The 45,486-nt window shown below is 69.9% G+C and carries 44 protein-coding genes and 1 tRNA gene; 28 read left to right on the top strand and 17 right to left on the bottom strand.

The genetic code is table 11. The annotated features are described in order from the left end of the window. Positions 1-290 precede the first annotated feature (290 nt). Complete coding sequence (locus tag ACWEMY_RS21825; protein ID WP_375930005.1) at positions 291-917, top strand: 50S ribosomal protein L25/general stress protein Ctc; 627 nt, start codon at positions 291-293, stop codon at positions 915-917. A gap of 21 nt (positions 918-938) precedes the next feature. Then, the gene (gene pth, locus ACWEMY_RS21820; protein WP_375930004.1) at positions 939-1,517 is read left to right on the top strand and encodes an aminoacyl-tRNA hydrolase; all 579 of its coding nucleotides are present in this window, start codon (positions 939-941) and stop codon (positions 1,515-1,517) included. 42 nt (positions 1,518-1,559) lie between these two features. On the opposite strand, the gene ACWEMY_RS21815 is transcribed toward pth, so the two are convergent. Both ACWEMY_RS21815 and ACWEMY_RS21810 read right to left on the bottom strand, forming a co-directional pair. Continuing rightward, the gene (locus tag ACWEMY_RS21815; protein WP_375930003.1) at positions 1,560-3,203 is read right to left on the bottom strand and encodes a fatty acyl-AMP ligase; all 1,644 of its coding nucleotides are present in this window, start codon (positions 3,201-3,203) and stop codon (positions 1,560-1,562) included. 82 nt (positions 3,204-3,285) lie between these two features. Beyond that, complete coding sequence (locus ACWEMY_RS21810; RefSeq protein ID WP_452391483.1) at positions 3,286-3,975, bottom strand: lysophospholipid acyltransferase family protein; 690 nt, start codon at positions 3,973-3,975, stop codon at positions 3,286-3,288. A gap of 95 nt (positions 3,976-4,070) precedes the next feature. On the opposite strand from ACWEMY_RS21810, the gene ACWEMY_RS21805 reads away from it, so the two are divergent. Further along, positions 4,071-4,628 (top strand): TetR/AcrR family transcriptional regulator, encoded by a 558-nt coding sequence (locus ACWEMY_RS21805; RefSeq protein WP_452391482.1) that lies wholly within the window; start codon positions 4,071-4,073, stop codon positions 4,626-4,628. On the opposite strand, the gene ACWEMY_RS21800 is transcribed toward ACWEMY_RS21805, so the two are convergent. After that, positions 4,625-5,803 (bottom strand): aminotransferase class V-fold PLP-dependent enzyme, encoded by a 1,179-nt coding sequence (locus tag ACWEMY_RS21800; protein ID WP_452391481.1) that lies wholly within the window; start codon positions 5,801-5,803, stop codon positions 4,625-4,627. The two genes, ACWEMY_RS21805 and ACWEMY_RS21800, sit on opposite strands and share 4 nt — an antisense overlap. A gap of 121 nt (positions 5,804-5,924) precedes the next feature. On the opposite strand from ACWEMY_RS21800, the gene egtA reads away from it, so the two are divergent. Genes egtA through egtD form a run of 4 tightly spaced genes read left to right on the top strand, consistent with a single transcriptional unit; the run spans position 5,925 to position 10,373 of the window. Next, complete coding sequence (gene egtA / locus ACWEMY_RS21795) at positions 5,925-7,229, top strand: ergothioneine biosynthesis glutamate--cysteine ligase EgtA (RefSeq protein ID WP_452391480.1); 1,305 nt, start codon at positions 5,925-5,927, stop codon at positions 7,227-7,229. 38 nt (positions 7,230-7,267) lie between these two features. Continuing rightward, positions 7,268-8,560, top strand: coding sequence for an ergothioneine biosynthesis protein EgtB (gene egtB, locus ACWEMY_RS21790; protein WP_452391484.1), 1,293 nt, complete (start codon positions 7,268-7,270; stop codon positions 8,558-8,560). Next, the gene (egtC, locus tag ACWEMY_RS21785; RefSeq protein ID WP_452391479.1) at positions 8,560-9,405 is read left to right on the top strand and encodes an ergothioneine biosynthesis protein EgtC; all 846 of its coding nucleotides are present in this window, start codon (positions 8,560-8,562) and stop codon (positions 9,403-9,405) included. Before egtB ends, egtC begins: the two co-directional genes overlap by 1 nt. Next, a complete protein-coding gene (gene egtD / locus ACWEMY_RS21780) occupies positions 9,402-10,373 on the top strand; it encodes an L-histidine N(alpha)-methyltransferase (RefSeq protein ID WP_452391478.1) in 972 nt (323 codons plus the stop codon). Before egtC ends, egtD begins: the two co-directional genes overlap by 4 nt. Positions 10,374-10,382: 9 nt before the next feature. Here egtD and ACWEMY_RS21775 read toward each other — a convergent pair whose 3' ends face one another. The 6 genes from ACWEMY_RS21775 to ACWEMY_RS21750 all read right to left on the bottom strand — a co-directional run bounded on the left by ACWEMY_RS21775 (position 10,383) and on the right by ACWEMY_RS21750 (position 14,647). Beyond that, on the bottom strand, positions 10,383-10,724 hold the full coding sequence (locus ACWEMY_RS21775; RefSeq protein WP_452391477.1) for a hypothetical protein: 342 nt from the start codon (positions 10,722-10,724) through the stop codon (positions 10,383-10,385). Between the two features lie 51 nt (positions 10,725-10,775). Beyond that, the gene (locus ACWEMY_RS21770) at positions 10,776-11,417 is read right to left on the bottom strand and encodes a DUF2461 domain-containing protein (RefSeq protein WP_375929995.1); all 642 of its coding nucleotides are present in this window, start codon (positions 11,415-11,417) and stop codon (positions 10,776-10,778) included. 13 nt (positions 11,418-11,430) lie between these two features. Further along, positions 11,431-11,916: a hypothetical protein gene (locus ACWEMY_RS21765; RefSeq protein ID WP_375929994.1), complete on the bottom strand. Its 486-nt coding sequence runs from the start codon at positions 11,914-11,916 to the stop codon at positions 11,431-11,433. 100 nt (positions 11,917-12,016) lie between these two features. After that, on the bottom strand, positions 12,017-12,997 hold the full coding sequence (locus ACWEMY_RS21760; RefSeq protein ID WP_218716034.1) for a ribose-phosphate diphosphokinase: 981 nt from the start codon (positions 12,995-12,997) through the stop codon (positions 12,017-12,019). Next, a complete protein-coding gene (glmU, locus tag ACWEMY_RS21755) occupies positions 12,994-14,484 on the bottom strand; it encodes a bifunctional UDP-N-acetylglucosamine diphosphorylase/glucosamine-1-phosphate N-acetyltransferase GlmU (protein ID WP_375929993.1) in 1,491 nt (496 codons plus the stop codon). The genes ACWEMY_RS21760 and glmU overlap by 4 nt, the downstream gene beginning before the upstream one ends. 92 nt (positions 14,485-14,576) lie before the next feature. Next, positions 14,577-14,647: transfer RNA gene (locus tag ACWEMY_RS21750), tRNA-Gln, on the bottom strand. 170 nt (positions 14,648-14,817) lie between these two features. Here ACWEMY_RS21750 and ACWEMY_RS21745 point away from each other — a divergent pair. Together ACWEMY_RS21745 and ACWEMY_RS21740 are read left to right on the top strand one after the other, a co-directional pair. Continuing rightward, positions 14,818-15,492: a TetR/AcrR family transcriptional regulator gene (locus tag ACWEMY_RS21745; protein WP_375929992.1), complete on the top strand. Its 675-nt coding sequence runs from the start codon at positions 14,818-14,820 to the stop codon at positions 15,490-15,492. A gap of 159 nt (positions 15,493-15,651) precedes the next feature. Then, positions 15,652-16,299, top strand: coding sequence for a TetR family transcriptional regulator (locus ACWEMY_RS21740; RefSeq protein ID WP_375929991.1), 648 nt, complete (start codon positions 15,652-15,654; stop codon positions 16,297-16,299). Here the strand turns inward: ACWEMY_RS21740 and ACWEMY_RS21735 are convergent, their stop codons facing one another. Continuing rightward, positions 16,300-16,923, bottom strand: coding sequence for a TIGR03085 family metal-binding protein (locus ACWEMY_RS21735; RefSeq protein WP_452391476.1), 624 nt, complete (start codon positions 16,921-16,923; stop codon positions 16,300-16,302). A gap of 127 nt (positions 16,924-17,050) precedes the next feature. On the opposite strand from ACWEMY_RS21735, the gene mfd reads away from it, so the two are divergent. The 4 genes from mfd (at position 17,051) to ACWEMY_RS21715 (ending at position 22,628) form a co-directional block, all read left to right on the top strand. Next, positions 17,051-20,662 carry a transcription-repair coupling factor gene (gene mfd / locus ACWEMY_RS21730; RefSeq protein WP_375929989.1) on the top strand — a complete coding sequence of 1,204 codons (3,612 nt, stop codon included), beginning with the start codon at positions 17,051-17,053 and terminating at the stop codon, positions 20,660-20,662. Then, the gene (locus ACWEMY_RS21725) at positions 20,659-21,354 is read left to right on the top strand and encodes a MazG family protein (protein ID WP_452391475.1); all 696 of its coding nucleotides are present in this window, start codon (positions 20,659-20,661) and stop codon (positions 21,352-21,354) included. The genes mfd and ACWEMY_RS21725 overlap by 4 nt, the downstream gene beginning before the upstream one ends. 188 nt (positions 21,355-21,542) lie before the next feature. Beyond that, positions 21,543-22,013: a hypothetical protein gene (locus tag ACWEMY_RS21720; protein ID WP_452391474.1), complete on the top strand. Its 471-nt coding sequence runs from the start codon at positions 21,543-21,545 to the stop codon at positions 22,011-22,013. Between the two features lie 39 nt (positions 22,014-22,052). After that, positions 22,053-22,628, top strand: coding sequence for a TerD family protein (locus ACWEMY_RS21715; RefSeq protein WP_336084453.1), 576 nt, complete (start codon positions 22,053-22,055; stop codon positions 22,626-22,628). A gap of 41 nt (positions 22,629-22,669) precedes the next feature. On the opposite strand, the gene ACWEMY_RS21710 is transcribed toward ACWEMY_RS21715, so the two are convergent. The 5 genes from ACWEMY_RS21710 to ACWEMY_RS21690 are packed head-to-tail and all read right to left on the bottom strand — an operon-like array spanning position 22,670 to position 28,740. After that, positions 22,670-24,061, bottom strand: coding sequence for an MATE family efflux transporter (locus ACWEMY_RS21710; protein ID WP_452391473.1), 1,392 nt, complete (start codon positions 24,059-24,061; stop codon positions 22,670-22,672). 43 nt (positions 24,062-24,104) lie between these two features. Continuing rightward, a complete protein-coding gene (locus ACWEMY_RS21705; RefSeq protein ID WP_452391472.1) occupies positions 24,105-25,139 on the bottom strand; it encodes a PLP-dependent cysteine synthase family protein in 1,035 nt (344 codons plus the stop codon). 34 nt (positions 25,140-25,173) lie between these two features. Beyond that, a complete protein-coding gene (locus ACWEMY_RS21700; protein WP_452391471.1) occupies positions 25,174-26,652 on the bottom strand; it encodes an alanine racemase in 1,479 nt (492 codons plus the stop codon). Next, a complete protein-coding gene (locus ACWEMY_RS21695) occupies positions 26,643-27,653 on the bottom strand; it encodes an ornithine cyclodeaminase family protein (protein WP_452391470.1) in 1,011 nt (336 codons plus the stop codon). The genes ACWEMY_RS21700 and ACWEMY_RS21695 overlap by 10 nt, the downstream gene beginning before the upstream one ends. Continuing rightward, positions 27,625-28,740: a TauD/TfdA family dioxygenase gene (locus ACWEMY_RS21690; protein ID WP_375929972.1), complete on the bottom strand. Its 1,116-nt coding sequence runs from the start codon at positions 28,738-28,740 to the stop codon at positions 27,625-27,627. The genes ACWEMY_RS21695 and ACWEMY_RS21690 overlap by 29 nt, the downstream gene beginning before the upstream one ends. A gap of 301 nt (positions 28,741-29,041) precedes the next feature. On the opposite strand from ACWEMY_RS21690, the gene ACWEMY_RS21685 reads away from it, so the two are divergent. The 9 genes from ACWEMY_RS21685 to ACWEMY_RS21645 all read left to right on the top strand — a co-directional run bounded on the left by ACWEMY_RS21685 (position 29,042) and on the right by ACWEMY_RS21645 (position 39,943). Then, on the top strand, positions 29,042-30,550 hold the full coding sequence (locus ACWEMY_RS21685; RefSeq protein WP_452391469.1) for an ABC transporter substrate-binding protein: 1,509 nt from the start codon (positions 29,042-29,044) through the stop codon (positions 30,548-30,550). Continuing rightward, complete coding sequence (locus ACWEMY_RS21680) at positions 30,547-31,485, top strand: ABC transporter permease (RefSeq protein ID WP_452391468.1); 939 nt, start codon at positions 30,547-30,549, stop codon at positions 31,483-31,485. The genes ACWEMY_RS21685 and ACWEMY_RS21680 overlap by 4 nt, the downstream gene beginning before the upstream one ends. A gap of 116 nt (positions 31,486-31,601) precedes the next feature. Continuing rightward, positions 31,602-34,175 carry an ABC transporter ATP-binding protein/permease gene (locus ACWEMY_RS21675; RefSeq protein ID WP_452391467.1) on the top strand — a complete coding sequence of 858 codons (2,574 nt, stop codon included), beginning with the start codon at positions 31,602-31,604 and terminating at the stop codon, positions 34,173-34,175. 365 nt (positions 34,176-34,540) lie between these two features. Then, positions 34,541-35,518: a hypothetical protein gene (locus tag ACWEMY_RS21670; RefSeq protein ID WP_452391466.1), complete on the top strand. Its 978-nt coding sequence runs from the start codon at positions 34,541-34,543 to the stop codon at positions 35,516-35,518. 52 nt (positions 35,519-35,570) lie between these two features. After that, positions 35,571-36,287 carry a lytic transglycosylase domain-containing protein gene (locus ACWEMY_RS21665; RefSeq protein ID WP_452391465.1) on the top strand — a complete coding sequence of 239 codons (717 nt, stop codon included), beginning with the start codon at positions 35,571-35,573 and terminating at the stop codon, positions 36,285-36,287. A 115-nt stretch (positions 36,288-36,402) separates the two neighbouring features. Then, positions 36,403-37,689 (top strand): phosphopyruvate hydratase, encoded by a 1,287-nt coding sequence (gene eno / locus ACWEMY_RS21660; protein WP_278261284.1) that lies wholly within the window; start codon positions 36,403-36,405, stop codon positions 37,687-37,689. A 23-nt stretch (positions 37,690-37,712) separates the two neighbouring features. Continuing rightward, on the top strand, positions 37,713-38,297 hold the full coding sequence (locus ACWEMY_RS21655) for an FtsB family cell division protein (protein ID WP_375929966.1): 585 nt from the start codon (positions 37,713-37,715) through the stop codon (positions 38,295-38,297). Beyond that, entirely contained in the window at positions 38,294-38,815 is a 522-nt protein-coding gene (locus ACWEMY_RS21650) for a DUF501 domain-containing protein (RefSeq protein WP_452391464.1), read from the top strand. The genes ACWEMY_RS21655 and ACWEMY_RS21650 overlap by 4 nt, the downstream gene beginning before the upstream one ends. A gap of 171 nt (positions 38,816-38,986) precedes the next feature. Beyond that, positions 38,987-39,943 (top strand): Ppx/GppA phosphatase family protein, encoded by a 957-nt coding sequence (locus ACWEMY_RS21645; protein WP_452391463.1) that lies wholly within the window; start codon positions 38,987-38,989, stop codon positions 39,941-39,943. On the opposite strand, the gene ACWEMY_RS21640 is transcribed toward ACWEMY_RS21645, so the two are convergent. Further along, positions 39,931-40,674: a hypothetical protein gene (locus ACWEMY_RS21640; RefSeq protein WP_452391462.1), complete on the bottom strand. Its 744-nt coding sequence runs from the start codon at positions 40,672-40,674 to the stop codon at positions 39,931-39,933. The two genes, ACWEMY_RS21645 and ACWEMY_RS21640, sit on opposite strands and share 13 nt — an antisense overlap. Before the next feature lie 160 nt (positions 40,675-40,834). On the opposite strand from ACWEMY_RS21640, the gene ACWEMY_RS21635 reads away from it, so the two are divergent. Then, positions 40,835-42,070, top strand: a complete 1,236-nt coding sequence (locus ACWEMY_RS21635; protein ID WP_452391461.1) for a cytochrome P450 — start codon at positions 40,835-40,837, stop codon at positions 42,068-42,070. Positions 42,071-42,126: 56 nt separating this feature from the next. Next, positions 42,127-42,696 carry a TetR/AcrR family transcriptional regulator gene (locus tag ACWEMY_RS21630; RefSeq protein ID WP_336084470.1) on the top strand — a complete coding sequence of 190 codons (570 nt, stop codon included), beginning with the start codon at positions 42,127-42,129 and terminating at the stop codon, positions 42,694-42,696. Positions 42,697-42,699: 3 nt separating this feature from the next. On the opposite strand, the gene ACWEMY_RS21625 is transcribed toward ACWEMY_RS21630, so the two are convergent. Beyond that, complete coding sequence (locus ACWEMY_RS21625; RefSeq protein WP_452391460.1) at positions 42,700-42,969, bottom strand: YdeI/OmpD-associated family protein; 270 nt, start codon at positions 42,967-42,969, stop codon at positions 42,700-42,702. A gap of 204 nt (positions 42,970-43,173) precedes the next feature. Between ACWEMY_RS21625 and ACWEMY_RS21620 the strand changes: the two genes are divergently transcribed. The 4 genes from ACWEMY_RS21620 to ACWEMY_RS21605 all read left to right on the top strand — a co-directional run bounded on the left by ACWEMY_RS21620 (position 43,174) and on the right by ACWEMY_RS21605 (position 45,439). Further along, positions 43,174-44,400 (top strand): acyl-CoA dehydrogenase family protein, encoded by a 1,227-nt coding sequence (locus ACWEMY_RS21620; protein ID WP_375929959.1) that lies wholly within the window; start codon positions 43,174-43,176, stop codon positions 44,398-44,400. Positions 44,401-44,459: 59 nt separating this feature from the next. Further along, positions 44,460-44,909 (top strand): cupin domain-containing protein, encoded by a 450-nt coding sequence (locus tag ACWEMY_RS21615; RefSeq protein ID WP_452391459.1) that lies wholly within the window; start codon positions 44,460-44,462, stop codon positions 44,907-44,909. Positions 44,910-45,034: 125 nt separating this feature from the next. Next, positions 45,035-45,190, top strand: a complete 156-nt coding sequence (locus ACWEMY_RS21610) for a DUF6131 family protein (RefSeq protein WP_375929957.1) — start codon at positions 45,035-45,037, stop codon at positions 45,188-45,190. A 33-nt stretch (positions 45,191-45,223) separates the two neighbouring features. Beyond that, positions 45,224-45,439, top strand: a complete 216-nt coding sequence (locus tag ACWEMY_RS21605; protein WP_375929956.1) for a hypothetical protein — start codon at positions 45,224-45,226, stop codon at positions 45,437-45,439. Positions 45,440-45,486: the final 47 nt, after the last annotated feature.

Below are 45,486 nucleotides of genomic sequence, written 5' to 3'. Positions count from 1 at the left end.
GAGCGCTGACCGGCGGCCCGGCCGCGACCGGCCACTGCGTGGCCGCCGCTCCTCGGGGTCGCGGGTGCGGGGCTGGGAGTGCGGTCATGGCGGTTTCAGCTCGTAGTGGGCGGTGGGGTATGGTTGTCGGGTTGTCTCGGCGAGGGTGGGCCCTCCTTGGTGCTCACCGTGATCGACGCGGCTCGGCTCTGTGGCCGTCCTCGTTCGTTCTTCGTCCGACGAGTAGACCCAGACCCCGGTAGATGGGTCGCCCATGACCAGCCCGGAAGAGCCGTAGGAGCGCATTCACCATGTCCGACGCCAACGTCATCGAAGCCGCCGTCCGCACCGAATTCGGTAAGGGCGCCGCGCGCCGTACCCGTCGTGACGGCAATGTGCCCGCCGTGCTGTACGGCCACCACGCCGAGCCGCAGCACCTGGCGATCAACGCCCGTGAGTTCGCCGCCATCCTGCGCGAGCACGGCACCAACGCCATCCTGAGCCTGGTCGTCGACGGCAAGTCGCAGCTGGCCATGACCAAGTCGGTCGTCGTCCACCCGATCCGCCGCTACATCGAGCACGCCGACCTGCTGATCGTCAAGCGTGGCGAGCGCGTCACCACCGACGTCAACGTCGTGGTCACCGGTGACGCCGCCGCGGGCACCCTGATCACCCAGGAAGCCACCACCCTGTCCATCGAGGCCGACGCGCTGAAGCTGCCCGAGTCCATCGAGGTCTCGGTCGAGGGCATCGAGGCGGGCACCCAGATCCTGGCCGGCACCATCGCGCTGCCCGCCGGTGTCACCCTCGCCGGTGACCCGGAGGCCCTGATCGTCAACGTGATCGCCGCGCCGTCCGCCGCCGAGCTGGACGAAGAGGGCGAAGGCACCGCCGACGAGGCCGAGCCGGCCGAGGCCGAGGCCGAGTCCGCCGAGTAATTCCGCTGCTACGGTTCGGTCGTGACCGAATCCTCCGGGCCCGCGCTCGTGGTCGGACTGGGTAACCCCGGTCCCGAATACGAGCGCACCCGCCACAATGTGGGCTTCCTGGTCGCCGATGTGCTCGCCGAGCGCATCGGCGGCCGTTTTGCCCAGCACAAGAAATCCGGCGCCGACCTGCTGCAGGCGCGCCTGGACGGCCGTCAGATCCTGCTGGCCAAGCCGCGCACCTACATGAACCTCTCGGGTCGCCCGGTGGCCGCGCTGGCCAAGTTCTTCTCGGTGCCCGTCGACCAGGTGATCGTGGTGCACGACGAGCTCGACCTGCCGTTCGGCACGATCAAGCTCAAGCAGGGCGGCGGCGAAGGTGGGCACAACGGGTTGCGATCCATCTCGCAGGCGCTGACCACCAAGGACTACCTGCGCACCCGCATCGGCATCGGCCGTCCGCCGGGGCGTCAGGACCCGGCCGACTATGTGCTCAAGGCGTTCGCGGCGCCGGAGCGCAAAGAGGTGCCGGTGATCGTGGAACAGGCTGCTGACGCGGTGGAACTGTTGCTGAAGGTCGGCCTGGAAGCCGCTCAGAACAACCTGCACTGAGCTGTTCGGCGCACCCGGAGATCCAGGCGCGCCGAACGCGTCTCAGCGCAGGTGTACCGCGGTGGCCGCGCGGCGGAGTTTGCCCGAGGAGGTCTTCGGGAGGGCTCCTGGGCCGAGGATGGCCACCGTGCGGGGGCGGGCGCCTACCTCGGCGAAGACCTCGTGGACGATCTCGCGTTCCATTCGCTTCACCTCGTCGGGTTCCTGGTAGTCGTTGGATTCGACCACCACCGCGAAGCTCTCGCGCTTCTCGCCGGCGTCCAGGCGCACCGCGACCGCGTTGCCGGGGCGGACCCCGCTCACCCGCAGTGCGGCGCGCTCGATATCGGTGGGGTAGATGTTGCGGCCGCCCATGATGATGACGTCCTTCATCCGCCCGCACACCACGATCAGGCCCGCGTCGGTGAAGTAGCCGATGTCGCCGGTGTCGAGCCAGCCGTCGGCGTCCTGCGCGGGGCGGAACCCGTCGACGGTGACGTAGCCGGAAGTCACGGCGGGACCGCGCAATTCGATGACGCCCACCGAGCGCACCGGCAGCGGCTGACGTTCGGCGTCGACGACGCGGCCCTCCAGGTCGTCGACCAGATGACCCAGTGTCGGCAACCGGCGCGGGGTGCCGTGGTGGCCGTCTTCGGCGACCGGCACCGCCTTGCCGACCGCCTCCAGCAGATCGGCGTCGATCACGTCGAGCACCAGGCCGTGGCCGGGGTCGGGGATGGACACGGCCAGCGTGGTCTCGGCCATGCCGTAGACCGGGGTCAGCGCCATCGGGTTGAGCCCGAATCCCTTGCCCGCCTCGGCCAGCGCGATCATGGTGTCGGGGTCCACCGGTTCGGCGCCGTTCCACATGTAGCGCACGCTGGACAGATCCATGGTGCCCGGCTCGGCCTGGCGCAGCCGCCGGGCCAGCAGCGAGTACGCGAAATTCGGTGCGGCGGTGACAGTTCCGCGGTACTTGGCGATGAGCTCGGCCCACAGCAGCGGCCGGGCCAGGAAGTCCAGCGGGGTCACACACACCACTTCGGCGCCGAATTGCATGGGCACACTGAGGAATCCGACCATGCCCATGTCGTGGAACAGCGGTAGCCAGCTGATCATCACGTCGTCGTCGGTCTGGAACTTGACGCGATTGAACATCGCGTAGGCGTTGACATAGAAGTTGCCGTGGGTGATCCGGACCGCCTTGGGCGAACCGGTCGACCCGGAGGTCAACTGCTGCAACGCGATATCGCTCTCGGTGGTGGGCACCGGATCGGTGTCGGCCCCCTCGTTCAGGTCCTCGATCCGCACCACGATGATGCCGCGTTCGCGCAGCACCGGTTCGGCGGCCGCGAACGGCGCCCCGAGCACGACCGCCTTCGCCTCGATCATGTCCAGCACGGTCTCGGTGTCGCGCACCCAGACCGCCAGATCGGTGCGCGGTGTCGGCTGGTGCAGCATGGTGATCGAGGCGCCACGCATCCAGATGGCCTGGCAGACGGGGGCGATGTCGACGGGCAGACCGGCCAGGACGCCCACCGCGTCCCCGTGTCCGATTCCGGCGGCGGCGAGCCCGCCCGCCATCCGCCGCGCTATCCGATGGATTTCCCCCCAGGTCTGCCGCAACGGCACATCGGGTTCTCCGGTGACCAGTCCCCGTGGGCTGGTCAACGCGGTGGCAAACATTTCGTCGGTGAACCTGCTCAACGTCGGACTCCCTTTGCGCCAACGATCGGTTACGGCCGTGCTCCCAACAAATCCCGCCCCGCGCCCTCGGTGTTAACCCCACTCAACCCCGGCGAACACCCCCTGCCGCACTTTTCTCGACGGCGAAGGTGGCAGCGTAACGGTCCACATATGGTCTACCTGATTGTTCCGCGATCTCCCGCATCAGCTGGTCGGTTGCCGCTCTGACCTGGGCGCGATACTCCGCTGCCGGATAGCGTCGCGCCGGCTGGACGCTGATGCGCACCTTGGTGAAACGCAACAGTTTCCGACCGCGCGGATTCATGCGGTCGGTCCCGTCGAGAATCACGGGTACCACCGGTGCGCCTGTGGCCATGGCCACGCGCAACGCCCCGGTCCGACCACGATAGACCCTGCCGTCGAGCGAGCGCGTGCCCTCCGGGTGAATTGCCCACGCACCGCCGGATTCGAGGATGCGGGTGGCCGCGGCGAGCGCGTCGGCGGCCGCGTCACCGCCGGTGCGGTTCACCGGCACCTGTCCGGCGGCGGTGAAGAACCAGCGCTTGGCCCGCCCGCGCGGGCCGGTGCCGGTGAAGTACTCCTGTTTCGCCAGGAAGGTGAGCGGCCGGGGGATCACCAGCGCCAGGTAGAGCGAATCGATGAAGGCGAGGTGATTGGCGGCGATGATCACCGGCCCGGTGCGCGGGATGTGTTCGAGGCCCTCGACGTGTGGGCGGCCGAGCAGGCGCAGCAGCGGGCCGACGAGAACGTATTTGCACAGTGAATACCACATGGGACCTCCGAGTAGACAGTGTCTACTCGACACTAGTAGACACTGTCTACGGGTGCCATGGGATGGGGTGCCGCCCGCGGTGCAGAATTGCCCGTATGCCCGGCTCCCTGCGTGAACGCCTCGTCGACACCGGCGTCGAGCTGCTCGAACGCGACGGCGTCGGCGGCCTCGGGTTGCGGGCCATCGCCCGCGCCGCCGGGGTCTCGCACGGCGCCCCGCGCCGCTGGTTCCCGACGCACGCCGCCCTGCTCGCCGCCATCGCCGCGCGCGGCTTCGCCGACCTGCTCGCCCGGTTCGCGCAGTCGGCCGCCGCGGGCGACCCGCGCGTCCGGCTGCGGGAGATGGCACGGGTCTACGTCGATTTCGCGGTGACCAGGCCGGAGATGTTCACCCTCATGTTCCGCCACGATCTGCTGGCCGGATCAGGGGAGAACCTGCGCGGCACCACCCAGCCGCTGTACCGGCGCGTCGTCGAGCTGGTCGCCGCGGCGGGCGCGGGGCCCGCCGCGCCGCGCCGCGCGCTCGCGCTGTGGACCAATGTCCACGGCCTCGCGACGGTCGCCGCCAACCGCACACTCGAAGTCGTTGCCCCCGAGGAAGATCCCCGGGCCCTCGCCGAGCGGATCGTCGACGAGCACCTGGCCTTCGGCTAGCGGGTGAGCTCGGCCAGGGTCGCCACGAAGTGGTCGAGATCGGCGTGGCTCACGAAGCAGTGCGGTGACGCGCGGATCACCGCGGCCAGGCCGCGCCCGGTCATGTCGAGCAGCGTCGAACTCGCGTGGCTCACCGTGACCGTGACGCCCTGCCCGGCGAGCCGGTCGCGCAGCAGCACCGGATCGTGGCCGTCGACGGTGAACGAGACGATGCCGCTGTGCTCGGTGCCCAGGTCACGCACCGTCACCCCGGGCAACTCCGGAAGCAGCGCGCGCAGGTGGGCGGCCCGGTCGGCGACGGCGGCGTAGACGGCCTCGGGACCGAGCGCGAGCAGGTAGTCGACGGCGGCGCCCAGGCCGAGCCGGGCGGCGACATCGCATTCCCAGAACTCGAAGCGGCTCGCGTCCTCGGCCAGCCGGTATTCGCCGGGGCGCACCCACTGCGCGCCGTGCAGGTCGAGCCGGTCCGGTTCCATCGACCGCGCCAATTCCGCACGGACATACAGGAATCCGGTGCCGCGCGGCCCACGCAACCATTTGCGGCCGGTGGCCGAGAGCGCGTCGACATCGAGCGCGGCCACGTCGATCGGCAGCTGCCCGATCGACTGGCACGCGTCGAGCAGCACCAGCGCACCCGCCTCGTGCGCGATCCGGGTGGCCTCGGCGACCGGATTCACCAGGCCGCCGTTGGTCGGCGCGTGCTGGAGTGAGACCAGCCGGACCCGCTCGTCGAGCATGGCGGCCAGCGCGGCGGTGTCGAGGCGGCCCTCGGCGTCGCTGGGGATGTGCTCGACGGTGGCGCCGGTGCGGGCGGCCCGCTGCAGCGCCGAGATGGCGTTGCTGGCGTAGTCGGCGCCCGAGATCAGGATCCGGTCGCCGGGGCGCAGCGGGACGGAATAGGCGAAATCGGCCCATGACCTGGTCGCACTGTCGCTCAGGGCGATGGTGTCGGCGGCGGCGCCGATCAGGGTGGCGATCGAGGTCTTCACGGCCGCGAGGGCGTCGAGGCGCTCGTTGGCGGCGCGATAGCCACCGATCTCCGCCTCCCGGCGCAGGTGGTCGACGACGGTGTCGGTGACGACCCGCGGCGGCAGCGAGGACCCGGCGCTGTCGAGGAACACCTGCCCCCCATCGAGTCCGGGCGTGGCGGCTCTGACGGCGGCGAGATCGATCATGCGTCGACCCTAGCGCGGGCGTTCGTTCGCCGATTCGTCACTTTTTCTGTCGGTGGCCGTCGCTACTCTGGAAGATCAGACGCAGGTTTCCACGGCAGTACCACAGCACGCGGAGGTTGGCATGGCCGTCACACTGCACCGTACTTCGTGGCCCGATTCCGCTCCCGACCAGGGCGAACTCTCCTCCAGGGCGGCGGCGGAGGCCTATGTCGGCGGGGTGTGTTTCAAGCTGGGGCCACCGGGACTCATCGGCGCGGAACTGGAGTGGCTCACCACCGGCCCCACCGGTTCCCGCCCACCGCTGGACCTGATGGCCACCGCCCTCGGCCCGCACGCGCCCGTCTCCCTCGCCCCGGCCTCGCCCGCGGCACCCCTGCCCGGTGGGAGCAGGGTGACCATCGAACCCGGTGGTCAGATCGAACTGTCCAGCGCCCCGTTCGCCGATCCGGCGGCGCTCACCCACCACCTGCGCGCCGATGCCGTCCTGTTGCGGGACCTGCTCGCCGCCCACCAGATCGGCATCCTCCCCGCCGCCGCCGACGCGGCCCGCCCGGCCGAACGGCTGCTCCGGCTGCCCCGCTACGCGGCGATGGAACGCCGTTTCGCCGGTGTCGGACCGTTCGGCGCGCTCATGATGTGCAATACCGCCGCCACCCAGGTCAGCGTCGACGCCGGCGCCGATCGGCACGAGGTGAGCGCGCGGTGGACGGCCCTCTACGCCCTGGGTCCGGCGCTGATCGCGGCCTTCGCCTGCTCACCGCGGCTCTACGGCGCCCCACCGGGTGACTGGGCATCCCAGCGGATGCGGGCCTGGCTGCGGCTGGACCCGTCCCGGGTGCGGCCGCCGGTGGCCGACTGGACCGATCCGATCACCGCCTACGCGCGCTGGGCGCTGGACGTCCCGCTGCTGTGTGTGCGCTGCACCGAGTCCGACGCGGACTGGTCACCGCCGCCCGGCGCGACCTTCGCCGACTGGCTCAGCGGCGCCCTCGACGACGAGGTCGGCCGCAGACCCGGGGTGGCCGACCTCGACTACCACCTCACCACCCTGTTCCCGCCGGTCCGCGCCTCGGGCCACCTCGAGGTCCGCTATCTCGACACCCAGCCCGGCGACACCTGGACCACCCCGATCCACCTGTTCGACGCCCTGCTGTCCACCCCGGCGGTGGTCGCCGAGGCGACGGCACTGGCAGCACCGGTCGCGGGGGAGTGGTCCACCGCGGCCCGCCACGGCCTGGCCGACCCGCAGATCCGCCGCGCCGCCGTCGACGTGCTCGAACTGGCCACCGCTCATGCCCGCACCGATTCCGCCACCGCGGAATTGGCCCTCGCCGCGCGCCGATGTCGGGCGGGGCGAAGTCCACTCGAGCCGGTGCGCAACGGCTTCTCCGTTGCCGCCCAACCTGTTCCGGAGATCGCCCCGTGACTGTTTCCGTCCCCGCCGACCACTCCGCCCGCGACCGGATGCGCGCCCGGATCGCGGAGGTCCTGCACCGCGCGCGTGCGCGCACCGCCCTGCTCACCGACACCGTCGACGACACCGATCTCACCGCGCAGCATTCACTGCTCATGAGCCCGCTGGTCTGGGATCTCGCCCATATCGGCAATCAGGAAGAACTCTGGCTCATCCGCGATGTCGGTGGCCGCGAGGCCGTGCGCGCCGATATCGACGAGCTCTACGACGCGTTCAAACACGCCCGCGCGAACCGTCCAGCCCTGCCCCTGCTCGACCCGGATCAGGCGCGCGGATACGTCGGTTCCGTGCGCGAGAAGGTCTGGGACGTCCTGGAATCCAGTGACCTAGCCGGAAATCCCCTGGTGGACAAGGGTTTCGCCTTCGGCATGATCGCCCAGCACGAGCAGCAGCACGACGAGACCATGCTCGCCACCCATCAGCTGCGCCTCGGCGAGCCGGTGCTGTCCGCCCCGCCGCCGCCCACCGCGCAGGTCCGGCTCGACGGCGAAGTCGTCATTCCCGCAGGCGAATTCCTGATGGGCACCTCGGCCGACCCGTGGGCCCTGGACAACGAGCGCCCCGCCCATCCGGTGCACGTCCCCGGTTTCGCCATCGATGTCGCCCCGGTGACCAACGAGCAGTACCTCGCCTTCGTCACCGACGGCGGCTACGACCGGCCCAACCTGTGGTCGGCGCGCGGCTGGGCCCACCGGCAGGAAGCCGGCCTGACCGCACCGCAGTTCTGGACGAACGAGGACGGGCGGTGGTCGCGAACGGCTTTCGGCGTCCGCACACCGCTGCGGCCGCGTCAGCCGGTGGTGCACGTGTGCTGGTTCGAGGCCGAGGCCTACGCCCGCTGGGCGGGCAAACGGCTGCCGACCGAGGCCGAATGGGAGAAGGCCGCCCGCTTCGACCCGGAAACCGGTGCGTCCCGGCGCTATCCGTGGGGCGAGGACACCCCCGGCCCCCAGCACGCCAACCTCGGCCAGCGGCACCTGGAACCGGCCGAGGTGGGCGCCTATCCCGCGGGCGCCTCCGCCACCGGCGTGCACCAGCTGATCGGCGATGTCTGGGAGTGGTGCGCAACGGGATTCGATGCTTATCCCGGATTCCGGGCATTCCCCTATCGGGAGTACTCGGAGGTGTTCTTCGGCGGCGACTACCGCATCCTGCGCGGTGGTTGCTTCGGCACCGACGAGGTCGCGTGCCGCGGCACCTTCCGCAACTGGGATCACCCGATCCGCCGCCAGATCTTCGCGGGCTTCCGTCTCGCCCGCGACCTGCGAGAGGACGAACGCTGATGTGCCGTCAACTGGGCTATGTGGGCCCCCCGGTCAGTGTCGGCGAACTCGTTCTGCGCGGCCCGCATTCGCTGTTCGTCCAATCCTGGGCACCCGCCGACATGCGCGGCGGCGGCACGATCAACGCCGACGGCTTCGGCGTGGCCTGGTGGCGCCGCGCCGAGGTCGGCCTGGACGGGGTGCGCGACGCGGTGACCCGCTACCGCAATGCCGCCCCCATCTGGACCGATCCGGCCGTCACCGAAGTGCTCGGTCAGCTGGAGTCCCGGTCGGTCCTGGCCGCGGTCCGCTCGGCCACCGTCGGCATGCCGCTGGAACGCGCCGCCTGCGCTCCCTTCACCGACGAACACTGGGCCTTCAGCCACAACGGTGTCGTCCCGGACTGGCGCCCCACCCTGCTCGCCGTCCAGGCCGACCTGAACGCGCTCGTCGGTCCCGGCGAGGCACTGATCGGCTCCGCCGCGATCCTGCTGGAAGCCGAGGCCCTCACCGACTCCGCCGCGCTCTGGGTGCTGCTGCGCGGCCTGCTCGCGGCCAGCCGTCCCGACGGCCCGATCACCTCCCCGGAAGACGCGCTGCGCCTGCTGGTCACCGCCGTCCTGCACCGTCAACCGGCCGCCCGCCTGAACCTGCTGCTCGGTGACGGTGACCATCTCTGGGCGACCACGTGCTGGCACGCGCTGTCGATCCTCATGGCCGACGACTACACCGTGCTGTGCTCGGAGCCCTACGACGACGACCCACGCTGGCAGCTCGTCGGCGACCGGCAGGTCGTGGCCGCCGCCCCCGGCGGTTGCACCATCACCGATCTCGCACTCCCCGACCTCGAAAGGGTCCGCGCATGACCGAGCCGCTGCTGGACATCCACCTCACCGACGACGACCTCGCCGCGGCCCTGCGCGCCGATGCCCGCACCGGCCTGACCGCCGACCCGAAATCGTTGCCGCCCAAGTGGTTCTACGACGCGCGCGGCAGCGAACTGTTCGAGCGGATCACCGAACTGCCCGAGTACTACCCGACCCGCACCGAACGCGCACTGCTCGAACGCGTCGTCGGCGAGATCGCCGAGGCGGCCAGGGCGGAGGTGCTGGTGGAACTCGGCTCCGGCTCGGCGGCCAAGACACGCCTGCTGCTGAACGCGCTCACCGCCGAGGGCTCGCTGAAAACCTATGTACCCCAGGATGTCTCGGCATCAGCCCTGCGTGGCGCGGCCACCGAGATCGCCGCCGAGTACCCGCATCTCGCCGTGCACGGTGTGGTCAGCGATTTCACCGACACCCTGCACAACCTGCCCCGGGGCGGCCGTCGCATGATCGCCTTCCTCGGCGGCACCATCGGCAACCTGGTCCCCGCCGAACGCGCCGAATTCCTGGCCGGCATCACCGAGGTCCTCGAACCCGGCGAACTGCTGCTGCTCGGGGCGGGCCTGGTGATCGACCCCGCCGTGCTCGTCCCCGCCTACGACGACGCCGCAGGCGTCACCGCCGAGTTCAACCGCAATGTCCTGCACGTGCTCAACCACCGCCTCGGCGCCGACTTCACCCCCGAGAAATTCGATCACATCGCCCGCTGGGACCCCACCAACGAGTGGATCGAAATGCGCCTGCGCGCCACCACCGCCATGACCGCCACCATCCCCGCCCTCGACCTCACCGTCGACTTCGCCCCGGGCGAGGAAATGCGCACCGAGATCTCCGCCAAATTCCACCCCGACACCCTGCGCACCGAACTCACCACCGCAGGCTTCACCCCCACCCACACCTGGACCGACCCCGCCAACCGCTTCGCCCTGTTCCTGGCCGAGCGGCGCTGACCGGCGGCGCTACAGGTCGAGGTCTTCGGCGCGGGTCTCGCCGCTGATCGCGGATTCGTCGCCGTCAACCGGGTTGTCGTAGAGGTCGCCGTCGACATTGTCGTCGCCGACGACGCGGACGGCGGCGACTTCGGCGGGGCGTTCGTCCTGTTCGGCGGCGGCGCGGGCGGCGCTGCCCTCGGTCCATTCCTGCGACATCTCCTCGTCGATGCCCAGGAATCCGTCGGCGTCGGCCTCGTGGTTGCGGATCACGTAGTCCTGCGGTGGGTCTTCCACATACCGCTCGTATTCGACGATGTCGTCGGCTTGATCGTCATCGCCCATGTCCATGTCCAACGGTTCACGGCTCATGGGTCCAGTATCGGCCTCCACCGGGCGCGCGTCACGGACCACGGCCGGTGCTCAGTGCTCGACGCCCTCGAAGATCGCGCCGAACCAGTCCACGAGCGGGCGCAGTTCACCCCAGGCGCGGCGGACCTCGGTCGCGGCGGCGGGAGTGGTGAGCCAGTCCGGGGCGCCGAATCCGCGGCGCACGACCAGCGACTTGTAGCGCAGCAGGTCGATGCGCGGATGGTCGGCGGGGTAGCCCTTGGGTTTGGTCTTGAGCCGGTCGCCGCCGACGTCATAGCCCGCCGCGGTGGTGGCGTCGAGAATCCGCGCGAGTTCGGTGCCGCGCACCTCGTCGTCGATGGTGGCCCGCAAGGTCGCCAGGGCCGGGGGTGACGGCATGAAGCATCCGGCGCCGACCGTGAGACCACCCGCGTCGATGTGCACATACCAGCCGACCCCGGGCGCGACCCGGACCACCGCACCCTGATGGGTCTTGTACGGCGTCTTGTCGGCGGAGAAGCGGACATCGCGGTAGGGCCGGAAGATCTTGGCCTCGCCGAACTCGTCCGCGAGCTCGGCGGCGAGCGCCGTCATCGGCGCGCGCACCGCCTCCTCGTAGGTCTGCTTGTGCGCCGACCAGAAAGCCTTGGAGTTGTCGGCCTCCAAGTCTTCGTAGAAATCGAGTCCCGCCAGCGGAAACCCGGTGAATGCCATCAGTCCTCCCAGCTCACGCGCTACCCAGCGCCACGAAGAACACCACCACCGCCAGCACGGCCAGCGCACCGACCACGGCATTGGCGGTGGCCGCCCACTTGCCCAGCTGTTCGCCCTTGGTGTGCCCGACGATGCCGAGGATCACCCCGGTCGGCACGGTCACCAGCACCGGCAGCCCGCACAGCAGCGCCCCGCCGAGGAACGACGCGGCCACGCAGCAGAAGCTGAGGACCGACCAGATCGGGGTGGTGTCGACATAGCCGTAGCGCGGCGGCAGCGGCTGCGGCGGTCCGTAGGGCGCCACCCCGTACTGTCCGCGCGGATACCCCGGCGCCGGGAACATCGGCTGCGGCGCGGGCGGCGGCCCCGGATAGGGCGGCAACTCCACACCGGGCCACTGCTGATCGGGACGCACGGGCGGCGGCGGAACCACCGGCTCGGGCGCGTCCTGCACGCGGTCCTTGCTCAACTCGACCGGCCGGTCCGGTTCGTAGTCCATCGATCTCCCCCTCGTATCGCGCGTAGACCTCCATGACTACCACGTCGAAAGCCGAAAACGGCCCCCGGCGGATGCCAGGGGCCGTTCGGTGGAACTCAACTCACGCGTTGCCGTTGAACAAGCCGGTGACCGAGCCGTTCTCGAAGACCTCGCGGATGGTGCGCGCCAGCAGCGGCGCGATCGACAGCACGGTCAGCGTCGGGAACTTCTTGTCCTCGCTGATCGGCAGGGTGTTGGTGATGACGACCTCGCGCGCACCGCAGTTGGCCAGCCGCTCGGCGGCCGGGTCGCTGAGCACACCGTGGGTGGCCGCGATGATCACGTCGCCCGCGCCGGCTTCCTTGAGCACCTTCACCGCGCCGGCGATGGTGCCACCGGTGTCGATCATGTCGTCGATCAGCACGCAGGTGCGGCCCTCGACGTCACCGACCACGCGGTTGGACTTCACCTGGTTGGGCACCAGCGGGTCGCGGGTCTTATGGATGAACGCCAGCGGCGTGCCGCCCAGCGAGTCGGCCCACTTCTCGGCGACCTTCACGCGGCCCGCGTCGGGGGAGACCACGGCCAGGTTGTCGGAGGGGTAGTTGGTGCGGATGTACTCCGAGAGCTGCACCAGCGCGTGCATGTGATCGACCGGGCCGTCGAAGAAGCCCTGGATCTGATCGGTGTGCAGGTCGACGGTGATGATGCGGTCGGCACCGGCGGTCTTGAGCAGGTCGGCGACCAGGCGGGCCGAGATCGGCTCGCGGCCGCGGTGCTTCTTGTCCTGGCGGGCGTAGGGGTAGAACGGCAGCACCGCGGTGATCCGCTTGGCCGAACCGCGCTTGAGCGCGTCGATCATGATGAGCTGTTCCATCAGCCACTGGTTCAGCGGGGCCGGGAAGCTCTGCAGTACGAAGGCGTCGGAACCGCGGACCGACTCCTCGAACCGCACGAAGATCTCGCCGTTGGCGAAGTCACGCGCGGTCTGCGGGGTGATGTCGACGTCCAGTTCCTTGGCGACCTGCTCGGCCAGCTCGGGGTGCGACCGGCCGGCGAAGAGCATCAAGTTCTTCTGGTTGTCGATCGAGAACGCGGTCACTGCTGGTTGCCATCCTTTTGCTCGGTTGCCTTGTTCGACGTCTCGTCTGCCGCGAGGGCTTCCGCCGCCGCGCGCGCCGCAGCGGTTCCCGGACGGTAACGCTGCACCCAGTTATCGATGATGCGCTGTGGCCCACCCGACACGGCCAGTGCCCCTGGTGGAACGCTCCTGCGCAGTACAGTACCCGCTCCGGTATAGGCGCCGTCACCCACGGTGACCGGAGCGATGAACATGGTGTCGCTGCCGGTCCGCACGTGGGAACCGACGACGGTGTGGTGTTTGTTCACGCCGTCGTAGTTCACGAAAACGCTCGACGCGCCGATGTTGCTGTACTCGCCGATCGTCGCGTCGCCCACATAGGTCAGATGCGGCACCTTCGAGTGCGCGCCGATCGAGGCGTTCTTGGTCTCCACGAAGGCGCCCAGCTTGCCCTCGGTGCCCACCACGGTGCCCGGGCGTAGGTAGCTGTAAGGGCCGATGGTCGCGCCCTCGCCGATCTCGGCACCCGAGCCGTGCGTGCGTACCACGCTGGCGCCGGCCCCGACGACCACGTCGGTGAGGGTGGTGTCCGGCCCGATCTCGGCGTCCTCGCCGATGTGGGTCGTGCCGAAGAGTTGGGTGCCGGGGCGCAGCACGGCGTCGCGGTCGATGCGCACGCTCGCGTCGATCCAGGTGGTGGCCGGATCGACGATGGTCACCCCGGCGCGCATGTGCCGTTCGAGGATGTAGCGGTTGAGCGTGGCGCCCGCCTGCGACAGCTGCACCCGGTCGTTGACCCCGGTGACCTTGTTCGAGTCGACCAGCCGCGCCCCGTGCACCGGATGACCGGCCTCGCGGGCCAGGCGCAGCACATCGGTGAGGTAGAGCTCGTGCTGGGCGTTGGCCGTGGACAGCCGCCCGATCATGGTCCGCAGCACCGAGGCGTCGAAGGCGTAGACGCCGGAGTTCACCTCGTTGATCCGGGCCTGCTCGGGGGTGGCGTCGGCGTGCTCGACGATCTCGGCGACCTGGCCGTCGTCGTCGCGCACGATCCGGCCGTAGCCGTTGGCGTCGTCGGGGACGAAGGTCAGCACGGTGACGGCGGGCCGCTCGGCGTAGCTGCGGTGCTCGTCGAGCAGGGCCGAGAGGGTGTGCCCGTCGAGCAGCGGCACATCGGCCGAGGTGACGAGCAGGTCGCCGGTGAAGTCCGCGGGGACCGCGCTCAGCGCGCACTGTACGGCGTGCCCGGTGCCCAGCTGCTGGTCCTGCACGGCGCACACGATGTCGAGGCCGAGTTCCTTGCCGACCTCGGCGACGGCGGCGCCGACCTTGTCGCGGTCGTGGCCGACCACGGTGATCAGGTGGGTCGGCTCGATCTCCGCCGCCGCGTGCAGCGCGTGCGAGAGCATCGAGCGCCCGGCCAAGGGATGCAGCACTTTCGGCGTCTTCGACCGCATTCGCGTCCCAGCCCCGGCTGCGAGAACGACGACGGCGGTCTGCGGTGACATGGATCTCCCTCGGCTGCCTGCCAGCGAGTGTGCTGTGGCGGGTTCGGTCGGTGATGGTGCGGGCCGACGATACGTCACTGTGTCCGTGTGTGCTCCGCCGCCAGGACTCGAACCTGAACTATCTGAACCAAAATCAGAGGTGCTGCCATTACACTACGGCGGATCGCCACACCAGTGGACCGCCCGGGCCCACCACTGTGCTACGGCACGCAGTGATCCTCGCACACGTCACCGTTCTCCGGCGAATCTTGTGTACGCCTGTCGCACCCGGCGTCTCGCCGCGTTGTTAGCCTTCTGGGACAGATCGGACGGGACACGGAGAGGCGGGGGCAGATGTCTGCTAGTGAGCCGGGCCGGACGCCGCGGCCGCGGATGACCGGCACGCAGCGGCGACAGCAGCTGATCGAGATCGGTCGCGCGTTGTTCGCCGAGCGTGGGTACGACGCGACCTCGATCGAGGAGATCGCCCAGCGCGCGCAGGTCTCCAAGCCGGTGGTCTACGAGCATTTCGGCGGCAAGGAGGGCCTCTACGCGGTGGTCGTGGACCGCGAGATGTCGATGCTGCTGGACATGGTCACCTCCTCGCTGACCCAGAACCGCTCGCGGGTCCGGCTCGAACAGGTGGCCCTGGCCCTGCTCACCTACATCGAGGAACGCACCGACGGCTTCCGCATCCTGGTCCGCGACCAGCCCGCCCCCAATGCCGACGGCCGCTACTCGAGTCTGCTCAACGAGGCGGTCAACCAGGTCGCCCACATCCTGGCCGGTGATTTCGGCAGGCGCGATCTGGACCCGAGCCTGGCCCCGCTCTACGCGCAGGCACTGGTCGGCATGGTCTCGACCGCGGCGACCTGGTGGCTCGACGAGCGCACTCCGCCGAAGGAAGTGGTCGCGGCGCATCTGGTGAATCTGTGCTGGAACGGATTGAGCCACTTGGAAGCCGAACCGGGTCTCAGCTCCGAATGGAATACCGGGACCCCGGCGAGTGGCGGGGTAACCGGGCGATAGCGCCCCCGCTGGGTGAATCGAGGATTCGGCTGCCGCGCGGCGGCCTGGTGGTACGGTTCACCCATCCTTTTGGGTGCTGCCGGGCGGTATGTCGATCAAACTTCTTCGATGTCGGTCTACTTCAGGATGGCTGGAATAATTGGATGACAGGCGGATCTGATGGCTAGGCAAGCGCGCGCGGAGATCACCCGCGACTCCGTCCTTGCTGGCGCTGCCGATGTCTTTCTCCGTTTGGGCTACGCCAACGCGAGTCTCAGCGAAATCATCGCGCAGTCCAATGTGACCAAGGGCGCCTTGTACTTTCACTTCGGCTCCAAGGAGGAGCTGGCGCGGGCGGTGGTCGATCAGGGCAACGACCGGCTCGTCGGGTCGTGTCAGGGATTCTTCGATTCCCGGGTGCCCGCGCTGGAGGCGTGCATCGGCATCACCTACGTGGTGGCCGACCTGTCGATGAACGATCCGATGGTCGGGGCGATGCTCAAGCTCACCCACCAGATCGGTGACTACCGCGGCGCGCAGGGCGACAACATCGCCAAGACCTGGGGCGAGACCTACCGGGTGCTGGCCGAGCGGGCCATCGCCCAGGGCGACCTGGTGGCCGATCTGGACGCCGACGTGGTCGGTCTGCTGCTGCAGGAGCTCACCGCGGGCGTGCACATCGTCGCCGTCGGCACCGAGTCGATGGACCAGATGGCGGCCCGGATGGAACGCGCCTGGTTCTTCCTGCTGCCCTCGCTGGTGCCGCACGAGAAACTGTCGTACTTCCGCGAGTTCGCCGCGCGCCGGCTGCGCCGCTATATCGGCTGATCAGACGCTGCGGTCGGTGGCAAGCACCGCGCGCACATCGGCCTCGGCGCCGGAGGTCTCGATCCGCACCTCGTCGCGCCCGAACGCGTGCAGCAGCAGCTCCGACGGCGCCGCGGTGAGCACCACCTCCGGGCCGTCGGCCTTGTGCGCGGTGATCCGCTCGCCCTGCGGCGTCGCGAGCACCACCGCGACCGGCGCCTTGCGGTAGGCCGCGCGCGCGATCGTGCGCAGCGCCTTCCACAGGCGGGCCTCGTCGGACGCCGCCAATTCCCGTGGCTCCCAACCGGTTCGGGCCCGGCGCAGGTCCTCGTGGTGGACGAACATCTCGGTGAGGTTGGCGACCGCGTCGACCGGCTTGAGCGGTGACCACCACGGCGGACCGGTGCGTACCAGCTCGGCGAGCTCGGCGAACGGCCGCTGCGCGATCCCGGCCTGGACCGAGTCGAGATAGCCGGCCAGCGGCTTGACCAGGATGCCCAGCGAGGCGTCGGGCCTGCGTTCCCTCACCACCAGGTGCGCGGCCAGATCGTGCGCGGTCCAGGTCCCGCACAGGGTCGGCGCGCCGGGACCCACCTCGAGCATCGTTTCCACCAGGGCGCGGCGTTCGCGTTGAGCCAGACTCACCCTGTCGACCCTACGCGCGCGGGCTCGATCGCCTGGTCCGGCGGGCGGTCCGGAACCGTGTCGGACCCGGTGACTAGACTTCCTCACGACTCGTCGACCATCCCGTCTGCGCACTACAGGAGCGTTCATGTCCTCCCTTCGTCCTCCGCTCGCCGGTCTGGTCGAGGCGGCTGGGGGTGATGTCGCGCTGCGTACGGTCGCCGACCTGATCGGCAAATCCGGGGTCGAACTGGTGGCTCCCTCGGCGGTGCGCCCGTTCGTCGCCTCGACCGTCGCCGACCGGCAGCCGCTGGTCGTGGTCACCGCGACCGGGCGCGAGGCCGACGACCTCACCCTCGAGCTCGCCGAGATACTCGGCCCGACGGTCGCCCAGTTCCCGTCCTGGGAGACGCTGCCGCACGAGCGCCTCTCGCCCGGCGCCGACACCGTGGGCCGCAGGCTCGAGGTGCTGCGCCGCCTGGCCCACCCCGAGGACCCGGTCTACCCGGCGCCCCTGCGGGTGGTGGTCACCACCGTGCGCTCGCTCATGCAGCCGATGACCGCCGGGCTCGGCGATATCGCGCCCATCGTGCTGCGCGCGGGCGGTGAGTCCGATTTCGACGAATTGCTCGCTCGCCTGGTGGAATTCGCGTACACGCGCGTCGACATGGTCGGCAAGCGCGGCGAGTTCGCGGTGCGCGGCGGCATCCTCGACCTGTTCCCGCCGACCGCGGATCATCCGGTGCGCGTGGAGTTCTGGGGCGACGAGGTCAGCGAGATCCGCCCGTTCTCGGTGGCCGATCAGCGTTCGCTCGGCGAGCAGACCGTCGAGTCCGTGGTCGCGCCGCCGTGTCGCGAACTGCTGCTCACCGAGCCGGTCCGCGAACGCGCCGCCGCGGTGGCCGCCGAGAACCCGGCCGACGCCGCCCTGGTGGAGATGCTGGACAAGATCGCCGAGGGCATCCCGGTCGACGGCATGGAAGCCCTGCTCCCCGTGCTCGCGCCGGGCCGGTTGAGCCTGCTCACCGAGGCCCTGCCCGCGGGCACCCACCTGCTGCTGTGCGATCCGGAGAAGATCCGCACCCGCGCCGCCGACCTGGTCCGCACCGGCGCGGAATTCCTGGAGGCGTCCTGGACGGCGGCCTCCTTCGGCGGTGACGCCCCGCTGGGCGCGCACGGCCTGGACCTGGCGGCCTCCGGATACCGCAGCCTGCCCGAATTGCACACCAGCGCAGACGAACTCGGCCTGCCGTGGTGGACGCTGAGTCCGCTCAGCTCCGGCGACCCGGCCGAGGTCGTCCTTCCGGTGCTGGCCGGTCCCACCGCGCGCGGCTCCGAGGAACTCGTCGCCACCATCTTCGCCTCGCTGCGCGCGCACGTCGCCACCGGCGGCCGCGCGGTCGTGGTGGTCACCGGGCACGGCACCGCCCAGCGCGTGCTGGAACGCCTGGGCGAGGCCGAGGTGCCCGCGGGCCTGCTGGCGGCCGGTGCCGCGCCCGAATCGGGTGTGGTCGGTGTGCTGTGCGGCTCGCTGCACGACGGCCTGATCTTCGACGACGCGGGCCTGGTCGTGGTCGCCGAATCCGATCTCACCGGCAACCGGGTCACCGCGCCCACCGAGGGCAAGCGGCTGCCCGCCAAGCGGCGCAACCAGGTCGATCCGCTGGCCCTGTCCGCGGGCGACATGGTGGTGCACGACCAGCACGGCATCGGCCGCTTCGTCGAGATGATCGAGCGCACCATCGGCGGCGCGCGCCGCGAGTACCTGGTCATCGAGTACGCGCCGAGCAAGCGCGGCCAGCCGGGCGACAGGCTGTTCGTCCCGATGGAGTCGCTGGACCAGCTCTCCCGCTACGTCGGTGGTGAGCTGCCCAGTCTGTCCAAGCTCGGCGGTTCCGACTGGGCGAACACGAAACGCAAGGCGCGCAAGGCCGTTCGCGAGATCGCGGGCGAGCTGGTGCAGCTCTACGCCGCCCGCCAGGCCGCCCCCGGCCACGCCTTCGGCCCGGACACCCCGTGGCAGCAGGAGATGGAGGACGCCTTCGCGTTCACCGAGACCGTCGACCAGATGACCGCCATCACCGACGTCAAGGCCGACATGGAGAAGGCCGTCCCGATGGACCGCGTGGTCTGCGGTGACGTCGGCTACGGCAAGACCGAGATCGCCGTGCGCGCGGCGTTCAAGGCGGTGCAGGACGGCAAGCAGGTGGTGGTGCTGGTGCCCACCACGCTGCTGGCCCAGCAGCACCTGCAGACCTTCACCGAGCGGGTCGCGGGTTTCCCGGTGACGGTGAAGGGCCTGTCGCGCTTCACCGACGCCGCGGAGTCCAAGGAGATCATGGCCGGGATGGCCGCGGGCGAGGTCGACATCGTGGTCGGCACGCACCGGCTGCTGCAGACCGGGGTGCGCTGGAAGGACCTGGGCCTGGTCGTCGTCGACGAGGAGCAGCGCTTCGGCGTCGAGCACAAGGAGCACATCAAGGCGCTGCGCACGCACGTCGACGTGCTCACCATGTCGGCCACCCCGATCCCGCGCACCCTGGAGATGAGCCTGGCGGGCATCCGCGAGATGTCGACCATCCTCACCCCGCCCGAGGAGCGCCACCCCGTGCTCACCTATGTGGGCGCCTACAACGACAAGCAGGTCACCGCCGCCATCCGCCGCGAGCTCATGCGCGACGGTCAGGTGTTCTACGTGCACAACCGGGTGTCCTCGATCGACAAGGCCGCCAAGCGGATTCGCGATCTGGTGCCCGAGGCGCGGGTGGTGGTGGCGCACGGCCAGATGAACGAGGACCAGCTCGAGCGCACCGTGCAGGGCTTCTGGCAGCGCGAGTTCGACGTGCTGGTGTGTACCACCATCATCGAGACCGGCCTCGACATCTCCAACGCCAACACCCTGATCGTGGAACGCGCCGACTCGCTGGGCCTGTCGCAGCTGCACCAGCTGCGCGGACGTGTCGGCCGTTCGCGCGAACGCGGCTACGCCTACTTCCTGTACCCGCCGGAGAAGCCGCTCACCGAGACCGCCTACGACCGGCTGGCCACCATCGCCCAGAACTCCGATCTCGGCGCCGGTATGGCCGTGGCCATGAAGGACCTCGAGATCCGCGGCGCGGGCAACGTGCTCGGCGCCGAGCAGTCCGGCCACGTCGCCGGCGTCGGCTTCGACCTGTACGTGCGGCTGGTCGGTGAGGCGGTGGAGGCCTATCGCGCGGCCGCCGACGGCAAGCCGATCGTCACCGAGGAGACCAAGGAGGTGCGCATCGACCTGCCGGTGGACGCGCACATCCCGCCCGACTACATCGCCAGCGACCGGCTGCGGCTCGAGGCCTACCGCAAACTCGCCTCGGCGCAGGACGATACGGCCCTGGCCGCGGTCATCGAGGAACTCGTCGACCGGTACGGCCCGCTGCCGGTGGAGGTCGGCAGGCTGGTGTCGGTGGCCAAGCTGCGCTTGCTGGCCCGCTCCTACGACGTGGCCGAGATCGTCGTCACCGGAACCACGCTCAAGCTCGCGCCGCTGAATCTGCCCGATTCCAAACAGCTGCGGCTCAAGCGGATCTACCCCAGCGCCACCTACCGCGCGGCCAGCGGCCTGGTGCAGGTGCCGCTGCCGCGGGTCACCGACAGTGTGGGCGCCGACCGGGTCCGCGATGTCGCGGTGCTGCAGTTCGTCGCCGATCTGCTGCTCGCGCTCGACGGCAAAGCCCAAGGTGCGGTGGATCTCTCGGTGCCGACCGAGGCGTCGGCGCGATGAACGAGGAGGCGGCCGACACCGCCGTGGTGGCCGCGGGACTGGCCGGTGCCGTGGAGGTGATGGACCGGCTGTGGCACTTCGGCGGCTGGGAACGCACCCAGACCCACGACTCGCTGCGCCCCTACCTGCTCGAGGAGACCTACGAACTGCTCGACGCCATCCAGGCCGGCGACGCCGAGACCATCAAGGAGGAACTGGGCGACCTGCTGCTGCAGGTGCTGTTCCACTCCCGCATCGCCGAGCACGCGGGTGAGTTCACCGTCGACGATGTCGCCGCCGCCCTGGTCGGCAAGCTCGTGCACCGCAGCCCCCACCTCGCCGCCGACGACCTGCCCGCGGGGACCTCGGTCGCCGAGAAGATCGCCGCGCAGGAAAGGGCATGGGAGGAGCGCAAATCCGCGGAGAAGGCCCGCCGCTCCTGCCTCGACGGGATCGCCATGGCCCAGCCCGCGTTGGCCCTGGCCGAGAAGGTCCGCTCCCGCAGCGCGCGGGCCGGTCTGCCCGAGGACCTCGTCCCGGCGGCCCTGCGCGTGGTCGAACTCGGCGGCCCCGATTCCGCCGAGGAGCGCCTGCGCAAGGCCACCCTCGACTTCGCCGACACCATCCGCGCGGCCGAGGACGCCGCCGAAACCGCGCGCGGCGTGCGCGCGCCGCTGACCCCGGACGAGTGGCGCGCGTGGTGGCCACGATGAATCCTCAGCAACCGATCGGCTATTCGTTTTCCGGCGCTGGAAGGGGCCGTGCGGTGACTGAGACCTTGCTGAGATGTGCCGGACAATCGCGCGCGCACCAGCGGGCAAGGCGCACAGCGTTTTAGACTCGAAGAAGCTCGTCGTTCGCGGCGGGAGTACGAGGTCCGTCGATCGTCGAGGTGAGGCAGATGGCAACTGAAGTGGATCCGGCAGAACAGGACTACGCGACCGATCATCCCGAGCTCGATGTGTTGCCGGTCTGGCCGCAGGAGACCATCGCGGTGCTGGTCACCACCGATCCCGCCCCGCACGCCATCCCGGTGTCGTGGCCGGTGCGCGCCGGTGATCGCCGTATTCTGCTCAGCCTGAAGTCCGATCGCGGGTCGCTGGCGCGGTTGCGGGCGCAGCCGGAGGTGGCGTTGCTGATCCTGGGCGGCGGCAATGTCGCGCTCTGTGCGCGGGGCCGGGCCTCGGTACTCGCCGAATCGATGCCATCGGCCGAGGACTACACCGCGGTGCAGCTCGATGTCGAGGTCATCGACGATCATCGTCAGTCGGCGTTCGCCGTCGATCGCGGCATCCAGCGCACCGTGCTCGACGACTCCGAACTGCGCGCGCTCGAGGGCCGAGTCGAGACGCTGCGGTCCTGGGCCGACTGAGCTCGTCACACAGCACACCATCTGGACAGAAGGGTTTTCATGAGCGTCACACTCGCCAAGGGCGGCAATGTCTCGCTGTCGAAGCAGACCGACAATCTCACCAAGGTGGCGGTGGGACTCGGCTGGGACGTGCGCACCACGACCGGCGCCGACCACGACCTCGACGCCAGCGCGCTGGCGACCGGGACGAACCTGAAGGTGCTCTCCGACCAGCACTTCGTCTTCTACAACAACCTGCGCTCGCCCGAGGGCACGATCGAGCACACCGGTGACAACCTCACCGGTGAGGGCGACGGCGACGACGAGATCATCAATGTCGACCTGGCCGCCACCCCGCCCACGATCACCAACATCTTCTTCCCGGTCTCGATCCACGACGCCCAGGCCCGCGGCCAGTCCTTCGGACAGATCCGCAACGCCTACATCCGCGTCACCGACGCCAACACCGGCGTCGAACTGGCCCGCTACGACCTGTCCGAGGATGCCTCCACCGAGACCGCCATGGTCTTCGGCGAGCTCTACCGCCACAACAACGAGTGGAAGTTCCGCGCCATCGGCCAGGGCTACGCCTCCGGCCTGGCGGGCATCGCCCGCGACTACGGCGTGAACATCTGAGTTGTCCCGGCGAAGGCGGGCGGCCCGACGGCCGCCCGCCTTCAGCGTGCCTGGGTGACGGGCACCCGCCGCGACGGCACCCCGGCGGCCTGGTCGAGCAGGGCGAAGTACTTGCGCAGCATCAGGACGGCGGTGGTGGCCAGGCCGGCGGTGAGGCCCCACCAGACGCCTGCCGCGCCCAGGTGCAGGGGGAAGGCCAGGAGGAGGGCGGCGGGGAGGCCGACGGCCCAGTAGCCGATGAGGGAGAGGCGGAAGCCCGCGGAGGTCTCCTTGAGGCCGCGTAGCAGGCCGGTGCCGATGTTCTGGGCGGCGTCGAAGAACTGCAGCACGATGCCGATCAGCAGCAGGGTGTGGGCGATGGCGATGGTGTCGGTGTCGCCGGGCTCGAGGAACGGCGCCAGCACGAGGTCGGGGGCGACCACGTAGACCAGCCCGGTGACCCCGGCCAGGACCGCCGCGTGCCGCAGCGCCAGCCAGGCCACGGTCCGCGCGTGGTCGTACTCCTCGCGCGCCACACTGTGGCTGACCAGGATCGACGCCCCGTGCGAGAGCCCGATCGCGACCTGGAACACGATGTAGATGATCTGGTAGACCACATTGTGCGCCGCCAGCGCGGCGGGCCCGAAACTGCCCATGACCAGGGCCAGCACCGAGAACATGCCCGCCTCCGACCCGTAGGTCAGCGCGATCGGGGTGCCCAGGCGCAGTTCCTCGCGCACGGTCGCCCAGCGCACCGGCCACGGGGTCGCGGGCAGGGTGGGCCCGAGTCGCTCGTCGCGGCGGATCATCGCCCAGAACACCCCGCAGGTGACCAGGAAGACCAGCGAGGTGGCGATGCCGACGCCGGTCAGGCCGAAGGCGGGCAGCCCCGCCCAGCCGTGGATGAAGGCCAGCGCGAGCACCAGGTTCAGCGCCACCGAACCCAGCGTGACCAGCAGCAACGCCTGCGGTCGCTGCATTCCGACGGTGTACTGGCGCAGCACCTGGAACCACAGGCAGGGCAGCAGACCGGGGGCCAGCGCGATCATCATCGGCCGGGCCAGTTCCAGCACCGCCGCGTCCTGGCCCAGCCAGGGCAGCACCCAGCCGAGCCCGATCAGCAGCGCACCGCCGAGCAGACCGGCGAGGGTCGAGATGACGAACGCGGCCCGCACCACGGCGCGCACTTCGTCGTCGGCCGAATCGCCGCGTTTGCCCGCCGCGCCGAGCGCGCCCGCGATCTGGTTACCGGTGCCGGTGATCAACCCGACGCACATGGTGCGGATCTGGTTGAACAGCACCAGCGCGAGGCCACCGGCGGCCACCTCGCGCACACCCAGGGTGCCCATCAACGCGAGGTTGGTGGTGGAGACCGCGATCTGCGCCAGCTGGGTGAGCGCGATCGGCGTGGCCAGTCTGGCCAGCGCGTTGCTGTCGGTACGGCCCCCGTTCACCCGGTCTCTCCGGGGCGGTTCGTCGTGCGGCGCGGGCTCGCGCTCACCGGACCTCCATCAATTCGTCGTGGCGCCGCAGCGGCGAGTAGCGGCGCAGCAGGGTGGTGACCTCGGCTTCGGCAGTGGGGTCGAGCAAGTCCCGCATACCCATCCACTCGTCGTCGAACACGGTGTCGAGATACTTCTCGCCCCCGTCGCACACGATGGTCACCACGGTCGAGCCTGCCGGGAATTCCGTCAGACGCGTCAAGGCATTGTGCACCGACCCGCCCGCCGAGCCGCCGATCAGCAGCCCGTGTGTCCTGGCGACGGCGCGCGCGGTGGCGAAGGCGTCGACATCGCTGACCTTCACGCCCTCGTCGAGCAGCGCGTAGTCCACGGCGGTGCCGATGGTGGCGCCGGGCGGGGTGCCGGTACCCGACTGCCAGTACGGGCCGCCCTCGCCGCCGAAGGCGATCGAACCGACCGGCTCCACGCCGATCACCCGGGCCGGTTTGCCCAGCTCACGCAGACGGGTGGCGGTGCCGAACAGCGAACCGCCGGTGCCGACCGCCGAGAGCAGGATGTCGACCCGTTCGACGTCGGCGAGCAACTCCTCGGCCACCGCGTAGTAGCCCACGGCATTGGCGTCGTTGTTGTGCTGTTCGGTGAAGTAGGCGTCGTCACGGGCGGCCGCCATCGCCTCGGCGAGGTCCTCCCGTGCCGAGGTGGCCAGCTCGTCGTCACCGTCGTCGGCGACGAACACCAGGTCGGTGCCCATGGCCCGCATCGCGAGCAGTTTGTCCTTACAGGCGTGGTTGTCGACCACGGCGGTGAACCGGTAGCCACGTTCGGCCGCGACCACCGCCAGGCCCAGTCCGGTGTTGCCGGACGTCGACTCGATGATATGCCCGCCATCGCGCAGCAAACCCCGCCGCTCCGCGTCGAGCACCATCGAGCGCGCCATCCGGATCTTGGCGGCGCCGGTCGGGTTGAACTGTTCGAGCTTGAGCAGCAGCCGGGTGCCGGTGTCGGTGACGGCGAGTTCGAACAAGGGGGTGCGGCCGATCAGGTCCGTCACGCGCGTGACGAGAGCCATGGGGGATTCCTCCATCGGATTGGTAGCTCGGGGATCAGCGGGCGGTGGCGTCCAGGCTCCAGCGCAGGCGGTCGCCGTCGGTGCGTAGGAGCACCTTGGGTGGTAGCCGGAGTTCGTGGAACGGGGACTCGTTGGAGTCCATCTGATACCCGGCGGTGTTCGGGTAGACGAGCAGATCGCCGACGCGGGCACGCCGCGGCAGCGGGATTCTCCGTCTGCTGAGCAGATCGGATTCCAGACAGGTGGCGGCGCCGACGCAGGTGGGGGTGCGGGTGCCGGGCCGCGCGGGCCACAGCACCGGGTCGGGCAGGTATTCGCTGTCGAACCACTGTTCGGACATGCTCAGGCTGGTGCCGTCGACGGTGAGGATGTCGTACGGTTCGCCCTGTGCTGTGCGAGTTTTCACGCCCTGCACCCGGAACACCGAACTTCCGGCACCGTCGAGCAGTGCCCGGCCGGGTTCCACGGCGAGCCGGATGCCGTTGCGGCGCAGCCGGGTCGAGAGTTCGTCGTGGGCGAGGATCGCGGTGAGCATGGCGGCACCGGGAGTGGGGAAGTGGTACGGGTAGTACTCACCCGGTGGACGCGAGTGGAACCAGTTGTCGCTCAGGGTGTTCCGGAATCGCGTCCAGGAGGCCGGGTCCACATAGTCGACACCGAATCCGCCGCCGATCGAGATCATCTCGGCGGAGTGCCGACACGTGCGTGCGTGCAGGCAGTGCTCGACCAGCGCCGCGGCCTGCTCGGCCCTGGCGACCGCGTCGTATCCGCCGAGATGGAAACTGAATCCCGACAACGTGATCGGCGCGTCGATACGGTCGATCGCCGTCGCCAGCTCCGCACGGTCGAGCCCGAACCGTGACGACGACCCGTCGGGAAGCACCCGCAGCAGAATCCGCGCCGCGACACCCAGCGCCCGCACCCGCTCCAACTCGTCGAGCGCGTCGATGGCGATCAAGGCCCGGTGCCGCGCGGCCAGCCACAGCAGCTCATCGGATTTCGCGGGCCCGGTGATCATCAGCTCCTCACCGCGCACCCCCTGCGCCAGCGCCGCCACCAGCTCACCGGTACTGGCCACATCGACCCCGGCCCCGGCCTCGGCGCACGCCCGCGCCACGGCCGCCGCCTTGTTCGCCTTCTTCCCGAAGTACACGAACCCGTCGACCCGGGCCGCGGCGAACGCGTCATGGAACGCGCGGACGTTCACCGCGACCCGCTCGGGAAACAGCACGTGGAACGGTCCGCCCACCGCCTCGGCGATGTCATCGAGCAGCACCGGATCGGCGAGCAGTCGCGCCTGCATCGCATCGGGCAGCGCGGGCATCGGGGGCGCGCAGTGCTGTCCGGACGTCTGTACCGATCCGCCGGAGGTCGTGTCGCTGCCGGATCGAGGCGCCGCCGTCTCGCCGTGTTCGATGGTGTCGCTGTCGACGGTGGCGCGCGGACCGGTCTCCTGCCGACCGGACGAGGACTCGTGGGCGGGGCGTGGACCGTCCGCGGCCGTCAGTCCCACAGCGGCACCTCGGTACCTCTTCCCTCCGCGATGGCGCGGGCCGCGAGCGCGTGCGCGACGGCGATATCGGTGAGTACGAGTCCACTGTTGTAGACGAAGATCTTCTCGTCCTCGCTGCGCCGGGCCGGGACCGCGCGGGTGAGCACCTGCGGCAGTTCGGCGTCGACCGCGCGCAGGGTGCCGTCCGGCCCGGCCATGTCGGTGCCGGTGAGCGCCATCTGCGCGGCACTGGTGGCGACCACCCGGTCGGCGTCGACCAGGGTCGAGGGCGCCAGGCCGTAGCCGACCAGCACCACCACCGAACCCGGTGCCAGATGGGTGGATTCGAGCGCGACCTCGGTGCCGGGCCCGGCCGTCGCCAGCACCACATCGGCGCCACCGGCCGCCGCGTACGGGTCGTCGACCACCTCGAGCAGCGCGTGCGGCACCGCCTCGGCCAGCTGCGCGTGCACCGCGGCCAGCCCCTCGGGATGGGTGCCGTACACCATCAGCTTGCGCAGCTGCGGATTCGCGGCCAGCAGATGCGGCAGCGCATTGCGGCCCTGGGTGCCGGTGCCGATGAGCAGGGCGCTCTCGGCGCCGCGCCGCACCGTCTCACGCACCAGCAGCGCCGAGACCGCGGGCGTGCGTAAGGCGCCCACCCTGGCACAGTCCATCATCGCGATCGGCGCGCCGGTGGTGTCGTCGTAGAGGGTGATGGTCGTGTAGTAGCGCTTGGTGCTGCGGTCGTGGCCCGGGTCGAACTTGTAGGAGGTCTTCATGGCCACCACCCGGCGCCTGCCGTCGCGCCCGAGCATGGCGTAGGACACCGACGAGCCGCCCGGATCGGCCACGCTCAGCTTGCGGGGATTGTCGGATTCGCCCGCCGCGAAGGCGAGATAGGCGTCCTCGACGGCCCGGACCACTTCGGCGGGCGTGATCGGCACCTCGGCCAGATCGCTACGCGAGAGCACCCGCAGGGGGACGCTCCGGTCACGGTTGTTCAACGGATCCTCGTTCATCTGTGCTGCCCCGCTCTGCTGTCCGATCCGTGCTCGCCCGGAACGGCGCGACCACGTGTTGCCCGTACCCATTCTCGGACGATTCCTGCGGACGGCGGCGGCGTTCGGGCAGCCGGATGTTGACGCGCTTGAGCCAGCGATCGGTGCCGTCGTAGCGGGCGCGGAACGGCACCCGGCCGTGCACGGCGACATCGTTGTCCACCAGCAGGATCTCGCCGGGTGCCAGGGCGGGGGCCTGGCAGACCCGGGCGAGTTCGGCGGTGAGCCGGGTATAGGCCGCCCGGTACGCCGGTCCGGCGTCGTCGAGCGGGGTGTAGGCGGGATCGTAACGCAGTGTGTCGGAACCTGTTTCATCGAGCCACAGGGTGGGCAGCGGGGCGGCGTCGGCGCCGAAACCGGTGCCGTAGGACACGTCGGGCAGGATCGGCACCGTGGGAGTGCGCAGCGCCCGCTTGTCCTCGTCGGACAACCGCACCTGACGCACCGAGGACACCGTGGTGGCGACCGAGTCGGGATTGCGCAGGCACACCAGCATCAGCAGATTCGCGCGCCGGGCGTGGAAGGCGTCCTCGGTGTGCGGGCTGAGCAGGGTGGAACTGCTCGCGCCGGACTGCTCGTCCTCGTGTCCGGCGGCGGGCACGATGTTGTTCACCAGCCGCCCGTTCTGCTGACCCTGCCAGCCGAACGGCTCACCGGCGCAGCGCGCCAGCAGCAGCATCGCGATGTCGAGTTCGAGCGAGCCGTGATGCGCCGGGTCGCCCGCCGATTCGGCGGCGTCCTGCCAATGTGGCGGTGTCGGGCCGAATTCCGCGTCGTCGACCGGCAATCCGTGGACCACGGTCGCGCCCGCCGCGGTGGCGGGCGGTCGCACGGCGATCCGCACGGATTCGGGCAGTTCGCCCGCGCGTTGTTCGATCTGCTCGAGTAGCGCGGGCAGGTGCAGTGTGGTTGTGTGTGGTGAATCACCTAAGTGGTGACGAATATCGGCGGCGAGCGCGCGGACGGCCGTGGCGGCCTCGGGCGGCAGCTCGCGATGTTCGATGTCGTGCAGGTGAATCGTCAGACGTTCGGAGAGAACGCTTTTCACCGGCCTTCCCTTCTTCGCATCGGTTGAACGCGGGTGATTGGGCAATCGATGTGCGAAGGTAGTGCTTGACATCTAATTAGGCAAGACTTACCTAATGCATGCGAAGTTAAATAGCCAAGCCATATAACACTACTTCTACCCCAGGACCTGGGAGATGTGAACCGCCGGGTTGGCGTGTCCCGCTTCGGTTCGGTTGCAGTCGAGACGAAGGTCACCGTCCGGCGATCGATTCAGGTTAGCCTCGCCTGGTTTGCGCGAAGTGAAAAGTGGTCGCGCGCAAGCAGTTCGAGGAGGCGATTCGATGAGTGTCACCCGCAGGCAACTCCTGCAGTCCGGACTGGGCGTCACCACACTGCTTCTCGTGGCCGCGTGCGGCCGCGACGACGGACCCGGCGGTCCGGCGAAACGTGGTGGCACCCTGCGGGTCGGCGCGCTGGGCAGTAGCGCCCGCGTCGAGCGCGACCCGCACGGCAACCTCAGCAACGACAGTGACTTCCTCATCGCCTCACTCGTCTACGACGCGCTGACCGTCCCCGGCGCCGACCCCACCGTCGCGCCGCGCCTGGCCACGCACTGGGAATCCGACCCGGACCACCGTCGCTGGAGCTTCACCCTCGCCGAGGGCGCGCGCTTCCACACCGGCGCCCCGGTGACCGCCGAGGACGTGGTGTGGTCGATGCGTCGGCTGCGCTCGGTCGGTGGCCCGTCGAAGATGCCGGTGGCCGACAGCGACATCACCGCCGACGGCCCGAACCGCGTCGTGTTCACGCTGCCGACGCCCAATACCCAACTGCCGCAGTTGCTTCGGCTGATGACCTTCACCGTGCCGAAGGACACCACCGACTTCACCGCCGCGGTCGGCACCGGCCCGTTCCGGCTCGAATCCTTCCAGGGCGGTACCGCGCGCCTGGTGCGCAACGACCAGTGGCACGGCACCGCGCCGCTGCTCGACGCCATCGAGGTGACCATGTTCGACGGCGTCACCGCGCTGGGCAACGCGGCACTGGGTGGCCAGATCGACCTCGCCTCCAATGTCGGCGCCATCGCCGGCCGCACCGCCGCCGGTCGCGGCGATCTGCGAGTGATCCGCCGGGCGAACGACACCATGCTCGGCGTCGCCATGCGCACCGCCGACGGCCCCTTCGCCGATGTCAGGGTGCGCACCGCGCTGCGGCTCGGCGTCGACCGGACCGCGCTGGTGAATCAGGTGCACTCGGGTTTCGGCACCGTCGCCGCCGACGTCCTCGGCACCGCCGACCCCGCCTACGACACCGCGCTGCGCCGTGACCGCGATATCGCGCGCGCGAAAACTCTCCTGCGCGAAGCGGATTTCGACACCGGTCGCGGCTATCCGCTAGTCACCAAGGCCGAGGTGCCCGGCGAAGTCGAATCGGCGAAGGTGATCGCCACCCAGCTCGCCGAGATCGGGGTGAAACTCGATGTGCAAGTGGTGGAATCGTCCGCCTTCTACGACACCACCTGGCTGAAGGCCCCGCTCTACACGGTGTCCTGGGGCACCAACGATTCGGTGCTGTTCCTGGCCGACAAACTGATGACCTCCGGCTCCAATCGCAACGAAACCGCCTTCCGGGATACCGAATTCGACACCGCGACGGCCAAGGCCCTGGCCGCCTCTGGTGCCGAGTACGAGGCGGCCGTGCGGGAGATCCAGCGTATCGAGTTCGAGCGCGGCGGATACCTGGTGTGGGGCATGGCCGACGGCGTCGACATCGCCGCCGCCGCGGTGCGTGACCTGCCCACCCTCGGCGGCTTCGCCCGCGTCCAGCTGGAACGCGCCTGGCTGGCATGAACGCCGTGCGTGCCCTCGCCCTGCCGGTGCTGCGCCGGATCGCGCTGCTGGTGACGTTGCTGGCCATCGTGTTCGTCGCGGTGGACCTGCTGCCCGGCAGCGCGGCCCGCTCGGCGCTCGGCCGGGACGCGAGCCCGGCCGAGATCGCGGCGAAGGAGCACGAACTCGGACTCGACCGGCCGCTGCCGGAGCAGTTCTGGCACTGGATCAGCGGGGTCGTCACCGGTGATTTCGGGCGGACCGCGCGCGGCACCGAGATCGGCGACCTGCTCGCCGCCGAGTTCCCGCCGACCCTGCTGCTCGGCGGTATCGCGCTGCTGCTCACGGTGGTTGTGTCGCTGGCGCTGGGCTGCTGGTGGACGCTGCGTCCGAGCTCGCTGGGCGCGCGAATCCTGCAACCCACCACCACGATCGGCGTGGCCGTGCCCGAATTCGTCTGCGGCACTCTGCTGATCCTGGTGTTCTCACTGGCCACCGGCTGGCTGCCCGCGGTGACCATCACCGGCCGCTCCGGGTTCCCCGCCGGTCCCGAGATGCTGATCCTGCCGGTGCTGGCACTGGCCATCCCGCAGATCGGCTGGAACACCCGCATCGTGCGCTCGGCCCTGCTCGATGTCGCGACCGCGCCGCACGTGGAAAGCGCTGTGCTGGAAGGTCTTCCAGCCCGCACTATCCTGTGGCGGCACCTGCTGCCGTTCGCCGCCCCCACCGTCGTGGCCGGGTACGCCACCTCCGTCGGGATGCTCTTCGGCGGTGCGCTGGTGGTGGAGACCCTGTTCAACTATCCCGGCATCGGCGCGGTGCTGGCCGGTTCCGTCGCCGATCGCGACACCACCACCGTGGCCGCGGTCGTCGCGCTGACGGCGCTGGTCATCATGGTCCTGCTGGCCGTCGCCGATCTCGTCCGGGCCCGGGCCACCGGAGGTCTGCGATGAACCACCCACCACGGATCGAACAGGCTGCGGTGGCGGGTCACGGACCGCCGCCGTCGGAGGGTGCTGAGCGGCCGGCGCGTGGTGGACGACTGTCCCGGTGGGCGGGCGGCGCGGGGATGATGCTGGTCGGAGTCGTCGTGGTGGCGGCAGCGGTGGGGCCGTGGGTGGCGCCGTACAGGGCCGAGGAGGCGGTCGGGATGCCGTTCGCCGGGCCGGGCGGGGGAGCTGTCCTCGGGACCGATCGGCTCGGACGGGATGTGCTGAGCCATCTGCTCACCGGCGGCACGCGTCTGCTCGTGCTCTCGGCCCTGATCGCGGCCCTGGTGACAGTGCTCTCGGCGGTGCTCGGCGCCGTCGCGGCGGTGCGCCCCCGGGCGGGCCGGGTGATCGAACTCGCCGGCGACCTGGTGATCCTGCTCCCCGCCGTGCTCGGCATCCTGCTCGTCCTCACCGCCTGGCCCGACGGCGGCGCCTTCGCCCTGGTCGTCGTCTCGCTGCTGTTCGGCGTCCCGTACTGCGCCCGCCTGTTCGCCGCCGCGGCCGCCACCATCGCGAAGTCCGGGTACGTCGAGGCCGCCGTCGCTGCCGGGGAATCCCTGCCCCACCTGGTCTTCCGCGAGATCCTGCCCAACCTGCGCGCGGTCTTCACCACCCAGCTCGGCCTGCGCTTCGTCGTCGCCGTCTACCTCGTCAGCACCGTCGCCTTCCTCGGCTTCCCCGCCCTCGGCGCCGACAACTGGGCGATCATGGTCCGCGACAACGCCCCTGGAATCCTCCTCAACCCGTGGTCGGTCCTCGCCCCCAGCATCGCCATCGCGATCGTCGCGGTCGGAGTCAACCTGGCAGTCACGGGCGGTTCGCCGAGTCGACCGGAGCTGGGCACGGCCTTGTCCGGCAGCGCCATCCGTACGGCGCGTGCTGAGCGGTGGTGGGATCGGGTGCTCGCGAAGTTCGGCGTGGTGGGTGGGCGTGGTGCGGTGGGTGGTGGGCCGGTGATGTCGAGCGGGCGTGGTCCGCTGCGAGGTGGACCGGGTGTAGTGGGTGGAGATGGTTCGGCGTCCAGGGACCTGGGCGTGGTGTGTGGAGGTAGTTCGGCGTCTGAGGAGCTGGGCGGGGCAAGTGGGTGCGGGCAGGTGGGGGACTCGGTGGTCGTCGAGGGGTTGACTGTCGTGTCCGAGGGGCGGGTGGTGTTGCTCGGGCCCTTGTCGTTTCGGCTGAAAGCGGGGAGTGTGACTGCGCTGACCGGGGTGTCCGGGGCCGGTAAGTCGACCGCGATGCGGGCGCTGCTGGGGCATCTGCCCGGGGGAACCCGGTGCAGTGGCACGGTTCTGGTGGACGGGCAGGACGTGTTCGGGCTAGATGACCGCACGCTGCGGGCCTTCCGGCGCGAGAAGATCGCCTACGTCGGGCAGGACCCCGGCTCCGAACTGAATCCCCGGCGGCGTGTCCGGGCCGTCCTGTCCGACGCCGCACCACACGCCACGGAGGCCGAACACCACGCCGCCCTGCACCGCGTCGGCCTCGACGCCGACTTCCTCCGCCGCCGCTGCGGCCACCTCTCCGGCGGCCAGCAACGCCGCGTCGCCCTGGCCCGCGCCGTCCTGCGCCGCCCCGGAATCCTGATCCTCGACGAACCCTTCGCCGGCCTCCACGGCGCCCTCCGCACCGACATCGCCCGCCTCGTCACCGACCTCGCCACCCACGACGCGACCACCATCCTGCTCTCCGGCCACGACACCACCACCGTCCACGCCATCGCCGACACCCTCGTGGAAGTCCGCGCCCCGAACCACGTTTCGCCTCCCGCTGCCCAATCAGGCCGACCCGCTCCCGAATCGAGCACCGCGCCGCCCGCATCCGCTGCGCGGTCAGATGAGGACGACCAGCTGCACACAGCTACAGCTGCCGCGCCTCCGCATATGCCTCCAGATGCCGGGTCGGTGGAAGGTGGGGGCGGGGTGGTGGTGCTGCGGGCCGAGGGGATCGGTCTGGTTGTCGGTGGGCGACGGATTCTGGGGCAGGTGGGGCTGCGGGTGGAGGCGGGTGGGGCGGTGGCGGTGGTGGGGGCGTCCGGGGCGGGGAAGACGACGCTCGGGCGGGTGATCGCCGGGTTGCAGGGTGGGGCGACCGGGGTGCTGGAGGTCGGCGGTGTCGAGGTTCGTGTCAGTGGGCGGCGGATCAGGGTGGGTACCAACGGAATTCACCTGGTTGCCCAGAATCCACTGGCCGCGTTGAATCCTCGCCGTACCGTGCGCCAGACGCTGGCACGTCCGCTGCGCCGAATCGCTCGGGTGCCGAGACGGGAGATCGACGCGCACGTCGACTCGCTGCTCGATGCGGTGGAACTCCCGGCCGAGCTGGCCCACCGTCGGCCCGGGGAACTCTCCGGCGGGCAACGCCAGCGAGTCGCCCTGGCCAGAGCCCTCGCCGCCCGGCCGTCGGTCCTGATCTGTGACGAGATCACCACCGCCCTGGATGCCACCACCGCCACGGCGATCATGACCCTGCTCGACCGGCTCCGCACCGAACACCACACCGCCATCGTGCTGATCAGCCACGACATGTCCCTGGTCGCCCGGCACTGCACCGAACTCGTCGTCCTCGACAACGGCCACGTCGTCGAATCCGGTGCCGCGGCAGAGGTCTTGGCGGCCCCGGCCCACCCGGCCACGGCGGCTCTACTCGGCTGAGCGCGTCGAGCGTAACGCCGGAGGGCTGCCCGTCGATGTCATCGGGTTGTCCCCCAAGCGATTTCAGGAGCCTCCTCCCGATGGCGCAGCAGCCACCGCACCCCACCGATGCCCACCGGCACCACCCGATCCCGGACCCACCACCCCCGGGCCCCCAGCCGACCACCGATCGGCAACAGCGGACACCGGAGGCCGCCTGGCAGCAGCAAGCACCCCCCGCGGTCCACCCGCACCCCATACCGCCTGCGCCGCAACCTTTCGCGGGCTCGCATCAACCACCGTCCGACACGAACTGGCACCAGCCACCCCTCGAACCCCCGCCGGCGAAACGCTCCACCGCTCGTCTCGTCTACTGGCTAGCCCCGATGGTTGCTCTCGTCGTCGCGATCGCGGCCGGGCTGACCGCCTACTTCCTGACCCGCCCCGATCCGGCGATGATGGCCGTCGGCGACTGCGTCACCACCAGCGATCAACCGGTCGAACTCGACTGCGGCGCACTGGGAGCCACCTATCGCATCGTCGCCCGCGAGACCATCCAGTGGCCGGTCGAATCGGCCTGCCTGAAGTATGCCGAGGCGACGCGCGCCGTCGCCGAGCCCAGCGCACCGGGCACGTCGGCGACCATCGCACTGTGCCTGCAGCCCACCCGCGAGAACACCGTCGATCCGGGCGGACTGCTGGCGGGGGACTGTGTGGACGTGAAGAAGGCCGGCGAGTACATCGAGCGGTTCCCGTGTGGCGACCGGCGTGCCGCCCTGGACGTGATCGCCATCGAACTGCACATCAAGATCCCGGTCACCGACAACGCCTGCAAAGCACACCCCGAGACGCGTGGCGCCTACGCGCAGACCTCGCTCGGCGGCCGCGCCCTGGTGGTGTGCACCAAGGCGAACTCCTTCGCGACCAGTGCCTTCGCCGGACAGGTCGGCGACTGCTACACCGACGAAGCACAGGCGAAAGTCCCGTGCGACAACGATTCCGCGCGCTTCCGCGTGCTCTCGGCGCGCACCCAGTACGTCGACCCCGGCCAATACGCCTGCGGCGGACTGCGCAACGCCACCTCCTCGACCGTCACCCGCACCGAACGCACCGACCTGATCGTGGTCCTGTGCTTCGGTCCCGCCGACCAGCGCAACCTCGGCTACGCCAAACCCGGTGACTGCGTGACCGGTTTCGGCGGCACCACCATGCCGGAACTGATCGCCTGCGACACGCCCGGCGCCGACGGCACCATCACCTCGGTCTACGACGAATCCGACATCCCTTGCTCGCCCGGCGAAGCCAGGATGACCCGCAAGCAATCGGTGGGCGACGGCTCCACCGTCTGCCTCGGCCCACTCTGAGAACTGGCTGTGAGAGATGCCGACGGCCCCGCGCATCTGGATGATGGGTTGAGTGAGTCAACAGAAGGTAGGCGCCCTCGCCGCTGTCGCGGTGTTCGCGCTGCTCGCGGGCTGTAGTTCGCTCGCGTCGATCCCCGGCGACATGCCGCCCGGCCCCGGCGCCGCGCTGCCGGTGATCGATGTGGACGCGCCGGGCCGTGCCGCCGACCAGTTGCGCGGCTGGGCCGACGAGCAGTCCGGCGCCGTCGGCATCGAGCCGGTGGCGCTCGAGGCCTACGGGTACGCGGCCGCGGTGCTGGCGAAGTCGCGGCCCGAATGCGGCATCGCCTGGACCACCCTCGCCGGGATCGCGAGTGTGGAGAGCGGGCACGGCACCCATCGCGGCGCGGGCGTGGGCGCCGACGGCACGGTCCGCCCGGCGATCATCGGGGTGGCCCTCGACGGCACCAAGGGCAATGCCGAGATCCGCGACACCGACGGGGGCACGCTCGACGGCGACACCACCTACGACCGCGCGGTCGGCCCGCTGCAGTTCATCCCCGAGACCTGGAAGCGCTGGGCGGTCGACGCCAACGGTGACGGCGTCCTCGATCCGCAGAACATCGACGACGCCGCCCTCACCGCCGCCCGCTACCTGTGCATTCGCGGCGGCGACCTGACCTCGGCCGACGGCTGGCAGCGCGCCCTGTTCGCCTACAACCAGTCCAACAAGTACATGCGGGTGGTGCGCGACCGGGCCGCGACGTACAGCATCGGGCGGCGCGTGTAGTTCGCCACGGCCCCGGAGTGCCGGTTACTACGCGTCACGCAGAGACGATAGGCTCGCAACCGCACGGCCCATCCCGTGAGACCTACCGTGCCTTCAGTCGTAAGGAGTCGTTTTCGTGGCCATCATCGAACAGGTCGGAGCGCGCGAGATCCTGGATTCGCGCGGTAATCCCACTGTCGAGGTCGAGATCGCCCTCGACGACGGCACCCTGACCAGGGCGGACGTTCCGTCCGGCGCGTCCACCGGCGAGCACGAGGCCGTGGAGCTGCGTGACGGTGGCGACCGCTACAACGGCAAGGGTGTCACCAAGGCCGTCGAGGGTGTCCTCGACGAGATCGCGCCCGCCATCATCGGCCTCGACGCCGTCGAGCAGCGCACCGTCGACCAGGTCCTGCTGGATCTGGACGGCACCCCCGACAAGTCCCGCCTCGGCGCGAACGCCCTGCTCGGCGTGTCGCTGGCCGTCGCGCGCGGCGCGGCCGAGTCCTCGGGTCTCGAGCTGTTCCGCTACCTGGGCGGCCCGAACGCCCACGTGCTGCCCGTGCCGATGATGAACATCCTCAACGGTGGCGCGCACGCCGACACCGGCGTCGATGTCCAGGAGTTCATGGTCGCCCCGATCGGCGCCCCCACCTTCCGCGAGGCGCTGCGCTGGGGCACCGAGGTGTACCACTCGCTCAAGGCCGTGCTCAAGGAGAAGGGCCTGTCCACCGGTCTCGGTGACGAGGGTGGCTTCGCCCCCGATGTCGCGGGCACCGTGGAGGCGCTCGACCTGATCAGCGTCGCCATCGAGCGCGCCGGCTACAAGCTCGGCACCGATGTGGCGCTCGCGCTCGACGTGGCCGCCACCGAGTTCTACACCGCCGGTGAGGGTTACAAGTTCGAGGGCAAGGTTCGCACCGCCGCCGAGATGGGCGAGTTCTACGCGGATCTGCTGACCCGCTACCCGCTGGTCTCCATCGAGGACCCGCTGTCGGAGGACGACTGGGACGGCTGGGTCGCGCTCACCGACTCCATCGGCGACAAGGTGCAGCTGGTCGGCGACGACCTGTTCGTCACCAACCCCGAGCGTCTCGAAGAGGGCATCGCCAAGGGCGCGGCCAACGCGCTGCTGGTGAAGGTCAACCAGATCGGCACCCTCACCGAGACCCTCGACGCCGTCGAGCTGGCGCACCGCAACGGCTACAAGACCATGATGTCGCACCGTTCGGGCGAGACCGAGGACACCACCATCGCCGACCTCGCGGTCGCCGTGGGCTCGGGCCAGATCAAGACCGGCGCCCCCGCACGTTCGGAGCGCGTCGCCAAGTACAACCAGCTGCTGCGTATCGAGGACGCCCTCGGTGACTCGGCCCGCTATGCCGGCGACGTGGCCTTCCCGCGTTTCACCGGCGAATTCTGATCGGATGACGGGGTAGGGAGCGAATGACCGAGCGACGTGCGCGTGGGACCAGTCCGGGTGGACGAGGCGACCGCCGCACGTCGCGCACGTCGCGCTCCCGCCCCAGTCACCTCGACGCTCCCGGCCGCCCCACCGCGGCCAAACGCACCACCCGGCGCCGCCCCGAATCCGCGGCGGGCGCCAAGCGCAAACCCAGCGGCAAGCTCGAACGCAGCGAACACACCATCCTCGGTCTCTCGACCGGCAAAGCGGTGATCCTGGCGGCCGTGCTGTGCGGACTCGCGCTGACCCTGGCCGTGCCGACGCGCACCTACTTCAGCCAGCGGGCCGAAGCGGCCGCCCTGGCCCAGCAGCGCGCCGAGCTCGACGCCGACCTCGCCGCCCTGCGCGACCGCCGGGCCCAGCAGCAGGACCCGGCCTACATCCGTTCCGAGGCCCGCGACCGGTTGCGCCTGGTGATGCCCGGCGAAACCCCCTACATCGTGCAGGTCCCCGGCATCGAAGCGCCGGCCCCGCCGCCGATGAGCACCCGAACCACGGCGCCCGACCCCTGGTACACCGACCTGTGGCGCAGCATCTCCGAACCCGTCCAGGAAGGACCACGGTGACCGCACCGAACGAGCGCGACCTCGAGATCATCGCCCAGCAGCTGGGCCGCGAGCCGCGCGGTGTCCTCGCCGTCGCCTACCGCACGCCCGACGGCCTGCCCGCCGTCGTCAAGACCGCCCCGCGTCTGCCCGACGGCACCCCGTTCCCCACGCTCTACTACCTGACCGACCCGCGCCTGACCGCCGAGGCGAGCCGTCAGGAGTCGGCCGGGGTGATGCGCGAGATGACCGAACGCCTCGCCGCCGACCCCGAGCTGGCCGCCGCCTACCGCGCCGCGCACGAGTCCTACCTGGCCGAACGCGACGAGATCGAGTCGCTGGGCACCGATTTCACCGGTGGTGGCATGCCCGACCGGGTCAAGTGCCTGCACGTGCTCATCGCACACTCGCTGGCCAAGGGGCCTGGTGTGAACCCGTTCGGTGACGAGGCCGTGGCGCTGGCGGCCGACGCCGGTCTGCGCGGCACCGCTATCCCCGCCGAGTGGCCCGCGGCGCGGGGGTCCGGCGAAGCGGATTGAGCCCCCTCCGGCGGGCGTCCGGCATTTTCGTGCACTTCTCCCTCCGCGAGGCGGAAAACTGACTGGAGCCCGGCCGATCGCACGATGACGCCAGTTCCGCCGGCCCGTCCTCGCAGCGGGCATAATCGCGGGCAGCGACCGGTGCCGGGCGCCGGAGATCTGGAGGAACTCATGGGTGAACGCATCGCCGCAGTGGACTGCGGAACCAATTCGATCCGTCTGCTGGTCGCCGAGGTCGGTGCCGACGGCAGCCTGACCGACGTACACCGGGAGATGCGCATCGTCCGCCTCGGCCAGGGCGTCGACGCCACCGGCCGCCTCGCCCCCGAAGCGATCGACCGCACCCGCGCCGCGCTGGCCGACTACGTCGACATCATGACCGCCGCCGGCGTCACCCGCGTGCGCATGGTCGCCACCTCCGCCACCCGTGACGCCGCCAATCGCGACGATTTCTTCGAGATGACCCGCGCCGAACTCGGTCAGGTCGTCCCCGGCGCGGTCGCCGAGGTGATCACCGGCGACGAGGAGGCCCGTCTCTCCTTCGCCGGCGCGGTCGGTGAACTCGCCGCCGATGCAGGGCCTTTCGTGGTCGTCGACCTCGGCGGTGGTTCCACCGAACTGGTCGTGGGCGACGAGAAGGGCGTGCGCGCGGCCTATTCCGCCGACATCGGTTGCGTCCGCGTCACCGAGCGCTGTCTCCCCGGCAACCCGCCCACGGCCGACCAGGTCACCGCCGCACGGGAATTCGCGCAGGCGAAGCTGGACGAAGCCTTCGCGAAGGTCCCCGTCGACGAGGTGCGCACCTGGGTCGGTGTCGCGGGCACCATGACCACCATCACCGCCGTCGCCCTCGACCTGCCCGAATACGATTCCGAGCGCGTGCATCTCACCCGTCTGAGCCTGCCCGAGGTCCACGCCGTCTGCGATCGTCTCATCGCCATGAACCACGACGAACGCGCCGCCCTGGGGCCCATGCATCCCGGCCGCGTCGATGTGATCGGTGGGGGCGCGGTGATCACCGAGGTTCTGGCCGACGAATTGTCGCGCCGCGCAGGGGTTTCCGAACTCGTCGTGAGCGAACACGACATCCTCGACGGCATCGCCATGTCGATCGTTCAGGACGCCTGAACGGTCTCCTCGGTTATCTCCCGGGTCGCGCGGTGCCGGATACGCGCGGCCTCGGCCCATATCTGCGCGCGCAGGCCGTCCGGTGTTCCGGTGGACGCCGCGCGTGAAAGAACCTGGGCGCGAGCCTGTCCGGCGGTGCCGACCATGCTCCGGAATCGGCGGAAGATCTGGATCTCGCCGTCGTGCCCGCGGTCCCACTCGTCGAGGTAGGTGTAGTCGGTGCCGAACGGGACCGAGTCCAGGCGGGCGGCGGACAGCGCCCAGGTGCGGCAGTCCTCGGGGGTGGCCGGGCTGAGGACGAGCAGACCACGGCGGCGGGCGATCTCACCGCGGACAGGGCGGTACCGGGCATAGCGCCGCTCGAGTGCCTCCGGCTCGGCGGCGGGGTCGAGCCCGAAGGTCTGCCAGCGGATCGTGCCGTACGAATTGCCCAGGGGCAGCTGTTTTTTCAGGCGGGCGGCGGTGCGGTCATCGAAGGGGGTGCACCAGCCGGGCACCAGGACGATCGGGTCGGCGGGGTCCGCGTCGAAGGGTGTGGTCAGCAGGAATTCCCGGCCGATCACCAGCACCGTGCCCGGTCGGGCCTGATACGACAGCCCCCACAGCAGGCGCGCCAGCAGCCGTGCGCCGTGGTCGTCGCTGAGGACGTGCCAGGTCTCGTGGAAGCGGTTGGTGCTGAAGCGTGCGTGGGTCCCCGGTCGTGGCGTGATCACCGTCCGGACACCGGGCACCGACCGCACCTCGTGCCGGTGCAGTTTCAAGCCGTTGCGCAGAGACCGGGCGTTCCCCGGGCGTTGTCTTTTCATCGCGATCCAGGAGGCCACACCGGAGCGGCGAGCGGCAACCGAATTACTGTTAGACATAGTTGCTTGTTTGTCTTACCTTGGAGTCATGAGTACAACGATGTCTCACGCGGCCGGTTTCGAACTCCGTTCCGGCGAGACCTGGCGCGACCCCTGGCCCATGTATTCCGCACTGCGTGAGCACGACCCCGTGCACCGGGTGGTGCCGGACGGGCGGGAAGACCACGACTTCTACGTGCTGTCCCGCCACGCCGACGTGTGGGCGGCGGCCCGTGACCCGGAGAACTTCTCCTCGGCGGCGGGCCTGACCGTCGACTACGTCGACCTGGCCGCCGCGGGTTTCGGTGGAGTCAAGCCGTTCGTGTTCATGGACCCGCCCGAGCACACCGATTTCCGGCGCCGCGTCGCCCCGGGATTCACTCCGCGCCAGGTGAATTCGGTCGAGACCGCGGTGCGCCGGTTCGTGGTCGAACGGATCGAGCGGCTGCGGGCCGCGGGCTCCGGTGACATCGTCGCCGAGCTGTTCAAGCCGCTGCCGACCATGGTGGTCGCGCACTATCTCGGTGTGCCGGAACACGATCACGGCAAGTTCGACGAGTGGACCGAGAATATCGTCGGCGGCGCGGTCGCGGGCGCCGGATTGGCCGCCGGTGATCAGCACGCCTTCACCGCCGTCGGCGAACTGGTGGGCTACTTCTCCGAGCTGATCGCCCGCCGCCGCGTGGAACCGGGCGACGACACCATCTCCCATCTGCTGGCTTCGGGCCTCGGCGCCGACGGTGACAACGACGGCCTGATCGCCGTGCTCGGTTTCGCCTTCACCATGATCACCGGTGGCAACGACACCACCACCGGCAACCTGGGCGGCGCCGTCCAGCTGCTCAGCGCGTCACCGGACCAGCGCGGGCTGCTCGCCGACGACCCGTCGCTCATCCCCGACGCGGTCGAGGAATTCCTCCGCATGACCTCGCCCGTGCAGGGCCTGGCCCGCACCACCACCAGCGACATCACCCTGCACGACACCACCATCCCCGCCGGGCGCCGCGTGCTGCTGCTCTACGGGTCGGCCAACCGCGACGAACGCGAATTCGGCCCCACCGCAGGCGAACTCGATGTACGGCGTAACCCCAAGCGCATCCTCACCTTCAGCCACGGCCACCACCACTGCCTCGGCGCCGCGGCCGCCCGCATGCAGGCGCGCGTCGCGCTGGAGGAACTGCTGGCCCGCTGTCCCGAGTTCACCGTCGACCTCGACGGGGTGCGGTGGTCGCACGGGAACTATGTGCGCTGGCCGATCTCGGTCCCGTTCCATGCGGGCTCGTGACGAGTGAGCGAAGTGGGTAGGCTCGGCGGGCGTCCGGACCCGGCAGGAGGAGCAGTGTGAGCGGAGACTGGCTGGCCACCGACCGGGCCGACCTGGCCGCCGAACGCATTCTCGACGCGGCCGCCGAACTCTTCGCCGAGCAGGGTGTGACCACGGTCGGCATGGCCGATATCGCCAAGGCGGCGGGTTGCTCGCGCGCCACGCTCTACCGCTACTTCGACAACCGGCAGGCGGTGCGCGTCGCCTTCGTCCACCGGGAGACCCGGCGGATCGTCGCCCGGCTCGCCGAGCAGGTCCGCGACATCGACGACCCCGCCGAGCGTGTCATCGCCGCCATGCTCGGCGCGGTCGAACAGGTCCGCGCCGACCCGCTGCTCATCGCCTGGTTCCGCGGCGACGCGGGGCCCGCGGGCAGCATCAGCCAGGAGTCCGATGTGATCGAGTCGCTGGCCGCCTCGATGTTCGCCGGAACGGACCTGAGCGACCCCGAACGCGGCCGCCTGTCACGCTGGCTGACCCGCGTCATCGTCTCGCTGCTGATCACCCCCGGCCGCGACGCCGCCGACGAACGCCTGATGCTCGAGGAATTCGTCGCCCCCGTGCTCACCCGCGCCCCGCACCCCTAGCACTCAGGCCCGCCCGGTCCGCTCACGGTGCGCACACCCCGGCCAGCAACACGGCCGCCGCATCCCTTCCTCCAGCTCCTCCTGTGTCCGCCGAATCCGCCGCTCCCGCGTGGCGGCCTGCTTGGCGTCCTCCACCCAGCAGATGAACTCGTTACGCGCCAACGGCGTGATATCCCGCCACGTCGCCAACGCCACCGCACTCCCACTCAACGCCGCCCGCAGATCAGCGGGCAGCTCGTGCACCACCCCACCCGGCACTCGTTGACTACTCATAACCCCCACGGTAATAGCCCCACGGACCTGCGAAAACCTCCCTTCGATGCGTCACCTGGGCAGCTCGCCGGCACCGCCGCGACGATCGGTCACGCTCACGGCTGGCTCTTCGATGCTCTGAGCCGACCGCAAGAGCGCTTGGATAATTAGAACGTGTTCTATATTTGAGGGAAGAGTTCCGGCGATCCTCCAGGGAGTCCAGAGATGTACCAGTGGTCCGACGAAGACCTGATGTTCCGTGAGGCCGTGCGTGGGTTCATCGCCAAGGAGATCACCCCGCATGTCGACCAGCTGGAGAGCGGGGCGCTGCCGCCGTTCGACATCATCCGCAAGATGTTCGCCACCTTCGGGATCGACGAGATGGCGCGGGACGGGCTGGAGAAGGCGCTGGCCCGGGAGGAAGCGGGCGACAGCGGGGCCGGGAAGTCGGGTGGGGGACTCAGCGGCGCGGGCAGCATGGGCGTGGTGCTCAACAGTGAGCTGGCCGGGGTGAGCCTGGGTCTGGTGGCCTCGATGGGCGTGAGCCTCGGGCTCGCCGCGGGCACCATCCGCAGCCGCGGCACCCTTGCGCAGAAGAAGCGCTGGCTGCCCGACCTGGTCACCATGGCCAAGGTCGGCGCGTGGGCCATCACCGAACCGGATTCCGGGTCCGACGCCTTCGGCGGCATGAAGTCCTATGTGCGCCGCGACGGCGAGGACTACATCCTCAACGGCCGCAAGACCTTCATCACCAACGGCCCCTACGCCGACGTCACCATCGTCTACGCCAAGCTCGACGAACAGGACGGCACCGACCGCCGCGACCGCAAGGTGCTCGCCTTCGTGCTGGACAAGGGCATGCCCGGTTTCGTGCAGAGCCCGCCGTTCAAGAAGATGGGCATGAACTCCTCGCCCACCGGCGAACTGTTCTTCGAGAACGTCCGCATCACCCCCGACCGGCTGCTCGGCGAGAGCGAGAACGCCGCCAAGGGCGACGGAAAGGACAGTGCCAAGGAATCTTTCGTCGTCGAGCGCATCGGCATCGCCTCGCTGGCACTGGGCATCATCAACGAATGTCACCGCCTGTGTGTCGATTACGCCAAGTCGCGCACGCTGTGGGGCAAGGAGATCGCGCAGTTCCAGCTCATCCAGCTCAAGCTCGCCGAGATGGAGATCGCGCGAATCAATGTGCAGAACATGGTGTTCAACGCCATCGAGCGCACCGCCGCCGGTGACAAGGTGACCCTCGCCGAAGCCTCCGCCATGAAGCTCTACTCCTCCCGCGCGGCCACCGAGGTCGCCATGGAGGCCGTGCAGCTCTTCGGCGGCAACGGCTACATGGCCGAGTACAAGGTCGAGCAGCTCGCCCGCGACGCCAAGTCGCTGATGATCTACGCGGGCTCCAACGAAATCCAGGTCACCCACATCGCCAAGGGGCTCACCGCCGGGTAGCGCTGGAAATTTCGCATCCGCGCAGGTCGAAGCGGGTGGAAAGCTCGTATACTACGAAGATGCGCGCCTCGCGGAAGGCTGTCTGCGGCGCGGTGGTAGTGGCTGCCGCGGCCGTGCTCATCGCGTCCCCGGCGTCGGCGACCCGGGCGTCGGGGGTGGCGGTCGAGCCGCTGGCGCAGGTCGACGTGAGCGCCTTCAGTCCCTTCGCCTCGCTACCGAGTGTGTTCACATTCCGGCGTATCACCCTCGCACCCGGTGGCACGCTCGGCTGGCACTACCACGACAACACCGTGCTCGCCTACGTCACCGCAGGTCAGGTGACGCGCTACGAGGCGGACTGTGTGGCGACGACCTACGCCGCCGGTCAGGGCCTGTCCGAGACCGTCGGGCCCGACCATGTGCACGTCGGCCGCAATCTCGGCACCGAGCCCGCCGTCCTGTACGTCGCCTACCTCAACCGCGCGGGTGAGCCGCTGTTCGTCGACGCCCCCGACCCGGGCTGCCCGTAGCCACCCCGGTCGGTGCGAAGAACTTCTCGACGGAACTGTTTGTGATCGGCGCGACCGGGCATACGCCTGTCACGGGGCGCGCTACCCGGCGCGTCGCGAAAGTTGTTACCGAACAGGTGAGTTCCATGATTCTTCTCGGCGCAATACTCCTCATCGCCGGAGTCGTCTTCGGCATTTCGCTGCTCAGCACCATCGGTGTGGTGCTGCTGGTGATCGGCGTCGTCCTCCTCCTCGCGGGGTCCGTCGGCCGTCCGGTCGGTGGCCGCAGGCACTACTACTGACCGCGGCCCGAGCTGACCACGTAGGAGGACATCATGCCGGTCAACACCACGCGCATCCTGTCGATCATCGTGCTGGTCTGGCTGCTCATCGGTGTCATCGCCGCAGCTCAACGCGGCTATTTCACCGACCGTGACCAGAACTGCGCGACCCTGGGCACCCTCGCGGTGACCACGATCGCAGGCCCCCTCAACTACATGGGAGTCAACCCCAAGGTCGACAACTGCGACCTCCCCGCCCCCAGCGAGTAGGACAGGAACTCCCCGCCCGCCGACGCCACGGTCCGATCCGACGACCG

Source organism: Nocardia sp. NPDC004415, from assembly GCF_053602435.1.
Note: the sequence above shows the minus strand (reverse complement) of the source record. Positions and strands in the feature narration are given on the sequence as shown.

Excerpts from the sequence above, each read along its gene's own strand:
- ACWEMY_RS21625 (WP_452391460.1), bottom strand. The coding sequence starts at position 42,969 with ATGAGTAGTCAACGAGTGCCGGGTGGGGTGGTGCACGAGCTGCCCGCT.
- ACWEMY_RS21615 (WP_452391459.1), top strand. The coding sequence starts at position 44,460 with ATGCGCGCCTCGCGGAAGGCTGTCTGCGGCGCGGTGGTAGTGGCTGCC.
- mfd (WP_375929989.1), top strand. The coding sequence starts at position 17,051 with ATGTCCTCCCTTCGTCCTCCGCTCGCCGGTCTGGTCGAGGCGGCTGGG.
- ACWEMY_RS21765 (WP_375929994.1), bottom strand. The coding sequence starts at position 11,916 with ATGGACTACGAACCGGACCGGCCGGTCGAGTTGAGCAAGGACCGCGTG.
- ACWEMY_RS21805 (WP_452391482.1), top strand. The coding sequence starts at position 4,071 with ATGCCCGGCTCCCTGCGTGAACGCCTCGTCGACACCGGCGTCGAGCTG.
- ACWEMY_RS21770 (WP_375929995.1), bottom strand. The coding sequence starts at position 11,417 with ATGGCATTCACCGGGTTTCCGCTGGCGGGACTCGATTTCTACGAAGAC.
- ACWEMY_RS21655 (WP_375929966.1), top strand. The coding sequence starts at position 37,713 with ATGACCGAGCGACGTGCGCGTGGGACCAGTCCGGGTGGACGAGGCGAC.
- egtB (WP_452391484.1), top strand. The coding sequence starts at position 7,268 with ATGCGCGCCCGGATCGCGGAGGTCCTGCACCGCGCGCGTGCGCGCACC.
- ACWEMY_RS21645 (WP_452391463.1), top strand. The coding sequence starts at position 38,987 with ATGGGTGAACGCATCGCCGCAGTGGACTGCGGAACCAATTCGATCCGT.
- ACWEMY_RS21745 (WP_375929992.1), top strand. The coding sequence starts at position 14,818 with ATGTCTGCTAGTGAGCCGGGCCGGACGCCGCGGCCGCGGATGACCGGC.
- ACWEMY_RS21675 (WP_452391467.1), top strand. The coding sequence starts at position 31,602 with ATGATGCTGGTCGGAGTCGTCGTGGTGGCGGCAGCGGTGGGGCCGTGG.
- ACWEMY_RS21610 (WP_375929957.1), top strand. The coding sequence starts at position 45,035 with ATGATTCTTCTCGGCGCAATACTCCTCATCGCCGGAGTCGTCTTCGGC.
- ACWEMY_RS21705 (WP_452391472.1), bottom strand. The coding sequence starts at position 25,139 with ATGGCTCTCGTCACGCGCGTGACGGACCTGATCGGCCGCACCCCCTTG.
- ACWEMY_RS21740 (WP_375929991.1), top strand. The coding sequence starts at position 15,652 with ATGGCTAGGCAAGCGCGCGCGGAGATCACCCGCGACTCCGTCCTTGCT.
- ACWEMY_RS21825 (WP_375930005.1), top strand. The coding sequence starts at position 291 with ATGTCCGACGCCAACGTCATCGAAGCCGCCGTCCGCACCGAATTCGGT.
- ACWEMY_RS21775 (WP_452391477.1), bottom strand. The coding sequence starts at position 10,724 with ATGAGCCGTGAACCGTTGGACATGGACATGGGCGATGACGATCAAGCC.
- ACWEMY_RS21685 (WP_452391469.1), top strand. The coding sequence starts at position 29,042 with ATGAGTGTCACCCGCAGGCAACTCCTGCAGTCCGGACTGGGCGTCACC.
- ACWEMY_RS21620 (WP_375929959.1), top strand. The coding sequence starts at position 43,174 with ATGTACCAGTGGTCCGACGAAGACCTGATGTTCCGTGAGGCCGTGCGT.
- ACWEMY_RS21720 (WP_452391474.1), top strand. The coding sequence starts at position 21,543 with ATGGCAACTGAAGTGGATCCGGCAGAACAGGACTACGCGACCGATCAT.
- ACWEMY_RS21670 (WP_452391466.1), top strand. The coding sequence starts at position 34,541 with ATGGTTGCTCTCGTCGTCGCGATCGCGGCCGGGCTGACCGCCTACTTC.
- ACWEMY_RS21680 (WP_452391468.1), top strand. The coding sequence starts at position 30,547 with ATGAACGCCGTGCGTGCCCTCGCCCTGCCGGTGCTGCGCCGGATCGCG.
- ACWEMY_RS21715 (WP_336084453.1), top strand. The coding sequence starts at position 22,053 with ATGAGCGTCACACTCGCCAAGGGCGGCAATGTCTCGCTGTCGAAGCAG.
- ACWEMY_RS21635 (WP_452391461.1), top strand. The coding sequence starts at position 40,835 with ATGAGTACAACGATGTCTCACGCGGCCGGTTTCGAACTCCGTTCCGGC.
- ACWEMY_RS21810 (WP_452391483.1), bottom strand. The coding sequence starts at position 3,975 with ATGTGGTATTCACTGTGCAAATACGTTCTCGTCGGCCCGCTGCTGCGC.
- egtD (WP_452391478.1), top strand. The coding sequence starts at position 9,402 with ATGACCGAGCCGCTGCTGGACATCCACCTCACCGACGACGACCTCGCC.
- ACWEMY_RS21800 (WP_452391481.1), bottom strand. The coding sequence starts at position 5,803 with ATGATCGATCTCGCCGCCGTCAGAGCCGCCACGCCCGGACTCGATGGG.
- ACWEMY_RS21725 (WP_452391475.1), top strand. The coding sequence starts at position 20,659 with ATGAACGAGGAGGCGGCCGACACCGCCGTGGTGGCCGCGGGACTGGCC.
- glmU (WP_375929993.1), bottom strand. The coding sequence starts at position 14,484 with ATGTCACCGCAGACCGCCGTCGTCGTTCTCGCAGCCGGGGCTGGGACG.
- egtC (WP_452391479.1), top strand. The coding sequence starts at position 8,560 with ATGTGCCGTCAACTGGGCTATGTGGGCCCCCCGGTCAGTGTCGGCGAA.
- egtA (WP_452391480.1), top strand. The coding sequence starts at position 5,925 with ATGGCCGTCACACTGCACCGTACTTCGTGGCCCGATTCCGCTCCCGAC.
- ACWEMY_RS21605 (WP_375929956.1), top strand. The coding sequence starts at position 45,224 with ATGCCGGTCAACACCACGCGCATCCTGTCGATCATCGTGCTGGTCTGG.
- ACWEMY_RS21695 (WP_452391470.1), bottom strand. The coding sequence starts at position 27,653 with ATGAACGAGGATCCGTTGAACAACCGTGACCGGAGCGTCCCCCTGCGG.